Below are 57,671 nucleotides of genomic sequence, written 5' to 3'. Positions count from 1 at the left end.
AGTTCATCAACACTCATCTCTAAAAATTGACTGATATTTTTGTTAAATAGATATATAGAATTTGCTTTATAATTTAATCTTGAACCATTACATTTATCACATACTACGCTATCAAAAAACAATTTTATAGGTTCTTTAGTTATATGTTTTTGCATTCTTTTTCTAAATTCCTCTAAAATAATCATTTGCGATTCCCTCGAAATTTCAAAATAATTTTTACTTGAATCAATGTTGTATTTTTTATATATTTGAGTTAATTTTTGAAAATCTAATAATATATATTTATAATAACCATTATGAAAAGGTAAATTGATAAAATCAGGCTCTGATATTGCAGATTCATTAAATAGCTCTTTTTCTAAAATTCCATATACTATCCCTTTTCCATCGCATTTTTCACACCTGCCACTATCAACGCTTGTAGAATTAAAACTTAATAAAGAAGCTGATTTTTTTTGATAGATTTTGCCATCATCTATATCAAAAAAATCTCTGTCAAAATATAATTTTTCACCATCGCAATCAAGCATAAAACCACATAATGCTAATTTTGTGTATTTTTTTGCTTCATTTGCTTGTGGGATTTTAACTAAAATATTATGACAATCGTTGCCTAGTTTTTCTAGATATGATAATTTCCGCTCATTTATTCGTTTATCTTTAGTCCAATACAAAACAGATTCTATATGATATTTTTTTAAAAGCTCTATTTCTAATTCTAGCAACCCATATTTTTCAAAACATACTACTGCATACAAACAATAGTTTTTATCAACATAAAATTTTTGTATAAACTTTAAAATATCATCTAATGTTGGTTTGTTTATAATTTTTCCCTTAGGAGAAAGTATTTTCCCTTGTTTGACAAACTCTTCTCTTAGTATGTCATATAAACCCGTGATTGTAGCAACATTAGAGCTAATAGATTCTCTAATATTTCTCTGCTTTAAAATTTCACAATATGGCAAATTTGATATTTTATCAACTTTAGGTTTAACGGCAAAATCATACAAACCAGCATTGCCACTGTCTATGTTTTCAATCCTTATAGATTCTTTTGCAATAACATTATAAATAAGACTTGATTTACCGCTACCACTTACACCTGTTATACAAGTCAATTTATTTACAGGGATATGCAAAGTAATATTTTTAAGATTATTTTCGTAGGCATTTATAATCTTTATCACGCTATATCCTTATAAAAGCAAAATAACATTTTATAATCGCTACAATGATTTACTAAATCAAACATTGAGCCAAAATCTTTAGAAGTCTTTTTGCTATATACGGCAAAATATTCCATCGGTAATTTTTTGATACATACTTCAAATCCAACATTATGAAATATATCCGCAACTTCATTGAGCGAATAATCATATATAGAATATGTTGAATCTTTTTTGATAATCTCTCGTCTTTTTTGGTAATAAGGATTTTCAATATAGCAACCCATAGTCGCAAAATAAAAACCTTTGTTTTTTAATATATCAAATGCCATTTGGGCGTGATATTTTAATTTTTGCATCGTGTATAAAACTTCTTGAGAATATATAATATCAAACGATTTTTGAAGTTTTTGTAGCTTTTTATTTTGTTCATTATCATAAATGTAATGTATGTTTGTATTTTGGTTTTTTGATTTTATCTGACAAATCAAATCTTTATCTATATCCACGCCTAAAGCATAATCAAAATCCAAAAATAAATCTATAATCTGTAAAAAATATCCATCTCCACAACCAAAATCCAAAATATCAAAAACTTTGTTTCTAGGCAATATTTTTTTGCTTTGAGATAACATAGAAATCCAAAAAGGCAGATTAGAATGAAATCCTATTTTTTGGTGCGCTAACTCTATATGAAAATCGCTCATAAATACTCCCATTTAAAGTGCAAAAGCTATATAAAATTTGCGAGATTTTATATACCCATCCAAATTCAACTCTAAACCACATTCTCCTCTATCGTGTAATGTTCTTTTGTTGTTATATATCAATAAATCATTTTTCTTTAAATACATTGTTGTTTTCAAACAATTTGCCACCTCTAAAAATCTATAAATCATACTTGCTTCTGCAAAATCCTGCTTAATTCCTTTGGCATAGTAAAAATACCTAATTCTGCCTAAATTAAACCTAGATATATACATACCATTTTCTTTTTGTAAAATTGTAGTGCGATTGCATATCTCTCCAACTTTATGCAGCTCAGTCTTATTATGTTTGATTATTTTTTGGACTTTGCTTGAAAGCATAGGCACTTCCGCATTTAAAAGCCTGTTTAATAAATCAACATCATTATATTCCAAAAAATTTACTATATCATCTACTTTGACAATACCATTCAATGGTTTTTTTAAAGGACACTCTTCTGCCACTTGCAGTATCGCAAATGTTGGTTGTTTATCAAGCAAAATCGCATCATCATTATGAAGTTCCAAATATTCCATAGCGCAACCATCGTGGTCGCAATCAATTCTAATGTCCGTATTTTCGACAGGTTGTCTAAAATTTCCAAAACAAGCAATAATTGCCGATAAAACCTCTCTACTTGGGCTAAAAGGCACATTGCTAATATGGACAAAGCAATGCTTATCTAAAAGCTGTTGTATCGTAGAGACAAAAGCTAGTCTTTTATCTAAAAAAACATTTTTTATCTCTTTTGTAGCACTTTTTGATAGCCTTTCTCTTAAAACCCGTCCTAACTCATCGCCTAAGCGTAATGAAGCCATTTTATCTGCAATCTGTAGATTTACACGGGTTAAGCGTGTTGTTTAGCCTATGATTAAAATGATGCTGGTATAGTTTATTTGTTAGTTCAAAAGATTGTTCTTTTTGCTCCTCATCGCCTTCTAGCCCATAATATGGATAATGGTGTAAATATTTACCAAATAACATTAAGCAATCTTGCGTATAAGCAATAGTGTCTAAAATATGTGCATGCCAATACTCATCTAATCTCGCATTTGGGACAAGCGAAACATTTGGATAACAAATATGCAACACAAGCCATTCTTTATAAAAACGACCAATATTTTCTACCTCATATTTATCCCATCCATAATGACTGCACAATTTAGCATTTAATTTTGCAAAATCTATATGGGAAACAAGCGCAAAAGCCTCTTCAATATTGCTTTGTGGCACAAACGACAATGATTCAGTTTGGGATATTGGACACGCAACTTCTTGTTGATTTTGTGTTGAATTACTAGCTATTGATAGCATAATCATCTCCTTTGTTAGTATGGTTTTTTAACATTGCAAACAATACAAAAAAAAAAAAAAACGATTAGTAAATGAACGATAAAAGCAGATAAAACACCTTGATGCTAATAATAAAAAAAATGACAAACACTAAAATTTGATACTAAGATTTTAAAATATGATTTTTGCTAGATTCTATTAGTTCAAAATCTTGTAGCACAAAATCCACTCTACCATTGCCAAGCGTTTGATTTTGCGCGATATTTGTGCAAACAATCTTGCGCTTTGGGATAATGCGAGCAATCTCTCTAAAACATTCATTTGGCAAGTAAAATCCACTCACTTTAGCAAAAATGCCATCTTTTATATCGCGCAAATGTGTTGATTCTAGCAGAGTTGCTAAGCCCAAATGCGAAGCAAAATCCACTAGCCCTTTTAGCTTTCCTTGCAAAGAAAAATGGCTAAAACATATCGCATCTGCGCCAAAAACCACCGCTTGCAAAATCTGATAATTATCCAAAAAACAATCCTTTAATACGATAAGAGAATCCGTATAATGTCGCAAATAGCTTATGCACTCTAAGCCCTCCGCACGAGGCTTTGCCCTGCTATCTCTAGCAATATCTAAAAAAATGATTTTCACATTTTGGGCGTTTATATGCGATTGTAAATGTGCAAAATCAGCAAAATCAAACGCCCTAATTTGCAATGCGTTTATCTTGCCTATCAAAGTAGAATCTACAAGTGGCGAAGTAGAATCTAAAAGTGTAGGAAAAACCTCAAAAAATCGCGGTGGATATGGATTATAAGAAAGACTTCGCCCTAGCAAATCAAAAGGCAAAATCTCTTTTTGAGATTCTATCAAATCACGCAAATACGGGATAGATTCTGCATTAAAAAGTTGTTTAGATTGCATTTTAAACCTTAGTATTTTTAATAAATTTGTAGATTTTATAGCATTAAACGCGTAGTCTTAAAATCACAAAAAGCACAAAATATGTTTATTTAAAATAACTCAAAATTTCTACTAAATTTTTCTTTTCCACAATGATATTTGCCTCTTTTTTTAGCACTTCTTTTGCGCAAAAAGCCACGCGCACAGCGGAGTTTGCAAACATACTTATGTCATTTGCTCCATCGCCCACTGCCATTGTTTGTGCTTGTGATACGCCTAGCAGATTTTGGATTTTGCATAGCATTGCCCCTTTTGAGTCGCCAAACATCATTTCCCCGCCTACTTGCCCGCTTAGCACGCCATTTTTTGCGTGCAAAATATTGCTAAAATCCGCATCTAAACCCAAAATCTTAGCAAAATGCCTAGTCGCCAAACTAAACCCACCACTAAAACATACCACGATGATTCCGCGCTTTTTTAGATTTTCTACGCATTCTTTTGCGCCCTCCATCAATGGCAGATTCTCACAAATCTCTTTAGCGCGTTCCTCACTCATACCGCTCAAAAGCTCTACCCTCGCTTGCAAACTCTCAAAAAAATCTAGCCCCCCCTCCATTGCCTTTTTGGTAATCCCACTCACTCTCTCCCATACCCCAAAATCTTTTGCTAATATATCAATCGTCTCCCCATCCATAAGCGTAGAATCAAAATCAAAAACAGCAAGTTTTATGTTTCTAAAATCCATTGTATCCCTTTTGCTTTTTTAGATTTGGTTTTTTTAGATTTTGCATTCGCGCCACAAATCTAGCACAAAATCTAAAAATTTATATCATTTCTAACACAGCTTGGGCGTGTCCTTTTGCTTTGACATTGTATAGCGCGTTTAAGATTTTGCCATTTTGGATAACAAAAGTAGAGCGGATAATCCCCTGCACCTCCTTGCCATACATCATCTTTTTGCCATAGGCAAAATAAGCACTCGCCACTGCCCTATCGCTATCGCTTAGCAAAATATGGGCTAGCTTGTATTTGTCGATAAATTTTTGATGAGAAGCTGTGCTATCGGGGCTTATGCCGATTACTACGGCATTTTTGGCAAGAAAATCGCTTAGCCTCTCGCTAAAATCCTGCGCTTCTATGGTGCAGCCTGAAGTGTTGTCTTTGGGGTAAAAATACAGCACTACGATTTTTGAACCAAAATCTTTTAGGCTTACTTGTGCTCCTTGCGCATTTGGCAGGCTAAAATCTGGGGCATTATCGCCCTTTTTTAGTTGCTTTGGCAGTGGTTTTGATTGTTTTGGTTGTTTTGTAGGATTTTGCAGTTTTTGTGATTTTTGTGTGTTTTGTGGATTTGTAGTAGATTTTGTTGGCATTTTTTCTCCTTTAAAAATGTGATTTTGTTTTTTACACACGCATAAAAACCGCGCATTATAGCAAAACTTTGGTAACCCTTATAAATACTTGCAAATCCAATCCAAACCCAAAATATATGCCTAAAAATTCTAGTATTTAGATAAAATACCCAAGTTTTATTCAAAATTTCTTTTATCAACTTTTCTTTTTTAATCGTAAGATTTAGCATTTACCCACCCAAATAAACCACCAAATAAAATCCATAACAAAATCATAAAACCCAAAATCCACTACAAAACTTCGTTTTTAAAACTCATTTTAAGGAACGCAATAATGCTTTATCTGCTCCCCCCCCCCCTAAAGAAAAACGACAAAAACTACACGAGCAACAAAAACTACAAAATCCACAAAATCTACCCCAAAATCCCAAAAATCAAATATGGCTTTGCAGATAAAATGCGAAAAATAAGCCATATTTGGATTTTATTGTTTTTGCTAACTCTAGGCTTTGAGTGCGCAAATGCTGCTGCTTGCAGGCATATCTATGACACTACAAAGCCATCGTTACAAACAATCGCTTGCGATGGATACATCTTTGCAAGCGATTTAAGCAAAGCTGCGTTTAACACCACTTTCACCCAGACAGAATCATACACCACCACAGAATACCACATAGGCAGTGCCACTACGAGTGCTACCATAGCTCCCGCTAGGATAGTCGCTTATTTTCGCAAGATAAATGAATCTAGCACGAGGTGGCATAATGTAAGATTTCGCAATGCGCTTGCGCCAAATACGATTTTTGATTTTAGAAACCAAAAAAGCGGGGCTGATTTGCCCGTGAGTCTCACTATGGAAGTAGCAGATTCTACGATAGGAGGGCTTATCATCACGGGGACTATGGATACTCTTAGCATATTTGGGGCAGGATTTATAAGAAATTTAAGCGGTGGAATAGCTGATAGCAGTCATAATAATGGAGAATCCAACATAAAAACCCTAATCATAGGCGAGCGCACGACAATCAATGGCATAGAACAAGGCGTAGGCATAATCCCTTTTGGTAGCAACACCATAGACATAAAAGTCGATAGACTTGAAATAAAAGGCATATCTTTGACTATCAATAGTGGCAACGAATGGAATGGAAACCCTGCTGATACTACCAAAAATACAATAAATATTGATAGCACCAAAGAACAACATTTAATCCTTGCCAAATCAGATTCCGCTTCTATGACGCACAATGTCCGCCCTAGAAGCATAATCATAAACATAGGTGATAATGCAAAAAAAGGCGTGGAATACAAATATGAAAATCTAATCCTAACAGGCTCTAGCACCAATGCTAGCAAACTAGGTGGCAACTATCCATACAACATAAATAGCACACATATCATCGGCGGACAAGGCGTAAAACTCGTAAAAAACGCGCAAGGTTTTAGCCTAGAAGCAGATATAAGCACTTCTCAAGGTGCTAGCCTATATCGCGCACTTACCCTAAGCTATATGCGTAGAGACGTGATGACTCAAAATATCCTAGATACGATGACTACAAAAACTTTTCATAGCGATGATTACTATGCTAAAGAGGAAGAGCTAAAAGCATTGCAACAAGATATGACTAGGCTTACAGCTCGCTCTTCGCGCTTCTCTAAACTCACTCGTGCAAAAAACCAAGACACTATCGACAAAGTGCGACAAAAAGTCGCGCAAGTAACGCTAGAGCAAAGCAAGGGACAAAATCTAAAACCATACAACAACCTTGAGCTTATCGACCAGCTAGATGCGATATTTATCCCTTATCAAAGCAGGCGAGATTATCGCTTTTTTGCCCTGCCTTATAGCGCGCTTAGCCTTGTAGATATGGGGACTTCAAACGCCACAGAACTAGCAGGAGGCGCACTTTTTGGGATACAAAAAAATCTATCAAGACGCGGAATCTATGGGGCTTATCTAGGATATGAATTTGTAAATACCACAACAAAACTGCTAGGACAAAATATGCGCGTGCAGACAAACGCCCTGCAAACAGGAATGAATTATTTTAAAACCTTTGCTTTTTATACCAAAGCACAGGAGGGTTTTATCAAAGCAAATGTGCGAGCGGGAGTGGATTTTCCTAACATTTATATGAATGTAGCGGGACAAAGCATAAATCTTGCTTCAAACTCATCTGCGGTATCTATCCCGCTTATGTGGAGTGTGGGCGCAGAGATACGCACAGGAATCACTTTTTATCAATTTAGATTTAATAGCCACATATCCCCAGAAATCGCCCTAAGCTATGATATGCTCTCCAGCATAGATTTGGTGCTACAAAAGCCCACACAAATCGGGGCTAATGAAAGGCATAACGCGATTTTGTGGCATCTGCCTCAAGCATCTTTTGCATTGCGCTACTACAAAATGTGGGGAAATATCTTTCGCACAAATTTCAAAGCAGGCGTGCGATACAATGTATTTCACACCCAAAAAGCAAAATTTAAGATTGGCAATTTTGAAAATGAGGGAAATATCAACTTGCCTTTGGCTTATGGCAACTTGGCGTTAGATTTTATATGGATATTGAAGCAAAATCACGAGCTAAGTCTTGGCTATGATGGACTTTTTTATGCAAATTCGTTTGATAAAGATGTAGATAGGTTTAATGGCGTAACTACGACTCTAAACCTAAAATACGCATATTGGTTTGGCGCAAAAAAACTTGATAAGCCTGCCCATAAAAATGCAAATACAAACGCCCAAAAGCAAGAAAAAGCAAGGCAATCTCGCCTAGAAAAAGAGAGGGAAAAACAAGAAAAAGCTAGACAAAAAAAGGCACAGCAAGCACAAGCAAAGCTAGAAAAAATCAAACAAAATCAAGCTAAAAAAGAACAAAAATCTATCAACGCTAACAAAACCAAAAACACAAAAGAATCTAGCAAATCTAAGCAAGACAAAAAATCAAAATCCACAAAAACACAATCTGCAAAAATACAGCCTTCAAAAACGCAATCTGCAAAATCAAAAAACACAAAATCGCAGGATAAAAAATAACCAAAAACCAAAAAGACTAAAGATTCCAAATAAGCCAACCTCTACTGCAAAATCATATTTGATTTTGGTTCAATTTAACTTAAGCGGATTTTTCCCTTATCATTTTTAGTAAGATTTTATACAAATCTTGTCCATTGATTTTGGTGATGGCTATCTAAATTCTGTTTCTTTCAAATGAATCAAGAAAATTCTCTTTTTTGATTCCCCTAAATTTAGCAAGTCTATGATTTGCTAACCCATTTTGCTTGTAGTTGCAAGCAAAGCGAAACAAAAAATCTACCAATCCATCATAAGCAGCAAAACAATCGCTATAAAATTCTGTTTTATTCATATCGCTTAAATTCTGTATTATAGGCAAAAGCTTATCTGCCAAGCAATGCTTTACAATTTGAGTATAAACACAATTATTTCGCTTTAGTATTCCTCCTGTTTTCGGTGCAACCATAACTTAAGACTTATTTATTTGAGATTAAGTTGTCTTGAGTCAAAATTTTTAATGACTAAAGCCCTAAGTATGTTAAAAATTATGTTTAGACATTTTGCTACGCGGTGAGTTCCGCTAGATTTCACTCTTGTAGATTTTGTGCTTGCCACATTTTAGCGTATTCGCCCTCTAGTGCTAATAATTGCTCGTGCGTGCCAGATTCCACTATCTCGCCATCGCGCAAAAATACGATTGTATCGCAGTTCATCACGCTTTTTAGTTTATGGGCGATGATGATGATGGTTTTGTCTTTGGCAAGGGCGTTTAGGGCTTTTTGCATTGCAAATTCATTTGCCACATCAAGACTTGAGCTCATCTCATCTAGCAGGATAATTGGCGAGTTTTTTAGTATGCAGCGTGCGATTGAGATTCTCTGCTTTTCCCCACCGCTTAAGGAAGTGCCACCCTCACTCACAGCCGTCTCAAGCCCCTGTGGCAATCCGCGCACAAAATCTAGCGCATTTGCAGAATCTAGTGCTTGCTCTATCTCACGCTCACTTGCGTCCTCCTTGCCAAATGCGACATTAGATTTCACGCTCCCCTTAAACAAATACACCTTTTGAAACACCATAGAAAATTTGCTCATCAATCTTTCAGGCTCTATGCTTGCGATATTTTTTAGACTGCTAGGCTCATTTGCATTGCCGATTTTTATCGCTCCATTGCTTGGCTCATAAAATCGCGCGATTAGCTTTACTAGCGTGCTTTTGCCACTGCCAGATTTACCGACAATCGCTAGGCTACTTTTATGCGGAATGACAAGGTTAATATTGCGCAGGGCAAAGTCGCTTTTTTGATGTTTGTTCTCATCGTTTGCCCCGTAGGCAAAATCGAGATTCTCGATGACTATGTCATTTCCGTGTGGCAATTCTTTATCATCGCCCGCGACTTTGCTTTCGCACAGAAGTGTCAAAATATTTTGCCCAGATTTTGCAAAATAGCGCAACTCAATAAAATTTATCGCAAAAGTCATCAGCGGGACAAACGCCTTAGAGCCAATCAAAATAAAGCCCAAATACTCAATCACGCTTAATTCCCCACTAAGCAAAAATTCCCTCCCAAAGCCTATCATAAGCCCAATTCCAGCCCCCATACACGATATTACAGAGAGCGCAAAAGGCATTAGCCCCACTTCGATGCGGATACTCTCTTTTCGCAAGTTTTCAAAACTCCGCTCCAATCGCTTAAATTTTTCCCCGCTTAGATTATGTGCCTTTATCGTGGCGATTCCATCGATATATTCGTTGATATGATTTGAAGCGTCCAAAACTGCGGCTATGTGCTTTTGGCTTAGATAGTCGCTAAGTCGCCTTGTAAGCGCAAGTAAAATCACCGCAAAAGGCACGCAGGCAAAAAACGCCAACGCCATTTGCCAATGATAGACTGCAAGCCCGATAAACACAAGCACGCTTAGCGCGAAGCTAGCAAAGACTTGCGGGAGGAGGTGGCTACTTGCTTGCTCTAAATTTGCAAAATCTTTCATCAAACAATGACTAAGCCTCGCAGGATTTGCGCTCTCTAAAAATCCTAATGGCAGTTTGCGGATATGCTCAGCCAAAGCGATTCGCCCTTGTGCGCTTGCTTTGTAAGTCTCTTCAAAGTTTGCCTTATACGCAGGGAGTGAGAGATAAAAGCTTACAATCATTAGCCCAAACCCCACCGCACAAATTATAAGCAATTCGCTAAAATCCGCTTCCTTTGCTCCCAAAAGTGAGCCCTCAAAAAATGGCGATAATACTCGTGCTACAAAATAAATAACCACAAAAATGGTGCTAAATTTTGCCACTTCGGCAATGGTAGTCAGCGCGAACGATTTGTAAAATCGTCTCGTGTCATTTAGGGTGATGTCTTTTATCATTTGTATCATTGTATCTCCTTTTGTTTTGGTGTTTTTGTGTTTTTAAAATTTAAATTCTCAAATCTAGACGAATTTTGTGCGTGTGGATTTTGACTTCAAGTCCAAACGCCAAAATCCACACACGCCAAAACCTGCTAATTTTTAATACTCCATTGTTGTGTATCATTGTAGAGATTCCATAGCTCCTTATACTGCGGGCAAGACTTTAATAAGTCTTTGTGCGTCCCAAGCGCGAGAATCTCGCCTTTTTCCATTAGCGCGACTTTGTCGCATTTAAGCGCGGAGTTGAGCTTGTGTGCGACCATTATGAGCGTTTTTCCACGCGCTAGATTTTTTAGTGCCTCATTGAGCTTTGCTTCATTTTCGCTATCAAGCGCGGAATTTACCTCATCAAGCAACAAAATAGGCGCGTTTTTCAAAATCGCCCGCGCTAAGTTTATGCGCTGTGCTTCGCCACCGCTTAGATTCATTCCTCCCTGCCCGATGACACAATCTAGCCCATATTTGGTGATGATTTCATCACATTGCGCTAAATGCGCAGCGTGCAAAATTTCATCATCGCTCGCTTCCTTGCCAGCTTTTATATTCTCACGCAACGAATCGAAAAACATAAAATTCTCTTGAAACACAAAGCTCATTGCTTCCATCAAATCGCATTCTGCAATGTCTTTTATATCCACGCCACCTATGAAAATCCCCCCACTCTCGCGCTCATAAAATCGTGCGAGCAAATGCACGATACTAGATTTCCCCGCACCGCTTTTGCCGACAATGGCAAGCGATTCCCCTTGTCGCAGTGCAAAACTTACATTTTTAAGCGCGTGTTTTGCGCTCAATTCTCCATTTGGATTTTGATATGCAAAATCTACGCTTTTAAATTCTATGTCAAAGCGCGTTGGTTTGAGCGGATTTTTACTTTGGGCTAAGGGCTTTTGGCGAAAGATTGTATCCACTCGCTCCACCGCTTCGTTTATTTGCATTAGCTCGCTACTTAGGTTAAAAAGGCGCAAAAATGGCGCGATTAAGCCATTGCTAAGCAATATGAAAAACACGCATACCAAAATATCGTAGAGATTGAAAGTATCACGCGTGATGAAATACGCACAAAAGGGCAACGCAAAGAGGATAAAGCCATTTACAAGCGTGGTAAAAACCCCAAAAGGACGCATACATTTGTAAGTAAAACTCAAAGTGAAATGATGATAGTCCTCCACAGATTTAGCAAAATCTTGGAATGCAAAAATGCTTTTGCCAAACATTTTTACCACGCTAATGCCTTTGATAAACTCCATACTTGAGGAGTTTATGGATTCTAGTTTGCTAAAAAACTGCTCTAAGCAGGCTTTCATCTCTACTTTTGTCTTGCCATAGACGCTAAATTGCACAAATAGCCCGACTAAATACACCGCCACGCACACTATGGCAAGTCGCCAATCGCTCCAAACAAAAATCACAAAAATCGCGCACGCCCCCACGACTGATTGGATAAATTCTGGAATCTTATGGGCGACAAAGTTTTCGATTTTTTCGACATTTTCTTGCAAAGTTTTGTGAATCGCACCTTTTGTCGTGTGTGTGAAATAGCCTAGTGGAAGCGTGGCTAGGTGGCGAGCAAGGCGCAAGCGTAGATTGTAGAGAATGCGATATGCAGCAAAATGACTAAGCGTAAAAGTCGCCCCTTGCAAGAGCATAGAGACAATCACGCTAGAAATGGCGATAAGCGCGCAATAAAACACCAAATTTTTATCCACATTTGCCAAATCGTGCGCGTTTAGGACAAATTCTTGCACAATCCAATACCCCGCAAAATAAGGCACAAACTGCAAAATCGCAGAAAGCGCGCTAAGCAGGCTAGAAAATGCTAAAAGCGTCTTTTTCTCCCCACTGATTTCTAGCAATCTAGGCACACCTTTTTTTGGCTTTTTGTTTTGGTTTGTTGTTTTCATTGTTTTACTCCTTTATGTGATTTTTTTATTACACGCGGTGATAGCTAGCGCGATGAGTCCAAACACAAGCGAGGCGCAAAATAGCGCGAAATAGCCATTTGCTACGCTTGATTCGATTCCGTTGCGAGCCAATACTTCGCTAAAATCTGCCAACGCTTCGCTAACGCCACTTAGGCTAGATTCTGCGCTTGCCACGCTAGAATCTCCACTGTCAAGCCCTGCGCTACCAAAATCTGCGCTACCAAAATCCGCGCCATCAAAATATGTCTCGCGTGAATGGTGAGAATGTCCCTCGCCACTGCTTAGGGCTTCAATGGTATCTTGTGCGATAAAAATCCCTAAAATCTGTGAAGCGATAACCCCGCCGATGACAAAACAGGCATTTTCCGCCGAGCGCAAGAAGCTAAAATCTACCCCGCTTTGTGCGCTAGATTCACACACTCGCATTCCTAGCGAATACATAAACACGCATAGCGCGCACATATACACGCCAATGCACGCTAGCCCAAGCAAGATTAACGCGTGATTTTGCCATAGCCACATATTTGCTAACAATAGCAAAAACACGCACGCACAAAACGCCAAAAGCGTGATAAACGCAGGGCGAAATCCAAAAATGCGGATAAGCAAATACGCTAAAGGTGCGCCTACAAACATCGCTACGCAATTTATCACCCCACCGACAATCCCAACGACATCAAGCGAAAATCCAATATAGACTAAAAGCATTGTGCTTGTGGTGTTTGCAAGTGCGATAGGGAGCATACAGAGGCAAAAAAATCCTAGCCACCCCCACAAACTTAGGCTTTTTAGCGTTTGCAAAATCGAGTCTTTGGAATGGCAGGAATCTTTAAAATGCAGGGAGTCTTTGGAGGGCGAGGAATCGATGGCGTAATTTGTCGCGTTTGTAGCGATTTTTGCGCTATTTGCGGGCGATATTTCAGAATTTACACCGCGAAGATTCCCATATTGCCCATTTGAGCTCATACGCACAAACGGCACGCAAAGCAACGCCACAAAAAACGCCATCACAAAGCACGCCACGCTAAAGCCATATTTTTCATAGATGATGAGGGCGACTATGATGCCCATAATCCCACCAACGCCAGAGGCAAGGAGCATTATGGTATTTAGGCTTACTTTTTTATCCGCGCTTGTTTGCTCTATGGCAATGGCATTTAGGCTAATGATAGCACACGCCCCAAGCAAACACATAACCATAAACGCCACGCATAATAGCCCTATATCTTGTGGCGAGGCAAAAGCCCCAAGCGCGATAAAACTAACCGCAGAGACTAGCCCAAGTGCTAGGCAGAGAATCTTAAAATTATGTGCGTGCTTTTTGCGCCAGATTTCCACCAAGCCAGAGTAAAAAAAACTTAGCATAAAGGGAATCATCGTAAGGTAAAGTAGCCCGATTTCTTGCGGGGCGATGCCATCTTTTGCCATTATCGCGGGCAACGCGCCATAAATCATCAGTGTAAAAATGCTAATAATGCTATACACGCTAAAAGAAATGCTATACAATTTCATAATTTTGCTCCTTTGTGTTGGTTTATTTATTGTCGTTTTATTGTCATATTGAGCGTTAGCGAAATATCTCACTTTTTAGAATCTAGAGATATTTCGGCTTTTTCAAAGCCTCAATATGACAAAATCATAGATTGCCACGAAGTCGTGCCGACTTCTCGCAATGACAAAAAAACTTGTCATACTGAGCTTTTTGCAAAAAAGCGAAGTATCTCAAAACATTGAAAAACAGAGATATTTGGGCTTTTTCAAAGCCTCAATATGACAAGAAAAACCTCCTTTTAATGTTGATTTAATATTTATACGCCACTTGCGCGCCGAGATTCCACGGGTTGCCTACAAGGTAGTAGGGTTCTAGTGGATTAAGTTGCCGTGCATAGAGCGCGTAGCGCGTGTTGGTTACATTTTGGGCGAAGATTTTAAAGCTGAAGTTTTTGTATTCATAGCGCGTGTTGAAGTCCAAAACCACATAGGGCTTTTGCATCAAATCATCACTGCGGATTAAATCATCAAAATATTGTTTCGTGTAAAATCGCGCATTGCCACCTACATACAATCTATGCGCATTTATGCGTAAGAAATTCCAATCCGCACTTGCAGTCAAACTCACAAGTGGTGCGTATTTTAGCTCCTTGCCACGCACATCATAGGGAGCGGGTTGCCCGCCGATACTTAAGCTACCGACATTTTTGCCACCATTTGTATAGCGCGCGATACCGATATTTGTGCCGAGACTTACATACAATCGCTCGCCATTGTAGCTTATATCTGCTTCAAATCCCGTGCTATATGCGTCTCCTATGTTTTTGATACTTTGAGAGATACTATTTCCCACATAGGCTTGCCTATCTTGTATATACGAATAATAAACAGCGAGATTTGCCATAAGCGCAGAATCTAAAAAGCGCAAATGGCTTCCTAACTCCGCGCTATAAATCTGCTCGGGGTTATAAGGCTCTTTGTCATCATCTGCATAGGGGAATTTCGCAAATCCGCCCATTTTGGTGCTATGCGTGCCTGCAATGTAGAGTTTAATATGCTCGTTTGGATTGAAGCCAAATGAGATTCTGGGATTAAAAGTATGCCAGCCCTTGTCGTTTTTATAAGCCGAATTGATAAGAGCACCCGGTGCGAGAGGGCTATCTATGGAAGCGTGATAATACTGATAGCGTCCGCCAAAGCCGATGTCAAAATATTGCCCTAAGGGGAAATACCCATCGCCAAAAAGTGCTATGGTATTTACCCGCTCTGTTGCACTCCAATTTGCCCGAAATCCAAATGGCGTCATATCACCAGCCCCACCGATAAATCCGCGCATACCATTATCGGTAATCAAATGCTTATAATACGCGCCAAAAGTCGTGCGGATTCCATTGCTATACTCGCTATCTAAGCGCAACTCCTCTAGCACTTGCGTAATATCATAAAAATACCCGTCTTTTTTGCCTCCATAAGTTTGCACCAAAGGATAAGTATTGGTGAGAGAATCTGTTTTATTAAAAGCGGTAATGGAGCTTAGCAAATGCCCGCCAAAGTCATAATCTAGCTTTAGGCTTGCTTGCTGGGCGAGGAGCTTTTCCCAAGGGCTTTTGGCATACACGGCGTTTGGTTGCCCAAGTGTAGTGCCATTTGGTTGCCACGCTTGATTAGCCCCGTAGCCATAATTATCCGCCACAGGAGAATCTGCGGGAATCTCCCAGCCACTATCGGTTGTGCCGTTTTGGTATTGGGATTTGGTAAGCCAAAATCCTTTGGTGTTTTTAGGCACATAGTGAAAGTTATAGCTTAGTGTGGCGAGAAACGCGCTTGTGGGGGCATAATACAGCGAAGCCCCGCCTAAAATGCTGTCGCTATCTTTCATATTTTTGTTCCCATATTTGATAAAGCCATTATCGTGTATGTAGCGCACGCTTGCCTTGCCCCAGAGTTTGTTTTTGACTAGTTCGCCACCTATGTAGGCGTTTAAGTCCTCATAGAGCTTTGAGCCTGTGAGAGAGACATTGGCATAGTCGCCTTTCATCGGGTTTTTGGTGCGGATTGAGATTAGCCCTGCTTGGGAGTTTTCGCCATAGAGTGTGCCTTGCGCACCGCGAAGCAACTCTACTGCCTCCACATCGCCTAAGGCTTGGATAAGGAAATTTGCACTTTGTGGGACGCCATCGACATAGAGATTGAGCGTGGTGGTGTAATAATCAGGGCTAGAAATCCCGCGCAAAGAAGCCATAGGAAACACCGATGTGCCGTGAGAATCTTGAATCTGCAAGCCCGCAAAAATGCTACTTAGCTCGGTAGTGGATTTTATGTTGGCATTTGAGAGTTGCTTTTGCTTTACCACTTGCACGCTAGAATTTACACTTTGGATTTCCGCTTCGTATTTGTTTGCGGTGGTGGTTATTTTTTCTAGCTCATAAGCCTTTAGATTTTGATTAGAATCTTTTTGCGTGGGCAAATCTTGCAAATGCGAGTTTTGATTTTGGCTTTCTTGTGAGTTTTGATTTTGTGGATTTTGGTTGGCATAGACATTGCAAGACATTGCTAATATGAGCGCGATAGAGATTTTTCTAGGGTTTGATAGGTTGCACATTTTTATTGAGATATGAGAAGTTTTCATTTTTAGACTCCTTAGATTTTGATTTGTTGTTTTGTTGTTGTTTGTTTTTGCGAGGCTTTGATGTCCATAGACTTCTAAACGCGCAAACAATATAAACGCAACAAAAAAACGACAAATAATAATGAAACCTAAAAATTTTTTCTACCTCAAAATGCCAAAATTTTTACAAAATAGCTCGTTCTGCCATTTTTTTAGATTTTGCTTGGATTTTGAGAATATTTATGTTTGTGTTTGTCTTGGGGTTTGATAGTGTTTATTTTTTTTGTATTCGAGGTTTTGCTTGTGTTTTTGGATTTTGTCATTGCGAGATTTTGCGTTTTGCAAAATCGTGGCAATCTATTTGTCTAAATTTTCCTTTTGTCATACTTAAGCGTTAGCGAAATATCTCTATTTGTGTTTTGAAGTTTAGAGATACTTCGGGCTACGCCCTAAGTATGACAATTTTCAGTGTGGATTGCCACGCGTTGCATAAAAATGCAATGCTAGCAATGACAAAATATTTCGCATTTGCTAAATATGGCAAGATTTTGGATACTTTGATTTTTTGGTGAAAAGTGAATATGGCAAAAACAAATTTAATAAAAAAAGCTACCACGCAAAAATCCGCATTAAAGTGGATTTTATGTCGCGTAAATATCATATAAATGGTAGTTTTTGCTAGTCTAGTTCGCGTTTTTTGGGGATTAGCACCACGCAGATAGTAGCCACTGCCATTAGCACAGCAAAGTAGATAAAAAATCCATATTCTATGCCATTTGCCTTAAATTGCAATGCGACATAGTTTGCGCTTCCTCCAAAAGCTGCTGCGCCAATGGTGTAGCTTATCCCCGTGCCAAGAGCCCTTACTTGCGGAGGAAACAAAGTCGTTTTAAAAATCCCAGCCACCGCGCTATAAAACCCAAGCATAAAGCACATAAAGCCCACGATTGCAAAAAGTAATAAAGGTTCTGTTGTCTCTCTCATCAGCAAAAATGACGGATAAATCCCAAAAAATGCAAACACACAAAAAATAAGAAGCGAGTTTTTAAGCCCGATTTTATCGCTTAGCGCACCCATAAAAGGCACGACAATAAAAAGCAAAAAAAGCGCACCTAGCATAATATTAGTTGCGATATGCGCATCTATGCCGTTATTTATCATATAGACTTTAGAATACACCGTGATTATGTAGTAAGCAGGTGAGCACCCAGCAGTGATACCTAGCACCAAAGCCACACTTTTCCACGATTTTAGCAATGCTTTTAGGCTACCCCTGTCTTCGTATTTTTTTAGGATTTCGCTAGAATCATCACTCATAAATGTCCTAACAAGCAGGCTTAATAACGCTAGCACGCCACCTACAAAAAATAAAATCCGCCAGCCAAAATCCCTCATCTGATCTTCATCAAAAAACAAAAACAAAAAACTAATGCTAGCCACCGCTAGTAGCTGTCCGCCGATAAGAGTAAGGTATTGAAATGATGAGTAAAATCCCCTCTTGCCTTTTGGTGCGATTTCGCTAAGGTATGCGGCTGCTATGCCATATTCGCCACCTACTGCTACGCCTTGAAGCAGTCGTGCTAGCAAAAGCAAGATAATGGCTATATCGCCAATGCTATGTTTATCAGGCAAAAAAGCAATGCTAAAAGAACCCAATGCCATAAACACGATTGAGACTACCATAGAGCTTTTTCGCCCGATTTTATCAGCGATAGAGCCAAAAATAGCACTGCCCACAGGGAGCATCAAAAACCCCGCAGCAAACACGCCAAATACCGAAATCTGCTGAATTAGCGGGGAAGTAGCGTTTGAAAAATTATGCGCAAAATACACTGCTGCAAAGCCATAAATATAAAAATCAAACCATTCTACTAGATTTCCACTGCTTGCGGCGATTACGCTTTGGATTCTCTTAGATTCGCTAATGTTTTTGTTAAACTCGTTTTTATCGTGTTTATAGTGCTTGCTGGCATCTTTTTTTAGATTCCATTTTGGTTTAAATTTCATCATCGCACCTTTTTGATTTTAGATTTTTATTTGTGATAGCAAAAATCTAGCACAAATAATATTAGTCTAGCTCGCGTTTTTTGGGGATAAGATAAACGCATATAAGCGAGATAAACGCAAAGCAAGCAAAATATACAAAAAATCCCCATTCAACGCCGTTTTTGACAAAACTTAGCGCGACAAAATTCACACTCCCTCCAAAAATCCCCACGCTTATCATTGCTCCAAGCCCCGCACCTAGTGCGCGGATATGTGGGGGGAAAAGCGAGGTTTTAGAAATGGCTGCCACAGCGGTATAAAAGCTAAGCATAAAGCACATAAAACTAGCGATGATAAATAGCACAAACACGCTTTGTGCCTCACGCATAAGCAAAAATAGCGGGTAGATTCCCACTATGCAAAATCCTAAATACACACTAAGCGATGCTTTAAACCCGATTTTATCACTGACATAGCCTATGAGTGGTATCGCCACGCACAGCACGCATAACGCCCCTAACATAATATTATTTGCGATATGCGAGGCTAAGCCATTATTTATCATATAGATTTTAGGATATGTGGTTATGGTGTAAAATCCTATGGTGCAGCCAGCCGTTACGCCAATGACTAACGCTAGGGATTTCCACGATTTTGCCAATGCCCTAAAACTGCCTCTATCGCTAAACAAAAGTAGATTTTGCGCACTATCATCTCTCATAAATCCACGAAAAATAAGGCTAGCTAATGCCAAAACCCCCCCTGCACCAAATAAAATCCGCCAGCCAAAATCCTTCATATCCCCTTCATCAAAAAACAAAAACAAAAAACTAATGCTAGCCACCGCTAGTAGCTGTCCACCAATGATGGTGGCGTATTGAAATGAAGAATAAAAACTTCGCTTCCCGCTAGGAGCGATTTCGCTTAAATACGCCGCAACAATGCCAAACTCCCCTCCCACCGCTACACCCTGCAAAAGTCTAGCACACAAAAGCAGGATAATCGCGCTATCGCCAATGCTAGATTTATCAGGCAAAAATGCAATCACAAAAGAGCCAAATGCCATACACAAAATCGAGATTATCATCGCTTTTTTGCGAGAATCTTTGTCTGCTATGCGCCCAAAAATGATACTTCCCACAGGTAGCATCAAAAACCCTGCGGCAAAGACGCCAAAGATTTCGATTTGGGCTAGCAGGGGCGAAGTGGCGTTTGAAAAATTATGCGCAAAATATACCGCAGAGAATCCATAAATGTAAAAATCAAACCATTCTATGAGGTTTCCACTGCTTGCAGCAATGAGGCTTGGGATATGGGGTTTTGTTTGCATTGGTAGTCCTTTTTGTCTTGCTATTGCTATACAAAACTTTGATTAGAATTTTGCATAAGCCATTTTGTCGCTTTTTTGTCGCAAACGATATTCAAACCCCAAAATCTAAAACCCCACTTCACTAAAAATCACTTTAGTTTTGACGCTACAAACTAAAGCAAAGGAAACACTTTTTTAGCTATCATTTCTAGCTCTTGACGGACATTTGCGCATTGCACGATTAGCAGGTTTAGCCCTGCTTTGTGGTATGCGCGGATTTTTTCTGCGACTTGCTCGGGCGTGCCGATTAGGTTTGAGCGAAGTCCGCGATTTGAGACGCTGTATTCTTGTTTAGTGATTTCTAAATCAAGTTGAGAGTTGCCCGTAAAATCGCTATATGAGCTTGCATAATCGCTATAATTTTTTATCGTAGTGATTCTTTTTAGCTCATCTTGGGCTTCTTTTTCGGTATCGCGCACGATGATATAAGTCGCCATTCCAAACGCGCTAAAAGGCTCTTTACCCGCTTTTGCTCTGCGTTCTTTCATATCGTTAATCTTTTCCCACACTTCTTCGACCGTGCCTCCGTGCATTAGATACCTATCGGCAAATTGCGCGATTGTAGTGCGCCCCACATCGCTCTCCCCTCCCGCATATACAAGTGGCATTTTGGTAGGTTTTGGCTCGTTATAAGAATCCACGAAATTATAATACTTGCCTTTGTGATTTAGCGGAGTGTCTTTCCAAAATCCCCTTAGCACATCGGTGTATTCTTTGACTAGAGCATATCTATCATCGTGGGCATCAAAGTTGATTCCATATTGTCTTGCTTCCTCTTCCCACCACGCGCTAACCATATTTACACTAAATCGATTCCCGCTGATTTGGGCAATGGTGGCGATTTGTTTAGCTGTGAGGGCGACTTGGTGGTATTGCGGGCGAAGTGCTGCTAAAATCTCGATTTTTTTAGTAATCGCTGCTAGTCCATTTGCGATAGCCCACGCATCAAGCACGGGGGCTTTTTCGCCCTTTATGTCATTTAGGTAGAGTTCAGGCACAAGTGTTAGCACATAGCCTAGCTCCTCCGCGTTTAATGCCAAGTCTTTTATGTATTCCCAACTGCATTGTGTCGTGTCATCATCGACATTTCGTAGCCAGCTACCCCATACAGGTGTCCAATATCCAAACTTCATTTTCATTGTTTGCTCCTTTTTTGTAGTTTGATTTACGCTGTTTGTTTGGCGTTTGTTTTGTCTAATTGCTCGCGCAAAAACTCCACGATTCTATCGCTTGCAGCTTGCTTGCCCTGTGCGCGCAGAGAATCCTCTACGACTTTGTTGTAATTTGTATTTGTGTTTATATCATACACTACGATTTCGCCATTTTGCGTTTCGATAAACTCCACGCCAGCAACTTGGATTTTGTGCAATTTTAAAAATTCCTCTAGTTGCTGCACTAATGGCGTGTTTTCGTTTATATCCTCACGCAGGCTAAATTTGCTAACCCCGCCATTATTGCTGTTTATATCGCACGCTGCCCCTGCGATTTGTGGCAAAATCTCTTTGTTAGATTCTGCATTTTGTCCGTCTTCTAGCGCGCAGGCATCGGCTGGACATAGTTTAAACGCACCTCCGCTTGTATCCACGCGCACCGCATAGTGAAATCTACCACCGATAAATTCTACTCTAGTGATAAAAAGCTCTTTAGAGCGGACATATTCTTGCAGTAGCGTAACGCCATCAATGGGCATTTCAAACTCGCTAGATTCTACATACTCCCTAAACTCTTCAACACTATCAAATCGCCGAACGCCTAGCCCTTTGCCACCTTGATTGTGCTTAGTGATAAATGGCGTTTTAAGTCCCTTTGCCCGCTCTAATAAATCCTCTTTGCCAAAAACAGCGATGGTTTTTGGCGTGCGAAATCCCGCTTGAGATAGGGCTAGATATTGTCGCACTTTGCTTACTTCTAGCTCTAGCACGGAGCTACCATTTATCACCGTTCGGTTATTGGATTCTAGCCACGAGAGGATACTTCGCCCATATTCTTTAGAGAACGCATTATCACGCGTGTGGCTTGAAGCAGAAATCCTGCTCCAAAAAACCCCTTGAGGTGGCTCTTTGTCAATATCTATACTGCCATTTGTGAGTATAATCTCGCCAAACTCCACCCCCGCTCGCTCAAACGCTAGCGCAAAAGGTGGAATCCACTCGGGATTTTCGTGCAAGATATAAATGCCTTTTTGCAAATTGTTATATAACATAATCTGCCTCCTTTTTAGATTTTACTCTGCCTGTGCCTGTGTAGTCATCTATGCTAGATTTTGCCCCGCCTACGCGGTATTGCGAAGCAATATGAGAATAATCAAGCCTATCGCCTTTGCCAAATAGCTTGTGTCGCAAACTCCCCTCGACATATTGTTGCTTATACGCGCCTCTTTTTTGTAGCTCTGGCACGACAAAATCTACCACATCTTGTATCGTCCCCGGCGTTGTAGCATAGGCTAGGTTAAACCCATCTGCATCGCTATAAGCGATAAACTCTTGGATAATATCTGCGACTTTTTGTGGGCTACCTATGATTTTTGGTCCTTGAGAACCTATGCCTGATAGCTTTATCAAATCGCGCAAAGTCCAAGTCTTGCCCTCATCGGTGGTGGAGTTTGTGAGGGCTTCGACTTGCGCGACTATGGCGTTTGATTTGATATTGCTTAGCGGGTCATCTAGCTCATATCGGCTTAAATCAACTCCAAGCCAACCAGAATTTATCACCAAAGCCCCCTCTGTGCTTGCGTATTTTAGCAAGTCTTTGTATTTTGCCTGTGCTAATTCTTCGTTTTTATCGGTAATGATTGTAGCTAAAAGGTAGATTTTTGCGCTATATGGGTCTCTCCCTGCTTGCACTAGCGCGTCTCGCACTTGTTTTACGGCGATTTTTGCGTATTCTTTTGTGGGTGGTGAGATAAATATCGCCTCTGCGTGAGTGGCTGCAAATTTTCGCCCACGCACAGAATTTCCCGCTTGAAAAAGCACAGGTGTGCGCTGAATGCTAGGCTCACAAATATGGATCCCGGGGACATTAAAATACTTGCCCTTATGCCCTATGTGGTGGATTTTGTTAGGATTTGCAAAAGCACCACTATCCCTATCTAAAATCACCGCTTCATCTTCCCAACTCCCCTCTAATAGCTTATAAATCACCTCCATATATTCATCAGCTAGCTCATATCGCTCATCGTGTGGAAGTTCGCTCTCTCCCATATTTTTATTGGCACTTGGCAAATACCCCGTTACGATATTCCAGCCTACGCGTCCTTTTGTGAGGTGATCTAGCGTGCTAAGCCTCCTAGCAAAAGGAAATGGATGCTCAAAAGGCACGCCAGCAGTAATACCAAATCCTATATGTTTAGTCGCTGCTGCTCCTACTGCGGCTAACTGCACAGGGTCATTTACAGGCACTTGCAAAGCCGTCTTTAGCGCACCTAAATCATTGCCACCATACAAATCATACACGCCAATCACATCAGCGATAAAAATCGCATCAAATAGCCCTTTTTCGGCGATTTGTGCGATATTTTGCCAATATTCTATATCTTTGTAGCGCAGGGCTTGGTCATTTGGATACCGCCAAAGCCCCGGGCTTAGATGGCTTATGCAGTTCATCTCAAAAGCATTAAAACTAATCTGCTTTACGGGCTTGCTCATTGTTACTCCTTAAGATTTATCTACCAAAATGTAGATTTTGGTTTGTTTAAGATTTTAGGGTTTTTGTCTTGCTTTTGGATTTTGGGGTTAGATTTTCTCGCTATTTTTGATTCGCTATTTTGTTTGCAATTTATCGCTAACTTGTCGCTAAAGCCATTAAAATCTAAGCATAAAAACACAAAATTTTGCAAAAACCTTGAAGTGCATTCTATCTTAAAAATGTAAAAACACAATATGTGTTTGCAAAAAATTGCAAAATTTTTCTCAAATGTTTCATAAAAACACAATATGTGTTTGGTAGATTTTGTGTTTTAGCTACTTTTGACATTTGTTTTTGTTATAATTCGCGTTTGTAAATTGTATTTACACACCAAGTTGCACGCTAAATGCGTGCAATATCTACAAAATGGAGAAGCTACAATGAGTACACAAAATCTAAAAGAGCGACTAAACAACGATTTAAAAGAGGCGATGAAATCTGGCAATACATTTTTGCGAGATACTTTGCGACTGCTAAATGCAGACATAAAGCGCGTGGAAGTCGATACACGCGAAGTGCTAGATGATGCCAAAATCATATCAATCCTACAAAAAGCCTCAAAACAGCGCAAAGACGCCATAGAGGCATACAAAAAAGGCGGACGAAATGATTTGCTAGACAAAGAGCAAAAAGAGCTAGACATCATCACTAGCTACCTGCCTGCCGAGCTTAGCGATGATGAGCTAAGGCAAAAGCTAGAATCTATCATCAAAGAAATAGGTGCTACAAGCCCAAAAGATATGGGCAAAGTAATGGGCGCAACAAAAGGGCTAAATGCCAATGGGAGCAGAATCTCACAAATGGTAAAAACACTTTTGGGACAAGCATAAATCTACAAACATAAAATCTATGCGCAAACATCGAGCTTTTGGAGATTATTATACGCAATAAAGTCGCTCGTATTTTGCAAATACTAGATAATGATTTTGTAGCAAAGCAAACGATAAGATTTTGGTGCGATACAATAAACGAGCATAAAATCCACGAACGCACTTCTTAAATCTTAACTCGCTTTGATTTGAAAAATACTAGCGTTTTAATCGCAAAAGTAAAATGCGTAATCATCAAAAAGCTATCGTTATCTACGCGCCTTTTTGCACGATAAAAAATCGCGCTTTTTTTTGCAAATCTTTACAAAGCTAATGCAAACTGCACTTCTAGGCTTTCTACTTGCCAAATTTTAGCCAAGTCAAAATCGGTGATTAGATAGCGACAAAATAGAAGCATTTTTAGAATATATGATAAAAGCCTTTGATAGCGAGTTAGTGGGATATTTTCGTTGAAGTTTGCGTGATTTTATGAGTTTTAGGGGTGGCAGTAAAGCACCGCTTTTAATGAATGGGGATTATATCATTTTTGACTTATGCTCTAAATAGCCAAATTTTCATAGTTTTAGTGATTTTTGATAATCGCTTTGGTATTATTTATACGCTTTGGTGGCGTTTATGCGTTTTTGCTTCCACAACACTACGGATTTTATCACTTCTTTTTGCACCGCGCTAATGAAAATTTCCATAAAATCAAAGGCGATTTGGTTATTTTGATTCACGGGTAATTTTATTGTCATTTGCTTTGCGATTTGTCTGTTAAATTTATTTGCATAATCAAACAGCCCAAAACTTGCCTTTCTAAATAGCACGACAAAATAAAGCAATGCGTATTTATTCCATTTGTCCGAATCTTGAAGCGGATAAAGCCCTTGTATGTGAGAATATCCTATAAAATCTCGTGGCTGATAAAAAATCCCCTCCGAAGTTGTGGTGTCGCTGTAAGTTATCATATTTCCCTTTTCTGTCGGCTCTAAATCCACATAGCCACTTACGCCATTATTTAAGCTAGAATTTGTAACCACAGGGACATTGCCTTTTGTCGCAAATAAAGTCGTGTTTGTCATTTTGTAGGCTTTTGTAGGTTTGATTTCAAACAAATCACCGATTGTAAATTCACGCCATTGGAGATTCAAAGCGTCATTGCGAGGATTTACCCACCCCCTAGCCCCACTCGTGCTACGGGAGGGGGAATTTACATTGTCATATTGAGGCTGTGAAAAAGCCGAAATATCTCTATCGCTGTTTTTGTGAGATACTTCGCTACGCTCAGTATGACAAAAAGTCGTGTGGATTGCCACGCTCGCTTCGCTTGCTCGCAATGACGAGGCAAAAATCGCTAATGCCTCTCTCTCTTGTGCGTTTAACTCATAGTCGTTTAGTCCCGTAACCTCTAAATATGCTTCTAGCTCTTGTATTCTCTCTGCTTCTAGCTCTTTTATATACGATTCCATAAAATCAAAGGCGATTTTGCCATCTATCGTGGGGAGTAAAACTTTATGATTTTCCAAACTGCCCATTCTGTATTGTTTGCCATAGCCATATTTTGATTTGTCTTTATTGATTATCGTGCTTATGAATCTCAAATGATATTTATTCATAGGCTTTTTTGCATTCAAAACCAAAATATTGTCATCGCAACAAAAATTTTCAATATGCACAAAAGAATTACAAAACATATCAATCGTAATGGCATTGTTAAAAATTTGCTGATTTTGATTGCTAATAAATTCTTTTACGCCTTGATTAAATTCTCCCGCTGTAAGCAATGGCAAGTCGCCTTTGATTCTCGCACTTTTTACAAGTCGCGTTCCTCGCACATAATTAAATAAATTGATTAACTTAAATTCCTCCCATTTGCCACCTTGCGCGATAAAGTCTGCTTCAAGATTTGTAAGATTCGCACTTATTTGAGTTACGCTAAAGACAATCCTTTTTTAAGACTTGTGAGACTTCCCACGCGAGATAGTCGCTCACACATTTTTTGAAGTCTTGCAATGTGGGCTTAGAATCTATCTTTTTATGTTGCGCATAAGTCCAATCCTTGCCCTCTAAATTTATACTATCCTCTATCACACATTCATCAAAATAATGCGTGTCTTTCTTGCGATTTAGCACAATATCGACAATCTCTTTATATCTCGCTTTGGCGTCTATGTCTTTGAGATTGACATTTAGCCCCGATTTTTTGCGATTTTGCCGCTCATAGCCGTCATTGCTAAAATCGATAAATTTCACTATCTTATCTTTGTCGTGTGCCTTGCCGACTTCAAAGAGATAGATTGCGGTTTGCACGCCTGATTTACCCATAAAAATATCTGCCATTTTGATACTAGCTATAAGTGTGCTATGAGTTAGAATCTCTTTTGTATAGGGCAGTCCATTGCCACTTCCTGCGTTTTCTTGGATTAGCACGGCGGCTTTGCCATTGCTCATCTTTTTTAGGGCTTTGGCTACGAAAATAAAGCCCTTGCCTTTGGCAGAATACGGTGGATTTAACAAAAATATATTTGCGGGGAAGGCTTCGGGTTTGTTATTTGTATTATCGGGGTAGTTGCCATTAAATTCCTCTAAACTATCTTGGTTTAGGACATTTGCGCTACCATCGCCCATCAAAATCATATTTAGAATGGCTAAAAGCGTAATATCTTGCCGTTTTTCTATGCCTAAAAGCTGACGGGTTTTAATGTGAATGATTTTTTCGCGTAAAATATCTTGGCTTTTGATTGAATCTTGGGCATCTTTTATCATTAGCTTCATACTAGAAATCAAAAATCCGCCCGTGCCTAGCGCATAATCCCACACAAAGCTATCTTTATTGACTTCACAAAGCCTAGCCATAATCTCGCACACATAACGCGGCGTTAGCACGACATCGTTTTTCTCGCCATCGGGAATATCCACATAGCGATTTAGCACATTAAAAAGCTGTCCTGTAAAATCTAAATGGTATTTGTTGTTTGCCAAATAGGGCATTATATTATCTAGCACCATTTTGTAGATTTTTTTAATGTGGCTCTCTGCATTGCGTGGTTTCCATAAGTGATAATCCACAAAAATCCCGCGCAAGACATTCATAACCATATCTTGCTTCGTTTTGGATAGATTTTTTTCTTCTAAAAATCCTTTGATTTTGCGGAGCATTGTCTCGCTGTCATTATCGTTTGGATTATCCTCGCTTTTTAAATCCTCTAGCTTTAACGCGCTTAATCTACTCTCAACGCCAAGTGCGGACATAATCATACCTACGATTAGCTTCACTCTCGCGCCTACGCCGACATTTTGAATATCACTATAAATGGTTTCATTGATATTTTTCAGGCGAATCTCCATTTGGGATTCTATCTCTTTGGTTTTTGCTTCGATTTCTTGCTCGCTTAGAGCCAAATTTGCAATGCGCTCATCTAAATCATCGCTTGTTAGGAAGCTCAAATCACTAAAATCGCCTAGCTTTTGGTAAATATTTGGATTTGATACAAGATATACGGCATATTCTAGCTTTAGCTCGCCTGCTTCCTCATAGCCGTTTATGCCGATAGCTAGGCATTCTTTAAAATTTGAATAAAAAGTGAGTGCATCAGCATAGTGAATCGCTCCATTTAGCGCGTATTTTTGTATATTTGCAAAATGTTTGTCGCCATTTTCTTTAAAGTTTTCTATGGATTGTATTTGGGATTGAAGCGAAGATTCTCTAAATTTGGCTAAATCGCCCCTTTTGCCCTTGCACTCAATCATCACAGGGAGGTTTTTTAGCCCTTTTGTGGTAATCATACATTGAATATCAGGGTAGTTTTTGCCCTTGCCACCGCTTTTGCTTGGGTATTTTTCTAGGGCTTGGGCTATATCATCGTTTAGCTTTTGTGTCTTTGTGTAGTATTTAATGCCTTTAGAATCTAAAAATCGCTTGATAAAATCTTCGACTCTTTCCTCGTAGCTAGATTCTCTTTTAGAATGTTTAGTAAGAGTATTGAGGGGGGGGGGGGGTGAAATGATCGCTTGTGTAGTTGTTTTGATTGCTTGGATTATTTGGCATTTGCGTTCCTTTGTTTTGTGTATTTATGTTTTGTAGTAATGTATTTTTGCGTTTGCTAAATGTGTTTTATCAAAACAAAAAACACGAAATTATAACACTTTAATTTTGCATAGGCATTTTTTAGGTTATTTTTTGGTAATTTTTTTATTTTTATACGATTTTGCGTTTTTTATTACGAGTTTTGCAAAGAGATGGCAGAATCTAAGGACAAACTTAACAAAATTTTTGTAAAATGCTTGTCTTAGTGCTTTTGTAAGATTTTGTAAATGATTTTATCAAAAGTGGCAAACCAAAAAAGACAAAAGCGCAAAAAAGCAAAACCCAAAAAGGAGTCCAAATGTTCCACGAATACCGCGAAGAAATCAGCAAGCTAAAAACCAGCGATGCACATTTTGAAAAGATTTTTGATGAGCATAATGACTTAGACCAAAAAATCCAAAATGCCGAAAATGGCTTAGAGCCGCTATCAAATACCGAAATAGATGTGCTAAAAAAGCAAAAACTTCGACTAAAAGATGAAGTATATGCGATGATTTTAGAATATCGCAAGACACAAAAATAGCGACAATTTCACAAAGCGGGGTTTAGCCACGCTAAAATAGCGAAAAACCCCAAACGATAAAACAAAATCTAAATAACAAAATATGAAAGCCACCAACGCAAGAAGTGCAGATGAAAGAAAATCTAGCTACGCATAGTCCATCTCCACATAGCCTTACTCCACAATCGCAAAAAAAATCTACCAAAAAAAACTCCAAAAATAAACCACCTACCAATCCTGCTAAAGACATTGCTACCAATCTAGTCAAACCAAAAAACGCAAAATCTACCACAAACATAAAATCAAACCGCCCAAATCACACAGCCCCAAACGACACAAACAGCAAAAAAATAGATTCTACCACACCAAAAAAACTGCAGAATCTGCAAAACGCTATCCCAAGCGAGATTATAAGCGCGTTTGAAGCTACGGATTACAATCGCACGATTGCGCTTTGCACGGCGTTTTTGAGCGAAAATCCTAGCGCACCGCAAGTGTGGTTTGTATGCGGTATGAGTCTTTATTATCTAGCAAATATCCCACGCGCCATAGAATCCCTCCAAATCGCCCTAACCCTAGCTCCAAATGATGAAAAAATCGCGTTTAATCTAGCGGAGATTTTGCGACAAAATGGCAACGCGCTAGCTGCGATTGAAATTTTAAGCTCATTTGTGCCTTGCCAAAATGGCGATGTGTATTATAACCTTGCGCGTGCGCTAACCACGCAAGCAGAGAGCCTAAACGCACAAAAACTAATGCAAGCAAGCAACTCCCCAACAATGAAAAATTTACAAAATCTAACCACTTCCCAAAACAGAAAAAGCGCGCAAAATCTAACAATGTCAAGCAATAAAAAAGAAAACAAACAAAAAAATAACCCTGCAAATGATATGAGTGATTCTATCTCGCTAGAGACGCTTACAAATCCGCAATATTTCATAAACCCCTACGAGCCACAAGTAAAGCCAGACCCAAAATCTAATCTCTTGCTAGCCCAAGCAAAGCAAGCATACAAAGTCGCCATAGAGCTAAATCCAAATGATAAAGACGCCATATACAATCTAGCGAATTTGCACGCCAAAGATAGTGAATACAGCGAAGCTATCGCGCTATATCAAGTATGTGGCACGCTAAATGCCAAACTAAATCTAGCATTTTTATACAACCAAATCGATGAGGGCAAAAAGGCGTGTGAAATCTATGCAGAGCTAGAATCTGGCTTTGCTAAAGAGTGTGGATTTTTGCCTTTAAGTATGGAGGGAAAAGAGTTTGACAAAGACGCGCTAGATTCGTATTTTCGTAGCAATATTTTGCCAAATATGCCAAAAAAACGCACGCAAAAACATATTAGCTCCATTCAGCAGTTTGATGAAGCCACGCTAGAAAAAATCGCCACCTACAAAAGCCATATACAAGAATCTAGCACGCCACAAAAGCATATTTCACAATTTTATTTCAACTACGCAAACACCGCACGATACGCAGGGTTTAATATGCTTTCATTTTATCTGTATGGCTGTGCGTATTGCCTAGATGCAAATCCGCTTTGCGCGATAAATTATGCGCATTTAGCACTTAGTTTGCAAAATTTTTCGCTTGGATTTAAGCTATATGAGGAGCGATTAGCATTAGAAAAAGCTGATGTGTTTAATGCAGATTTTTTTGCTTCAAGCAAATATTTGCATAGCTTAAGTGGCGACCCAAACCAACTCCAAACAATGCTAAAAGGCAAAAAAGTGCTGATTTTTAGCGAGCAGGGGTTTGGCGATATGATAATGTTTGGGCGATTTATTGATGCTTTGAAATGCGTGTGCGAATGCAGGGTGTATCTATGCGTGCGCGATGAGCTAAAAGGACTTTTTAGACTGCGCTACAATGTCGTAGAGAGGGATTTTTGTGAGTTTGATTATTGCGTGAGTGCGATGAGTTTGGCATATATTTTGGAGGTAAAATCTCTGCAAGATTTTAGTCAAAATGAAAGCTATCTAGCAGGCTATCTAGGCAACAAAGCTAGGGGGTTTGCAAACAATGATTTTGTAAGTAGTGATTTTACATGCGGAGATTTTGTGAGTGAATATTTGCCAAAAAGCACAGATAATAAGGATTTTAACTCCGCGCATTTTACAAATGGTGTAAATAGTGCAAATGACACAAATCAAGCAAATGAAGCAAATGAAGCTTTTAAAATCGGTTTTTTCTTTGCCTCCACTTCAGGCTCTTCAAATGCTAAAGACAAATCTATCCCACTAGATTTTATATTGCCCTCTCTTTTGCGCGTGCAACATTTGCTAAGCAACGATACACAGCATAATTTGCAACAACATTTCACAAAAAACACAACAATAGAGCTACATTGCTTACAGCCAGAATCCCTGCTACAAAACCACGCAAAAACAAATATGGCACAAATCAAAAACAATGCCTTAAACACAAATCTACATAAAAATAACAACAATCACAACATAAAATTTTATGATTTGCATAGTTTTTTAGACACGGCAAAAGTGATGAGCGGGCTTGATATAATCGTAAGCATTGATTCTGCGCCTGCGCATCTAGCTATCGCGCTAGGAGTGCCTTGCTTAGTCATAGCGCACAAAAGATATGATTGGCGGTGGGAAGAGATAGGCAAAAATATCACCTTGCAAAAAGAAGCACAAGATAGCAAAGCAAACTTTAGCGGGCTATGTGGCGGGGAAGTGCTAGCTCAAGGGAGGAATGGCGATTGGTCGCAAGTATGCGGAGCATTAGAATCGTATTTGGTAGATTTTGCTAAAAGAAGCAAAATCTAAAACCTTGCAAAGCCCATAAAAACTCCATAAAAACCTGCAAAAATGACAAACCATATTTTTTTAGATTTTTTATTGCAAAAACACTGCAAAAACACGGCAAATACACGAGGCAAAACACTACAAATATACTGCAAAAACACTGCAACATAAAGTTTTGCAAATAAAGTTGCGCGACAACAATCAAATCGTGCGATTTTGGGCTAAAAATGTGCTACAAAATGATTTTGCGATTTTTGATTACGCGCTTTTTTGGGCAGGGCTTTTAGAATCTAAATTTTGCATATTTTGCAAACTTGTCAAACTCTCCAACTCTTCCAAACTATGCAAACTATCCATATTTTTTATGCGATTTGTTACGCTATTAGGATTTTGCAAACTGCTTAATGAATGCAGGCTTTTTTTGAATTGCATATCTTTTATTTGTTTTCGCACAGCGTAGCGATTTTTCTCCACTTCTTTATGCAGCATATAGCCGATTACCACGATTGGCAAGGCATACAAAGCAACAATCACAGACATAAAAACTCCTTTTTGTTTATTTGCGTTTTTTATTTGTCGTTAAAACCCGCTTTCAAAGCAACTTTTAAAACTTTGTGCAAACAATGCTTTTTGCAAAAAGTTATTTGCGCTTTTATGTCGCTAAAAAGCAAGAGACATTCCACATAAATAAAACTCACAAAAGCTAAAATCCTTTTTGGCTTTTTTTGTGTTTTTTTTTAAACCAAAATCCTCCCTTACAAATTGAAGTTTTAAAAAATCGATTTTGGCAAATGAATTATGATAAGTCGAAGTTTTGCAAAATCAAAATTTAGCAAATGGATTTTCATAAACTGATTTTATAAGTGATTTTACGCCAAATCAAGCCACGCTAATCCATCTAGCTCCTCCACAGCTAAAACCTCATCTTTGATACTATCGCTTACCAAAAAATGACTTTTAAACACATATTGCCTCCCCTCCTCTTTGATGATGATATGTAGCTCTCGCGCTCCTGCGTTTGATTTTGCTAAGCTAGAGATTTTTTCTAGTTGCTTTGGCTGTATGCTCGTATTTAGCACAAGTCCTAGCGGACAGCCATGCCCAAATCCCACTTCTTTTATGCCCGCTGGAATCACATCTTGATTGTCATAATTTTCTATATTTTTAGCTTTGTATTCTATGCGCACGCGTTGTTTTTTTGCCTCCTCAAATGGCAATATGTCAAACACGCGCACTTCGTTTTCTTCCTCGCGCTCATCGATTCTGCCCTTTAGCACCACAGGTTTATTTAAATCCATCATATCTAGCTTTAGAAGCGTTTGCTCAAAGATAGTGATTTCTAGCTCGCCGTGCAAATCAATCACTTTCAAACTTCCATAAACCTTACCACTTTTTTTGCCTACTTTTTTTGCTATGCTCATCACTTTTACGATAAGCAAGACATTTGAGCCGACTTTTAGCTCTTCGATTTTATCGATTCCCACCACGCTTTTGATGGATTTGATTTCTTTTGCGTATTCATCTAGGGGGTGTCCTGTGATATAGATTCCTAAGCTCTCATACTCGTATTCAAGCATTGTTTTTGTATCAAACTCTTTTATGTCCCTAAAATCAAATATGACTTCAGATAGCTCCTCTTTTGAATCGCTAAAAAGAGAATCTCCAATGGTTTCTTCTAATTTTTGTTTGTTGCGACCGATTTCACAAATCGTGTCAATATGCTTCATCATACACGCTCGGCTAAACCCTAGATTATCCAAGCTACCTGATTTTATCAGTGGCTCTAAGGAGCGTTTATTTAGCCTTGTGAAATCCACTCGTTGCACAAAATCCTGCAAGTTTTTAAACTTGCCTCCGATTTTGCGCGTCTCAATAATATCACTTATGACATCTTTGCCCACGCCCTTTATCGCCCCAAGTCCAAATACGATTTTTTTGGTGCTAGATTGTGTCGCGCTAGAATCTGTTTGGTTAGACTTATCCTCATTAGATTCTATTGTGCTAGAATCTAGCTCATTAGATTGCGCTACATCTGCCACACCAAAAAACTCTACGGAAAGATTGACATGTGGAGGCAAGACTTCTAAGTTCATATTGCGCGTTTCTTGGATATATTTTGCTACTTTTGTGATTTTGTCAGATTCTACTGTAAGCTGGGCAGCCATAAACTCGTGCTTATAATAAGTTTTTAGATACGCGGTTTGAAATGTCAGCATCGCATAGGCTGCAGAGTGAGATTTATTAAACCCATAGCCTGCAAATTTAACAATTAGCTCCCATAATTCACTTGCCTTTGTGCCATCGTGTCCATTTTTTATCGCACCTTTGACAAATTTATCCTTGTTATCTGCCATAATTTGTTCATCTTTTTTCCCCATAGCACGGCGGATTAAGTCTGCTTCGCCAAGAGAAAATCCACCGATAACTTGCACGATTTGCATTACTTGCTCTTGATAGACTATCGTCCCATAAGTCGCCTCCAAAATCGGCTTTAGCACCTCAAACATATAAGTTACTTTTTTTAGTCCGTGCTTGCGGTCGATAAAATCATCTACCATACCTGATTCCATAGGTCCGGGTCGCCCTAGCGCGATAATGGCGATAATATCCTCAAAATTGCTAGGCTTTAGCCTGCGAGAGAGTCCTTGAAACATTCCAGATTCTATTTGAAAAACTCCTAGCGTATCGCCACTTTGGATAAGCTCATATACTTTTTTGTCATTGACATCTACTTGGGTAAAATCTATGGTTGTGCCATATCGCTCTTTGATTAGTTTTAGCGTATCATCAATCTGCGTTAAGTTTTTTAGCCCCAAAAAGTCAAATTTCACCAAATCCACAGGCTCTAAATACTTCATCGAATACTGCGTAACAATCACTCGTTCATTATCTTGTGGCTTTGATTCTTGCGAGTCTTGCGAAGTTTGCTCTTGAGTAGAATCCATATTTGTCGCATTAGAATCTATGTTTGCCACATTTTGCGCGCTAGATTCTGCGTTGTCGTTTTCATTTGCGCTTTGTGCTTTTGATTTTTTCTTTTTTTTCTTATTGCGAGAATCTAGCAGGGTAAAAAGCGGAATCTTATTCCACAATTCTTGCTCGCTATCTACCACGATAGCCGCTGCGTGCCTGCCTGCGTTGCGATTAAAGCCTTCAACTTTTAATGAGTTTTCCCATACTTTTTTGGCAAGGGGATTTGATTCTACCAATGCTTTTATTTTTGGCTCTAGCTCCCACGCACCTTTTTTAAACTCGCCATTTTTTTCATAGCCTTGTAGCGTGATTCCTAGCTCATCGGGGATTAGTTTTGCAAACTCATCTGCTTCTTTATAGGGCATATCTAGCACGCGGGCGACATCGCGTATCACGCCTTTTGCTAGCATTTTATTAAAAGTGATGACTTGGGCAACATTGTATTTGCCGTATTTATCCACCATATACTTGATGACTTCTTGGCGTCTGCGCTGACAAAAATCCGTATCAATATCAGGCATACTCACCCGCTCAGGATTTAAAAACCGCTCAAAAAGCAGATTGTATTTTATCGGATCAATATCAGTGATATGCAGGCAAAACGCCACTAAGCTACCCGCTGCGCTTCCCCTGCCCGGTCCCACAGGGATACCTTGCTCTTTGGCATATTTGATAAAATCCCATACGATAAGCATATATCCGGGGAATTTCATCGAAGAAATGATGCCTATTTCATATTCTAGTCTATCTTTATAGATTTGGTGTTTTTCTTGTGGGATATTTGCTAGTCGCTCTTCTAAGCCCTTGCGAGCTTTGTATTTAAAATACTCTTCGTCATTATCAATATCTAGCCCCTCTTTTTTGGCATATTCTTTGGTAAATTTAAAACTCGGTGGAGTGGGTGGGTTGTTTTTGTCATCTTTTAAGTCGATTTTGAAATCCTTGCATTTTTCTGCGATTTCTTGGGTGTTTGCTATGGCTTGTGGTATATCTGCAAAAAGTCGCTCCATTTCTTTAGCGGATTTTACATAAAATTCTTTGACAGAATGGCGCAGTCGCTTTTGGCTCATAGTCGTGCCCATTCCTAGACACATTATGATTTCTTGGAAATCCGCGTCATCTTTTGTGGCATAGTGCGCGTCATTTGTGGCGATGACTTTTATGTCGCATTCTTTTGCGATTTGCAAAATCTGCGTGTCGATATTTTCTTGCTCTAAGATTCCGTGTCGCATTATTTCTAGATAAAAATCCTCCCCAAAAATATCTTTATATTCTAGCGCAGCAGCTTTTGCAGCTTCATAGCCTCCCGCGCCTCGAATTATATTTTTTTCGGTTAGGTTTAGATTCCAATCCACTTCGCCAGCTAAACACGCACTTGAGCATATAAGCCCTTCACTTCGCTCACGCAAAATCTTTTTGTTGATTCTAGGATAGAAGTAAAATCCATTGATAAAAGCTTGAGAGCTAAGATACATTAGGTTTTTATAGCCTACTTCGTTTTTGGCATAAAGACATAGATGAAATCTCTGTTGCGTGGCTTTATCGCCTATATTTTCGTTATTATGCAAGTAGGCTTCCATACCGATTATGGGGTTTATGCCGTATTTTTTCATTTTCGTATAAAAATCAATCGCGCCAAACATATTTCCGTGATCAGTCATCGCCACAGAAGTCATACCTAGCTCTTTTAGTCGTTTTGCTAGGACTTCTAGTTTATTTGCGCCATCTAGGAGTGAATATTCGGTATGTAAATGTAAGTGAGTGTAGCTCATCGATAATCCTTTTGTCTTAGTAGATTTTATGCGTTTTAGGGGGGCTTTTTGTAAAAAATGTGGCATAAATTTACGCCAATAATTTAAGGCGATTTGGTGGGGTTATTTATGAGATATTTTGACAAATTTATGCTACAAAATCACAAATAAAATATCATAATTTTTGCGTATTTTTTGCTAAATTTTTTGGATTTTTAATACTAGATAAATATGAATTAAATCTTTTTTATCATAATTTAGCTAAAATTGATAATTGATAGATTTTGGCTTTTTTATCGCTTGCAAATCCACTTCAAATCCAACTCAAAAGGAGATAAAATGCGATTTTACCCTCTTTTTCTAACCTTTTTTTATGCTTGTTTTTTTTACGCAAATACTTTTGTAAAAACATTTGTAAAGCCGTTTTCAAAGCTATTTGCACGACTTTTTGGAAAATCTTTTGTGGTGATTTTGTGTGTAGGATTTGTAGGTTTTGCGCTTCAAGCACAAACTCCTAGAGAACTTATCGAAGAGGCAAAAGATGCAGGGCTAATCCCTATGCCTCAAGGCAAAGATTTAGAAGACTATCAGCGACTAAATATCGAAAAGCAAGGCATTATCAAAAACTATTCTCCCAAAATGACGCCCACTCAAATAGAGCTAGGCAAAAAGCTTTTTTTTGAGCCAAGATTATCCCGCTCGGGCAATATTTCCTGTGCTAGTTGCCACAATCTAGGGCTAGGCGGGGCAGAGGTTTTGCCCGCTGCTATCGGGCATAAATGGCAGTCAAACCCCCAACACCTAAACTCCCCCTCTGTTTTTAATACCCTTTTTAATCGCGTGCATTTTTGGGATGGAAGAGTGAAAGATTTAGCCCATCAAGCCCAACAACCACTAAAAAATCCCGTAGAAATGGCAAATACGGAGCGAGACATCATCGCCACGATAAAATCTATCCCAGCTTATGTCAAAGAGTTTCAAGCCGCCTATGGCAATAATGTCGTCATAGATTTTAAGCTAATCGCAGATACGATTGCGCTATTTGAAATGACGCTAAATACGCCTAGCAGGTATGATGATTTTTTGCGCGGGAATGTCAAAGCACTAAGTTTGCAAGAGCAAGAGGGTTTAAGCCTTTTTATCGAAAAAGGTTGCACCACTTGCCACAAAGGCATAAATCTAGGTGGCTCTATGCAGCCTTTTCAAGTCAAAAAGCCTTATGAGTTTGCCCACATAGGTGGATTTAAAGGCAACAAAGATGGCGAAGTCAAAGTCCCAACTTTGAGAAATATCCTGCATACTGCGCCGTATTATCATAATGGGCAGTATTGGGAAATAAAAGATGCTATAAAGACAATGGGCGAAATCCAGCTAGGCAAAGTCATCGATGATGATGAAGCAATGAAAATAGAGAAGTTTTTTGAATCTTTGAATGGAAAATATCCTAATATCATTCAGCCTATCTTACCACCTAGCACGCTAAAAACTCCAAAGCCAGATTATTAGGATTTAAAATATAAAGCACAAAATCTTTGATATAAAGAGGATTTATAAAATCTGCGTGCAAAAAGTATGGATTACAAAAAGCAAAATCTTAAAGATTTTAGCTTTTTTGTAGTTCTTTTGAAAAAAATACCAAAAGCCCAGCTAAGATTATGCCTAGCCCTAGTATCTTTTGCCACGAGATGGGTTTTGCTACTAGCCCAAATACACCCAAATAATCAAGCACCAAACTTGTGATAAGCTGTCCCACAAGGGCTAGCAAAAACATATTTAATAGCCCGATTTTAGGAGCTAGCAAAATCGTGCCAAAAACAAAAAACGCGCCTAGCACACCACCTAAAAATTTCCACCACTGATGAGAGAACATCTGCTGTGGGATAGATTTTATGATTTCTGCATTTAGCGCACCGCTAAAATACGCCACTAAGCCTAGACAAATCGTCCCAATCCCAAAAGAAATAAGCGCAGATACAATAGAACCAAGCTGAAGCGAGATAAAAGAAGTGCTTTGCAAATAGCGAGCAAGGGCAGCATTTATCGGGGCTTGAGTAGCGATAGCCACGCCCATACATAAAGCGATGATATAATACATAGCATTACTCCGTTTTTTAGATATTAGCAAAATCTATGTTACAAAATCTTGCATAAAAATCTTAGTCTTTGCGATAAACAAGGATAAGTCCGCCTAATATAATGCCTAAAATCCCTATAAACACCATAGCACTAGGAAAACTATCTCCCAAAAAAAGCCCTAAAATAAACGAAAACACGACATCAAGGTAGCTAACGCCAGCTACGATTCCAGCTTTTTTTGCCACACCATAGGATTTTGTCGTGTGGATTTGATAGATTGTCCCCACAGCTCCCATAATGATGATAAAAATCCACGCTTTTAGGCTTGGCATCACAAATGGCGCAAGCATAAAATCTAGCTCCTTTGGAGCGTAAAATTCTGCGACTATCATTGAGATAAGTGGCAATAAAGCTCCCAAAAAAATAAATGAAAATGCCACATATTCCGTAGGATAAAATTTGCGCAATTTGCGCACACTCACTAATGCTAACGCCGCAAAAAATCCGCTTATAACGCCTATAATAGAGTTTTTTAAATCAAAGCCTGTGTGCATATCAGGGTGTGTAAAAGGCTGTGAGACAAGCAAAACTCCACCAAAAGCGATAAAAATGCCTATCCACCCCTTTAGCCCCACTCTCTCGCCAAATACAAAAAGTGCGATAAGTGTGATAAAAATAGGCGAGGTTTTTTGAAAAGCAAATGCCCCGCTAAGCGATATGCTAGAGACATTGTAAAAAAACAAATATAGCGAAATCGCCCCTGTAAGTCCGCGAAAAAATAATAGCCAAAAATGCCCGCCTTCTTTGTGGATTTTGACTTTGCTAAGCAAGTATAACATAAAGGCTACGCCTATGATATTGCGAAAAAACATCACTTCAATGCTAGGCAATCCCTCGCTACTTAAAATCTTTGCACATGCCCCCACAAGCGCAAAATCTAAACAAGCAAGCACCATAAAATATACGCCAAGATTGTGTTTGATGACTTTTAACATAGCTAACCTTATGTGTTTTTACATAAATTTGTTTGGTTTCACATTTTACTTTATAAAAGAAAATCATTAGATTTTGCTAAGCACCAATATAATCCCGCTACTAATGATGCCTAAAATCCCCATAAACACCATAGCACTAGGAAAACTATCCCCCAAAAAAAGCCCTAAAATGAGTGAAAATACCACATCAAGATAGCTAACGCCTGCTACGATTCCAGCTTTTTTTGCTATGCCATAGGATTTTGTCAAATGGATTTGATACAATGCACCTAAAATGCCCATAACAACGATAAAAATCATAGATTTTAGATTTGGCAGGTTAAACTCACAGATGATAAAATCTAGCTCTTTTGGAGCGTAAAATTTGCCAATCATCATTGAAGCTAGTGGCACAAGTGTGCCAACTGCCATAAATGATAGCGCGATTTTCTCCGTAGTATAAAAATGTCTAAGTTTGCGCGCACTCACCACAGACATAGCGGAAAAAAATCCACACAGCACGCCTAAAAGACAATTTTTTGTGTCAAATCCTGTGTGAAACTCTTCGCTTGCAAAAGGCTGTGCCACAAGCAACACACCACAAAAACCAACCAACACCGCAAGCCAGCCTCTAAATCCTATACTCTCTCTAAATACAAAAAAAGCAATAAGTGTGGTAAAAATAGGCGCGGTTTTTTGGAAAGAATACGCCCCGCCAAGCGTGATATGCTCAATATTGTAAAACAATAAATAAAGCGATAGCACACCTGATACCCCGCGAAATACCAAAAGCCCAAAATGCCCGCCCTCTTTTGATTTAAGCGTGGATTTTTTGAAAAGATAATAAAGATACATAGCTGCGATTAGGTTTCTAAAAAATACCACTTCAATGCTAGGTAGCCCCTCACTACTTAAAATCTTTGCACAAGCCCCCACAAGCGCAAAATCTAAACTTGCAAGCACCATAAAATATACACTTAGATTATGTTTTATAATCTTTAACATAAATGTCCTATTTTGTAATGTTGGCTTTTGTGGCAAAAAATATAAATGAGGTTTGCTTCGTTTGTGTTTTGTTTGTAACAATGATTTAGTTTAAGGTTTTAGCTAGATTTTGCAATGTTGCTACACATTATTAAGAAAGCAAAATCTAGCATCGATTTTGCAAAAGCATTTGTTAAGACACTTTGAAAAATCCAATATTTTCTTTGAGTTTTGTAGAGATATTTTCCAAATCCGTTACTGCTCTAGAAGTTTTATTCATAAGTTCTGTGGTATTGCGTGAAATTTGCACCATTTCGTCCATTTCTTCGCGGATATGTTTCACGCTTTCATCTTGATGTCTTGAAGAATCGCTGACATCTTTTGCCTTTGCTAGAGAATCTGTCGCTTGCTCTTTTATCTCATCTAGCACAGAAGCGGTTTGCGTGGCTAGCTCGATACTTTTTTGTGCCTGTGGGACAGCTTGATTCATCGCTTGGGCTACGGTTTGGATTTCTTGACTGATATGTGAAATCATCGCTGAAATCTGCGAAGTAGCACCGCTTGTGCGCTCTGCTAGCTTTCGCACTTCATCTGCGACTACGGCAAAGCCTCTGCCGTGCTCACCTGCTCTAGCTGCTTCAATAGCTGCATTTAGAGCTAGCAGGTTTGTTTGGTCGGCGATTTCTGCGATGAGAGAGGCTGATGAGCCTACTTCGCTAGATTGTTTTTCTAGCTCTAGGATTTGATTTGCAGAAGAGATTACCATTTGTGTAACGGCTTCTACGGTCTCTTGGGTATCTGTCATCGCCTCTTGTCCTTTGCGAGATAGGGCTAGGGTTTTTTCGGAGTTTTCCTCTGTTTGTTTGGCGATTTGAGCGATTTGGGCTATGCCTTCAGAGATTTCTACGATTTGTTTTGCAGAGTTTCTAGCCGTTTCGCTTTGCGTGATAGAGGCTTTTTGAGAATCCGAGCTAGCACTTGCGACAAGTTGGGTATTTTTAAAAATATCATTTGCAGAGAACAAAATCTCGCCTACGATTTTTTTTAGTCTCTCTTGCATAGCGGCGATTTCGCCTAGCATACCTATGTTGTTAGATAGATTTTCGCTCAAATCCCCGCCTGCGATAAGTTTCACACTGCGTGAAGCCACGCTTGGCTCTCCGCCTAGCAACCTCACAAGATAGCCTATGATAAACCACACGATAAGCACGCTAGCGACTATGGCTAAAATCGCACTGATGATAAACACCCCTCGAAATACTGCTACGGCATTTTGCACCACAGGGGTAACAGCTTGATTTTTGCTCTCTTCTAAATCAATAAATTCATTGATGGTAGCAAGCCATTCTACAAACAGCGGGCGAGCTTTGTTTAGCGCATTTATAGAGGCTATATCATCGCCAGATTTTTTTGCTTCAAGGATTTGTGCGATGATGGGGCGTGCGCGTGAATCTATATCATCTATGCGTCCTAAAATCTCTTTTTCTACCTTGCCAAGCCCATCTTTTTTGTTTTCAAAAGTGTTTTTCATTCTATCTCGTGCATTTTCGTATTTGTCTTGTAGCTGTGAGATGGAGCGGTTTAGTTTGTTTAGCGTGGCGGTGTCATTTATATCTGTTAGCACCACATCTCGCACTTCGATAGATTCATCATGCACACTCCCACGAAAATCAATCGCAATGCGTTGTTTTACAGAATTTACTTCGTTGATTTCTGTGAGTTTGTCTCTAATAGAGCCGATTTGTATTATCGCATAGATACACACAAGCAACATTATCGCTACTAATGCTGCATATCCAAGCCCTAAAATCACAAATACACTCATAGGTTTTTTTGCCATATTTTATCCTTTTTGCTCTTTTTTGTTTTTATTACAAACTCTTTATCACAAACTCCACTACTACCCCAAAATCATATACCAAAAGCAATCTGGGGATTATAGCATAAAATCCATTTAGTGTTTTTAACTTGCCAATATTCTTTATGATATAGATTCTTTTTGCGTTGGCTTATTTTAGCTCTGCCCAAGTCTTGCCTAGCGCGTAGCTTGATTTTAGTGGGACATTTAGCGTGTAGATATTATCCATTATGCTAGTTAGCTCTTTTGCTTTTTGCTCTGCTCCCTCCCTATCTAGCTCAAAGATTAGCTCATCATGCACTTGCAAAAGCATTTTTATACCGCTATGTTTTTCTTGCAAAAGAGTGTGGATTTTTAGCATTGCTAGTTTGATTATATCTGCTGCACTGCCTTGAAAAATCGAGTTGATTCCCTCGCGCAAAAAATTTGCCCTCATAAATTCTGTGGCATTTGAAAAATTAAAATACCTCCTATGTCCTAGCAAAGTCTCTGCATAGCCTTTTTGCAAAATCTCTTCTTCTTTTGCGCTTAAAAAATCTTTGACCGTGGGGAAAGAGAGAAAATATCCTTGAATGTAGCTTTTTGCTTCTTTAAATGAAATTTTTAGTGTTTGGGATAGTTTGTTTGCGCCCATTCCATAGATAAGCCCAAAGTTGATACTTTTTGCGACATTGCGCTTTTGCTCTGCGCCACTCTCGCCAAATATGATTTTTGCGGTTTGTAAGTGAATGTCTAAATCATTTGCAAACGCTTCTAAAAGCACAGGGTCTTTGGAAAAATGTGCTAAAAGTCTAAGCTCGATTTGTGAATAATCAATTGATAGCAGTATCTTAGAATCATCGCTAGCGCAAAATCCTGCGCGGATAAGCCTGCCCTGCTCACTTCGCACGGGGATATTTTGTAGATTGGGCGATTTTGAGCTAAGTCTGCCTGTGGCTGTGCCTGTTTGCAAAAATGAAGTGTAGATTTTGTGGTTTTTTTGGAGTTTTAGCATAGGCTCGACATAAGTGCCTTTTAGTTTGGCTAGCTCTCTATATTCTAGGATTTTAGCGACTACGGGGTGAGAATCTAGCAAAGTTTGCAAGGTTTTCTCATCAGTGCTATATCCGCCTTTGATTTGTCTTTGTGCTTTTAGTTTTAGCGTGTCAAATAGCATAGAAGCAAGCTGTTTTGGGGAGTTTAGATTAAACACACTGCCACAAAGAGAGAAAATCTCTTGCTCGATGTGAGAGATTTCTTTTGCAAATTTCTCTTGCAAATCCCTAAAATGCACACAATCAATGGCTATGCCTTCTTCTTCCATCGCAAGTAGCACTTTGATAAAAGGAAACTCTAAGCGTTGCGCTAAATCAAACATATATGATAATCCCCTAGAATCTAGCTCATATTTTAGCCGAAAAAATAGTCTAAAACTAGCGGCAGCATCTTCAGCGGCGTATTTGGTGGCATTTGGGATTAGGACTTGGGAGAAATCATCTAGCTTGCCTACAACCTCGCCAAAACTTATCATAAGGTAATTAAACCATTTTTTCATCTGCTCATCTAGCCCTACTTTGCTAACGCTATCAAAAAGCCACGCAAGCAGCATAGAATCATAGATTCGCCCCTTTTCATAGTCGTAGTGGATTCCTAGATTTTGAGCGATTTTTAAATCGTATTTGAGGTTATGTCCAATTAGTGAGTGTGTAAAAATCTTTTGGATTGCTTTTTTTGCCTCATCTATGCTTAGCTGGGATTCTACGCCTAGATAGCTATGGGCTATGGGGACATAATAGGCATTTACCCCATCAGCACAAAAGCTAAACCCTACGATATTTGCTTCTTTGGTATCAAGCGCGGTAGTCTCGCAATCATACGCAATTAAACAATCTTGCGGGATAGAATCTAGTATATTTTCTAGCTCTGCAAAGGATTCTATTTTTTTTGCTTTGAAGTGAAATGGCGAAGTCGCTAGATGTTCATCTATCTTAGATTTTAGGCTAGATTCTTTGATATAACCAAAACTTCCAAAATCTAAACTAACATTTTTAGTTTGCTTTGTTTGCCCATCTTGTATGGCGTGGATTGTTGTTGTAGATTCTACTTCAAGTCCGCCTAGCCCTTTTTTTGCCTCATTTTTTGCTAGATTATCCTGTGCGATGATTTGGCTAAAAGGCACATTTATTTTTTCATTGCTTAGTCGCTGGACGATTTTGGCAAACTCATATTTTTTCATCTCATCTAAGATTTTGCTAAGCGGATTTTTAGGTGGCATTAGCGATTTTGAGAAGTCAAACTCACTAAATAATCCCCTCTCTAAGCTAACAAGTTTTTTGCTTAAAAATGCAGAATCTTTGCTATCTTTTATCACGCCTGCTAGCCTTGCTCCCACCACTTCAGCGATAGATTCTATGTTTTCATAGATATGCTCTAGCTTTTCAAATCGCTCTATTAGCTTTGAGGCAGTTTTTGCGCCGATGCCTTTTATGCCCGGGACATTATCGCTACTATCGCCTACCAAACTTTGATAATCAATAAAATTTTTGGGATACACGCCAAATTTTTCAAAGCATTCTTCATCGTGGATTTCTTTATTTTTTACAGGGTCTAGCAAGTAAATATGCTCATTTATTAGTTGATATAAATCTTTGTCGTGGCTTATGATTTGCGTGTGTATGCCTTTGCGCTCGGCAAGTGTGGCAAGAGAGGCGATAATATCATCGGCTTCATAGCCTTTGATAGATAGATTTACAAAGCCCATTTTTTCTATCCATTCTATGGCGATTGGGAGTTGCAAGATTAAATCTTCAGGGGCTTTTGCGCGGTTTGCTTTGTAGTTGGCATACATTTCTTTGCGCTTATTTACCCCCTCGCCCTCCAATGCAAAAACGATAAAATCCCCCTCATTATTTTTGTGTAGTTTCATTATGAGATTTGCAAACCCCATAAGAAGCCCTGTGGGGAATCCATCTTTATTTCGCAATGGCGGGAGCGCGTAAAAATTGCGAAAAAAGAATCCAAAAGTATCAATGATGATTAGTTTTTGCACTTTTTAGCTCCGTTTTGTTTTTTGGTGTTTGTAGATTTTGCGTGAAGTTTTTTGTCAATGGTGATAAAACAGCGACTTAGTAGATTTGGCTAGATTTTAGAAAGGATTTATCTTGCCTAGCATTCCTAATGCTAGTGATTTGCGATTTTCCTCAACATTTTTATACGCATCATTTAGCGCGGAGATAAGCAAAATCTGCAATGATTCTTTATCTTCAAGTAGGCTATCATCTATGAGTATATCCACCACTTCGCCCGCACCATTGATACTCACGCTAAGCAATCCTCCACCACTTTTTGCAGTCATAATAGTTTCTTTGCTTTTTTGCTCCATTTCTTGCATTTGCTCTTGCATTCCGCCTAACATTTGGCTTAGATTTTTCATATCAAACATTGTTGTCCTTTATTTAATCAAATTTTGTGCATTTTGCACGAAACGCTAACTATGCTTTATAAGTGGATAAAAAGATATGTCAAAACTAAAAATAACGCCGATATAAGTAGCACCATTAGGGCAATAGACATTTATATTTGCTTTCACGCCGTCTTTTTTACTCATAAATACCTCAAGTGTGTATTGTATCTAAAAAATCAAATTCTATTACTTGCTTTTGCTAGCTTTGTATGTGCATTTTTGTATGTTATCAATCACTCATTTGGATAAGAATCAATATGAGATTCTACCTTTGTTATGTGGTTTTTACTATCGACAAATACGACTTTTGGCTTATGGCTTTTTGCTCGCTCATAGTCCATACTCACATAAGAAATGATGATGATTATATCGCCTATGCTTGCCTTTCGTGCGGCTGCGCCATTTAGGCATATTGTGCCACTATGTGCCTCTCCTTTTATCACATAAGTGCTTAATCGCTCGCCATTATTGACATTTACCACATCAACTTTCATACCCTCTAGCAGTCCCGCCTCCTCGCACAGCGCAGAATCAATCGTAATCGAACCTACATAGTTGATATTTGCCTCGCTTAGTGTTGCGCGGTGGATTTTAGAAAAAAGCATTTCACATTGCATAATTTATCCTTTTTGTTGTGTTTTGTTTTGGCATTTTGTGGCTTTATATCGTATCGACAAAGCCATCTTCTGGCAAGATAATCTCTAAATCTTTTGGAATGTAATGCAAGATTTTATCCAAAAATATTGATTCTGTTAGCATATCGCCACATAAAAAGATTTTGCTAATGGCGTAGTTTTGAGACATATCTCTAGCTAGCCCCCCTACAAATTCGCACAAAGAATCCACCACCCCATAGCACAAAGTCGCGCTATCCACGCCCGCTAGCGCGAAACTCATCGCACTTCGCAAGATTTTTGGCATATCTAGCTCTAATCTACATTGTTGATTTTTTATCGTTTTATAGTCGATACGAGGACCTTTATCCCGCAAAAACAATTTGGCATTATTTAGCACCGATTCTATGCCCTCTTTCGTGCTAGATTGTTTATGACAATACCCCAATACCTTGCCGATAGTGGCAAAAAATGCGATTAGATTTTGGCTAGAATCTTGTTTAGCATTGTCGTTGATATTGTTTGCAATAATGTTTGTGGCATCGTTTATGGGGTTGCTAAAATCCAATGATTTTGCACCAAAATGTGCTTTAAAATTTGCGATTAGTTTATCGCCGTTTTTGTATGTGGCGAGACGCGCTAAAATCTCATTTGGATTTGTAGGAAAATCGATATGCAAAATCTCGCTAAATGTATCGTTTTGTGGCTTGCTTTGTGCGCGTGCTTCTTTGTTTTGCGGTTTGTTTTTATGTTGGGTAGAATCTACTAGATTTTGTTGATACACCCATATCGCGCTATTTTTGGATTTTGAGAGATAGATGACAAGCATTTGAGAGGCGTGGAGTGCTTTGGCAGTGCTATTTGGGGGATTATTTGTGCTAGATTGTATGTCTTGTGGATAATGCTTGCGAATGATTGAAAAAAGGTTTAATGAAGTGTATTTATCCTCGATATATGTGCCGTTTTTGTCGCATACTACGCGCTTATGAGGAGGGATAGCGTATGTGAGCGTAGAATCTAGCATTATTGATTCTGCGTTTTTAGATTTTGAGGTGGTAGAATCTTTTTGTGTGGATTTTTTTTGGGAATCGCATTTAGATTTTGTCGCTTTGCTACTCACATTTGTATTTAGAGGGTTTATAAACACAAATTCTACGCCATTTAATCTAGCCCCCACGCCTAGCAATGCTAAAAGTGGCTCAAATGCTAGTATGCACTCAATGTCTTTGTTTGTGGCATTTTTACTAGGGAAAAATTCGTTTGCAAACACTTCTTTTGGACATAGCTTCATACTTGGCTTTTCAAAACTCCCAAGCAGGCTAATTTGTGCTTGATGCACGCGCATATAGCTTTGCACCGCGCCTAGCTCAAAAAACATTACAAAAGGGGTTTTTTCTTTTGTGCTTAAAAGCATATCCCCCCTTGTAGTTCGTATATACAGAGTTTTCCCCTGTGCTAAATCCTCGCTCAAACGCAAAATCTCTAAAAGTATTTCGCTAGATTTTTTATCATTTTTTGCAAAATCTATTGTTTGATTATTTATGTTTATCTTTGCAAAAAATGGATTTAATGCTAAATTTAGCGAGGAGTTATTTGCGCTAGATTTAGCGTTACAAGCTGTTTCAAATGCATTCAAAAGTTCGTTTGTTTGTAGCACAGTTGGGATAGGTTTTATGTTTTTTAGGGAGGCTGGCAAGGTGCTAGAAAATCTTTTTGGCAATATGTTTGGCATATCTTGTTTTAGCTCGCTAGCTTTTTTTATCTCGCTAAATACAAAATCCATACTCAAAGGTAGATTCTCACTTATGGCATTTGCAAAATCTATGATTAGATTCTGGTTAGATTTTGTGGATTCTATGGAGGTGGATTTTGTGGGATTTATGGGATTTGTAGCAGAGGTGGATTTTATAGATGGGCGGACAAAAAAATACATTTCATTTGATTTGATTGTATGCAGATTATGGCAAAACACGCTAGCAAAATCCAAATCGTGTTGCTTAGCAAGAGCGCACAAAATCGCTTCAAATGGAGCGATTTCTTTGCGCGTCTTAGTGCTTAGAAAAATAAATGCGTAAGTAAAATCAACTAAATCTTTTGACACTTTTTATGCCTTTTTCACATTGACATTATGTTTATTTGTGCGGACTTTGTGAGGATATTTTAAGATAATCTTGCAATCCATAATAAATCACATAACAAATACAAAACCGCATAAAATGCTAGCACATTTATAGCAAATACTTCAAAAAAACCATTTCAAGCTAAAAATTTTTTAACTAGATTTTGGTAAGTTTATCGCTACAAGTTTTTGTATGAAGCATTGCCAAAATCCGTATAAAAGCATTTAAAATAGCATAGGTTAAATCACTCGCAAATAGTGTAAAAATCCATAAAATGTAGCAAAATATGCAAATATTTGCACAAAAGCGCGTAAAAATACGCAAAAAATATCCATCTTTTGCCGATTTTGTTATATAATCGTGCCTCGTAAGGCGAGATTATCGCGTGAGTGTGGGCATCGCTTGTGTGTTGATAGCGTTTGCTTGCCCTTGTGTGCGTATCTTGCGTTATATTATAGCGGGGCATTTCTTTACTTCACTTTATTTCTTACTTAAAGGGTTACAAAATGGATGTGAAAACTTGGATTTTCCCAACGCTATGCTTTTTTTTGTTTTGCTATGTTATGGTGTTTGTTGGGTTTTTTACTTATCGGGTAAATCCCAATGTCTCGCTTTTTCAAGATAGCGGGTCAAAAGGTGCGACAAGCGTGGAAAGTTTTGCCAAAGAGATGAATAAAGCCATCAAAAAATAAAAATAGCTGGCTTAAATCTTTTGGATTTTCTACCGATATAGCCCACATACACATAAATATTAAGCAAACAATGCTAAATACAAAGGAGTGCAAATGAATACCATAAGCTCAAACATCGCTTCGCTAAATGCGCGAAATGCGAACGCATACAAGGAAGAAGATACCAAAGTATCAGCCCACCGCAGTAACAAAAGCGATGAAGCCCAAGTCGCAGCCCAAAATAGAATCGCTGAAATTAGGGATTCTATCGCGGCAAAAGAATACAAACTTGACTTGCAAAAAACTTCTGAAAAAATGGCACTAGATTTGCTTAATATATAACCAAAACCTCCTTGTTTGCGTGAGTTTGCCCCTATCTTGTGTCAAAGACACAAGGATCCAAAATGGGCTTAAACCACGAGAGGGGGCAAATAAGGATACACAATGGTTATGCAATACATTCAAGGTGCTATTACCGACCTTCGCACACTTATCGACTACACAAAACAAGACATAGAATCCATAAAAGCCGCTAGGCACGAAGAAATCTTTGAGCGCAATCCAAAAAAAGACGCGCTTGTAAAAGAGTTTGAAACCAAAAAGGCTCTAATTAGCCAAGAAATGCTATCTCTAAAAAGCAAAAATCCACAAAAAGACATAAAAGAGCTAATCGATTCTAGGACACAGGAGCTTTTTGATGAGATGGGCGCAGCACTAAAAGAGCTAAAAAAGCTAAATTCTAACTACGCGCAAATTGTCTTTGCTGTGAGCGAGTTTTTTACCTCGCTTATGGACAAACTTATCCCCAAAGAAACCCAAAGTTATAGCGATAAAAAATCCACTCCAAACGCTAGTATCAATCTTTTGCAAATCGAGGCTTAGGCTATGGGTGGGATTTTATCTTCGCTAAATACCTCTTACACAGGGCTTGTGGGACACCAAGTAATGGTAGATACCACAAGCAACAACATTTCAAATGCTAGTGATGAATTTTATAGTCGCAAACGCGTGATAGCCCAGCCAGAGCGACCGCTTGTAATGCACCAAGGGCTTATTATCGGGCGAGGCGTGGATATTCCAGCGATTCGCAGAATCCACGATGATTTTGTGTTTGATAGATATACCAAGTCTGGCTCTGAAATGGCATTTTTTCAAAATAGCTTTGATTTTTTGCGCGAGATTTCGGCATATTTCCCTGATGTCGATGGCGTGGGAATCTATAACGACTTAGAAGCGTATTTTAATGCGTGGAAAGATGTATCCAAAAACTCCCAAGACCCAGCCCAAAAGCAAGTCCTAGCCGAAGCAGCCCAAGTGCTTACGCGAAATATCCGCGACACTCGCATAAAGCTAGTAAATCTCCAACGCCAAGCAAGCGAAAATCTAGAAACTCTTGTAAATGAAGCAAATCGTCTAGGCTCTGAAATCGCCCACCTAAATGGCAAAATCAAAGAAATGGAAGACGCAAAGCAATACCGCCAAGCAAATGAACTGCGCGATAGACGCGACCAATATGAATTTCACCTAATCGAAATCATAGGCGGGCGCGTGTATAAAAACCACCTCCGCACAGATTCTTTGCTCCAAGCTAGAAATGCGGATTTTGATGAAAACTATGTGATGAATATCGCTAAAGGTTTTAATATGGTAGATGGCTACACTTTCCACCCCATAAAGCTAGACAAAGAAAACAATGCAGAGCACCTAAACCGCGTGTATTGGCACACTTATGATTTTAAAGATGTGGATATTACAGATAAGCTAGATGAGGGCAAGGCAGGCTCGCTAATCGCGCTATACAACACAGGATATAAAGGCACAAAAATCGGGCATATACAGCATTATATTGACTTGCTTGACACTTTTGCGCAAGGTTTTATGGAAGCCACAAACGCGATTTACGCCCAATCAGCCGCCACTAGCCTTGTAGGCGAAAAGGTAGAATTTGGACGATATGAAGCACTAAAAGATACCAACTACAATTTCAAAAATGGCTCATTTGACTTAATGGCATACAACACAAGAGGCGATGTAATCGCCACAAAGAGAATCTATATCGATAATACAACCACTATGCACGATATTATCCGTGCTATCAATCACAACGATGATGACAACAACGACAACAACGACATAAACGATTTTGATGACTATTTTAGGGCGATTTTTGATCCAGAAGTGCGTCAATTTGTCATCGAATCCACAAACCCACGCGAAGGGCTATATGTCGCTATCAAGGACAATGGCACAAATTTCACAGGTGCTATGGGAATCAACAAATTTTTGCAAGGCAATAGTGCTAGAGATATGAGGCTACATAGAGACTATGAAAAAGACGCCACACAAATCCGTCCGTGGCTAACGCCCACAGCGGGAAATTTTGAAATAGCAAATATGATGCAACAGCTTCAATATGACAAAATCGATTTTTACAACAAGCACACAAAGCAATCATTTAAAATGGGCGTAAATGAGTTTTATCAGTTTGCCGCAGGCCGTATCGCCACCGACACAGAGGAAACCCAGCGCACACTAGATACCAAAAAATCTGTCTTTGAAGCCACTAAAAAAGAGCATTTATCTATCACGCAAGTAAGCATTGATGAGGAAATGGTAGATTTGATAAAGTTTCAAGGCGGATATGCGGCAAATGCCAAAGTCATAACCACCATAGACAAAATGATAGACACACTGCTAAGCATAAAACAACCATAAAGCCATTAAAATCTGCATTTATAAACATTTTGTCATTTTTGTCATAATGTCGCGGGAAGTCTAGTCATTGTGAGAGAGCAACACAACGCGTGCTAATCCACATTTGTATCATTCTAAGCAGTGTATAAGACGGCAAAAAAATAAAAATGATTTTATAAAAATCCAAAACAAAGCAAAATCATAAAATCTTGCAACAACTTCTAAAATCCAAAAGCGCGTTGATTCACAAGGCACATTACCTACGCATTCATCTTTACGCCGTTAAAAAATTCTCTTACATCAATGTCTAGCACAGAAGCGATTTTTAGCAAATGCTCGATATTAAAATGCCCTCCTTTATGGTGTATCTCTGCGCAAGATATGATACTTACGCTTGTGTGTCCTATGGCATTAGATAGCTGACTTTGGGTTAGCCCTGCTTGCTCTCTAGCTTTTTTGACATTTAGCCCGATAGTTTTGTGGGCGTTTTCTAGGAGTATGTCTTGGAGGGTGTCTTTTGCGGTGCGTGTTTTTGTGTGTTTTTTTGCTTTCAATGATAACTCCTTATCAAAAAATTGTCTTGCAAAATCTTAAAACCAAAAAAGCAAAATCTACCTGCTGATTGGCACTAAAAGCTGTGGATGCCTATCCAAAAATACTGATAATTGCTCTATCTTGCTAGAAAATCCTGCAAAAAATCTACTTTTTGTTATGCACTCTTCAAATGGCAAAAAATGCAACCTAGATTGTTTTAATTCGTTTAGATAAAAAATAGGGTTTTTGTTTTCTGTTTTTATAAAATCTATTTTTGCCCCGAAACTCTTAGCAAGGGCTGCGTAGTCTTTGATAATGTCTTCTTGGTGCAAAGCATCTGGATCAAAGTCATAAACTTCGATTTGTAGTTTCATCTGCACAGCTATATCAAAGATGACGGAGGATATGTTTTCGCCCTTATTCATTTGCTCATTTAGCACAACAAAGCAAGTTGTGGCTTCTTTTAGATTTTCTCTAGCAGATTTTAGCACGGGAGAGTTTGTGCGAAAAAGTGCCGCTCTATTGCCCCTTTTGCTAAAGATTTGCTCCCCTACTATGATAAGCCCGATTTTTTTCTCACTATCGATACTTAGCTTTTGCCTAAAATTTAGATTTTGGTAATCAAAAATAAGGCTTATACTAGAATCCACGCTACACATTTGCTTTATCCTAGCGATAGTGGCAAAATCTCGCGGTCGCAAGACATTTACAAACAGCTTAGTAGAGCGGATTTTAGAATGCAGATATATCGCCTCATCAATTTCTTTTAAAATCGCTTCACTACTTTGGGCAAACATATCCACATACACATATATATCGCGTCCAAAAGGAGAGGGAAACTGCCCAATATCAGATTTTACTTGCTTGTAAAGATTGTTTAATGCCTTTGGCTCGCCTGCGACAAGCATAATATCTTGAGGTTGCACCACAAGCGAAAATGTCGCTAAAATCAACTCATTTTGGCGATATACGCCGATGATTTTGAAGTTTTTTTGCTGGATAGAGCCGATATGTCGATACGCAAGCAAAGAACCAAATGGCACGCCAATCTCCATAATCTCGCCCTTGCCTAGCCCAAATCCACGCGGGATAACAGGCACATTTGGAAGCCTTGAGACACATTGTGCGACTATTAAATTTGTCTCATCGATAAAGACTGCTTTGTCATCTTTTTTTTGCAATACTTTCTCGCTAAATCCTTTGCTAAGGCTTACTATTCTAGAATCCTTGCATAATTTTTTGCAGATTTTAAAAACGGCTTGTTTTTCCTCTACTTTTTCGATGATGATAAAAATATTGCTAATTTCAGCGCGAGTATGCTCAACTAGCACTTGCTCTAAATGAAATGATGAAGTATAGTCAAACTCATAGCAACTAAACGCACTTGGGATTTTTTCTGGAAACATACTAGAATCTTTAGCGATGACTATATATAAATTGTTGCTAAAATACTTTTGGGCGGTGGTTTCTAGGAAATTTTTTGCTACAATGCCATCTAAAATCAACACGACTTTTTTCAAAATCTTTATCCTTAATTTTATTAAGATTTATTCACAAAATAACACAAAATCAACGCCGCTAAACAAACGCTGATAAAAATGCAAAAACGGACATTATACCAAAACCAAGTAACGCATATAAATCATTTTAGTTTTATGCGGATACCCGCAATTCTATCTAAGTAAAAAACACAACCAAAATAGCGATAAATGCGACAAATATACGACAAAAAGGAGAAAAATATGTCTATTTTTACGCTAGAGGCTAGCAGTGGCAATGCTAGGGCTGGGAGTATCGACTTGGCGCATTCTATCGTGCAAACGCCTGTATTTATGCCTGTGGGGACGCAAGCTAGCGTAAAAGCCCTTAGCGCAGATGATTTATCGCATCTCTTAGGTGCAAAAATCATTTTGGCAAACACTTATCATACATATTTGCGACCGGGCGCAGAGGTTTTTGATAGATTTGGAGGCGTGCATAAATTTAGCGGTTTTAGCGGGAGTTTTTTAAGCGATTCGGGCGGATTTCAAGCTTTTAGTCTAGGTGGCAATGCTAAAAAGATTCCACAAGGGGTAGAGTTTGCCTCGCATATCGATGGAAGCAGGCATTTATTTACGCCACAAACCGTGCTAGATATGCAGTTATCATTAAATAGCGATATTATGATGGTGCTAGATGATTTAATCGCATTGCCCGCAGATAACGCTAGGCTAAAACAAAGTGTGGATACGACTACCAAATGGGCTAAGCAGAGTAAAATCTACTATGAGCAAAAAAAAGATGAGGGCAAGGCAGAGGGAAATCATCTCTTTGGAATCGTGCAAGGTGGCATAAGCAAGGAGTTTCGGCTACAAAGTGCTAGCGAGCTAGTGGAGCTAGATTTTGATGGATACGCGCTAGGGGGGCTAGCAGTAGGCGAAGAAGCGCAAGAAATGTATGACACGATAGAATTTAGCACGCCACTTTTGCCACGCGATAAACCGCGCTACCTTATGGGCGTAGGCACGCCAGAAAATCTAATCGAAGCCATTTCAAGAGGGGTGGATATGTTTGATTGTGTGATGCCGACAAGAAATGCACGAAATGGCACGCTATTTAGCACATTTGGGAGAATCAACATAAAAAATCAGCAATATAGGTTTGATACATCGCCAATCGATAGCGCGTGTAAATGCTACGCGTGCAAAAGCGTATCGCGTGCATATCTACACCACCTTTTTCGCGCAAATGAGCTAAGCTATCATCGTCTTGCTAGCATTCACAACTTGCATTATTATTTGGAGCTAATGCGTGAGGCTAGAGAGGCGATTTTGCACGATAAATGGGAGGATTTTAGAGTGGCATTTTATGCCAAAAGAGAATCAAATATAGCACAATAAGATTTTGCGCCATATTTAGAATCTTGTGATAAAACCTAGCAGTTTTTTACAGGTAGATTTTGCAAGGCATTTTTATAAATATGGGGCAAATTTTAAAAAAAGGATACAAAATGCAGTTTTCCACCACACCACAAAAACACGCACAAATAGACAAAGAAGGTATCGCCAAACTTATGGATATATTCTATGCAAAAGTGCGAAAAGATGAGAATCTAGGCAAAATATTTAATGCCAAAATCGGCACTGATGAAGCAAGCTGGAGCGCGCACAAACAAAAAATCGCTTCTTTTTGGGGAGGCATTTTTCTAGGAGAGCAAGACTATCACGGCGCACCTCTTAAAGCGCATTTGGATTTAGAACCATTTCCTAGAGAGTTTTTTGAGATTTGGCTAGGGCTGTTTAAGAGTTCGTGTGAAGCGGTATTTGAGGACGCACCCGCTAGTCAAATCCTATCTAAAGCGCAAGACATAGCCCAACGATTTCAAAAAATGCTTTATGAGTTTCCGCATTAGTGGGGGTTTATTTAGATTTGGATTCGCTTTTTTTGTCATTGCGCGACTTCCATAGGAGGTTGTGGCAACCCATTGTTTTTGCTATTGCTAGAATCACGCTAGCCATTTGTGGCAATCGATATTTTCCCTCCATCTATGTAGCGCAAACCAAAAAATCCATTTTTGCAACGGTAGTGGAAAACAAAAAAACGCCACGCGCAAGGGGTGGGGGGGGGGAATCCAACTCGTTGCGAACGATTACAATCTGCTTTTATATAGATTTTAACGCGTGTCAATCTATGCTTTTAAGACGCAAACCCACCTTAAGTAATTTGAAATGCGGTTTAGAGTATGAAGCACACGATGAAAAACAAGTATATCATTCGTTCAAGAATTTTAGAAGCAAAAACAAGAGAGTTTTTAAAGAAAGATTCTTAAATTATTTTCTACTTCGCTTATGTTACTAGATTTGTAAAAAGTTTAGATATTGAAGCCGTTAAAATTGCAAAATTAAGCAAAATTTCTCGTCAAAGTGTCAATAAAATTTGCAAAAACATTAGAATCTTAATCGCAAAAGAATGTGAAAAAAACTCTAAATTAAATGGCAAAATTGAGGTTGATAAAAGCAACCTTTTGATATAGATTTTGGTCGCTAAAAGAGTGAGGGGCAAAAGAGACTTAAGTAGCAGGCAAAAAACTTCTGTGTTTTTTGCTTCTTTTGACTTATAACTGCAAGCAGAAATGGCTATGCAAAACATAGATTAAGCAAATTTAGAGGAATCAAAAAAGAGAATTTCTTATTTCATTTACAAGAAACAGAATTTAGGTAGCCATAACAAAATTACAGAATCAAAATTTATACAAATACTTTTATTTTTGATTTAACATAATTCGCTTAAGGCGGGTTGATCCTTTTTAATTATGGATTGTTACGCTTGCTTCGCTCGCAATGATGATTTTACCACCCCCTAGCCCCATTCGTAGAGGGATAGGGGAATTTACTTCATCATTGAAAGCAGATTTTACTAAAATCCGCGTGGCAATACATTATTTACGCATTGCAGTGTGGATTGCCACGAATTTGCTAGCGCAAATTCTAGCAATGACGAAAACGGTGGAATTATAGATTACCACGCTTAGCTAGCGTTCGCTTACAGTTACGAAAATTTCTTTATCATATTGATTGAGTGCGTAAGCGCGAAATATCTCTGTTTATTTGCGTATTTTGGATACTTCGCTTACGCTTAAACTTGACAAGAAATACTTGAGATACTTCGGTTGCTTCACTTCCTCAGTATGACAAAAACCAAAATCCCTATCCACAAATGAGCCAAAAATAAAATAAAAAGTCCCCCTCGTGCTAATGGAGGGGGGGGGAATCCGTCATTGCGAGCGATTAGTTTTTACGCTTTTTTTGCAGAACCTTTTGCAAAATCTAACTCGTGGAAATCGCCTTTTTTGCCACTTACCGCAAAAAAAATCTACAAAAATATTT

44 protein-coding genes and 4 pseudogenes (1 of these 48 running past the window's edge) are annotated in these 57,671 nt (G+C 38.8%); 15 read left to right on the top strand and 33 right to left on the bottom strand.

Going from position 1 to position 57,671, the window contains the following annotated elements; genetic code table 11:
* The 7 genes from ACWIX0_RS06305 to ACWIX0_RS06275 all read right to left on the bottom strand — a co-directional run.
* Window positions 1–1,190: the 5' end (the start) of an ATP-binding cassette domain-containing protein gene (locus ACWIX0_RS06305; RefSeq protein WP_454172895.1), read on the bottom strand. The gene continues 2,368 nt to the left of window position 1, outside the view; the window shows 1,190 of its 3,558 coding nt (coding positions 1–1,190); its start codon is at window positions 1,188–1,190; the stop codon falls past the left edge of the window.
* Window positions 1,187–1,876, bottom strand: coding sequence for a class I SAM-dependent methyltransferase (locus ACWIX0_RS06300; RefSeq protein WP_454172893.1), 690 nt, complete (start codon window positions 1,874–1,876; stop codon window positions 1,187–1,189). Before ACWIX0_RS06300 ends, ACWIX0_RS06305 begins: the two co-directional genes overlap by 4 nt.
* Before the next feature lie 12 nt (window positions 1,877–1,888).
* Entirely contained in the window at window positions 1,889–2,734 is an 846-nt protein-coding gene (locus ACWIX0_RS06295) for a hypothetical protein (RefSeq protein ID WP_454172892.1), read from the bottom strand.
* Between the two features lies 1 nt (window position 2,735).
* Window positions 2,736–3,230, bottom strand: coding sequence for a glycine-rich domain-containing protein (locus ACWIX0_RS06290; RefSeq protein ID WP_454172891.1), 495 nt, complete (start codon window positions 3,228–3,230; stop codon window positions 2,736–2,738).
* A gap of 142 nt (window positions 3,231–3,372) precedes the next feature.
* Window positions 3,373–4,125, bottom strand: coding sequence for a hypothetical protein (locus tag ACWIX0_RS06285; protein WP_454172889.1), 753 nt, complete (start codon window positions 4,123–4,125; stop codon window positions 3,373–3,375).
* An 85-nt stretch (window positions 4,126–4,210) separates the two neighbouring features.
* On the bottom strand, window positions 4,211–4,849 hold the full coding sequence (gene serB / locus ACWIX0_RS06280) for a phosphoserine phosphatase SerB (protein ID WP_454172888.1): 639 nt from the start codon (window positions 4,847–4,849) through the stop codon (window positions 4,211–4,213).
* A 79-nt stretch (window positions 4,850–4,928) separates the two neighbouring features.
* Window positions 4,929–5,477, bottom strand: a complete 549-nt coding sequence (locus tag ACWIX0_RS06275; RefSeq protein WP_454172886.1) for a peroxiredoxin — start codon at window positions 5,475–5,477, stop codon at window positions 4,929–4,931.
* A 313-nt stretch (window positions 5,478–5,790) separates the two neighbouring features.
* Between ACWIX0_RS06275 and ACWIX0_RS06270 the strand changes: the two genes are divergently transcribed.
* Window positions 5,791–8,496 carry a hypothetical protein gene (locus tag ACWIX0_RS06270; RefSeq protein ID WP_454172884.1) on the top strand — a complete coding sequence of 902 codons (2,706 nt, stop codon included), beginning with the start codon at window positions 5,791–5,793 and terminating at the stop codon, window positions 8,494–8,496.
* 154 nt (window positions 8,497–8,650) lie between these two features.
* Here the strand turns inward: ACWIX0_RS06270 and ACWIX0_RS06265 are convergent, their stop codons facing one another.
* The 4 genes from ACWIX0_RS06265 to ACWIX0_RS06250 all read right to left on the bottom strand — a co-directional run bounded on the left by ACWIX0_RS06265 (window position 8,651) and on the right by ACWIX0_RS06250 (window position 14,317).
* A complete protein-coding gene (locus tag ACWIX0_RS06265; protein WP_454172882.1) occupies window positions 8,651–8,941 on the bottom strand; it encodes a hypothetical protein in 291 nt (96 codons plus the stop codon).
* A 121-nt stretch (window positions 8,942–9,062) separates the two neighbouring features.
* Entirely contained in the window at window positions 9,063–10,847 is a 1,785-nt protein-coding gene (locus ACWIX0_RS06260; protein ID WP_454172880.1) for an ABC transporter ATP-binding protein, read from the bottom strand.
* A 125-nt stretch (window positions 10,848–10,972) separates the two neighbouring features.
* Window positions 10,973–12,784 (bottom strand): ABC transporter ATP-binding protein, encoded by a 1,812-nt coding sequence (locus ACWIX0_RS06255; protein WP_454172878.1) that lies wholly within the window; start codon window positions 12,782–12,784, stop codon window positions 10,973–10,975.
* A gap of 12 nt (window positions 12,785–12,796) precedes the next feature.
* A complete protein-coding gene (locus tag ACWIX0_RS06250) occupies window positions 12,797–14,317 on the bottom strand; it encodes an MFS transporter (protein WP_454172876.1) in 1,521 nt (506 codons plus the stop codon).
* Window positions 14,318–14,365: 48 nt separating this feature from the next.
* On the opposite strand from ACWIX0_RS06250, the gene ACWIX0_RS06245 reads away from it, so the two are divergent.
* Entirely contained in the window at window positions 14,366–14,539 is a 174-nt protein-coding gene (locus tag ACWIX0_RS06245) for a hypothetical protein (protein WP_454169195.1), read from the top strand.
* 67 nt (window positions 14,540–14,606) lie between these two features.
* Here ACWIX0_RS06245 and ACWIX0_RS06240 read toward each other — a convergent pair whose 3' ends face one another.
* From ACWIX0_RS06240 to ACWIX0_RS06215, 6 genes are all read right to left on the bottom strand, one after another.
* The gene (locus ACWIX0_RS06240) at window positions 14,607–16,925 is read right to left on the bottom strand and encodes a TonB-dependent receptor (protein ID WP_454172875.1); all 2,319 of its coding nucleotides are present in this window, start codon (window positions 16,923–16,925) and stop codon (window positions 14,607–14,609) included.
* A 657-nt stretch (window positions 16,926–17,582) separates the two neighbouring features.
* Window positions 17,583–18,911 carry an MFS transporter gene (locus tag ACWIX0_RS06235; RefSeq protein ID WP_454172874.1) on the bottom strand — a complete coding sequence of 443 codons (1,329 nt, stop codon included), beginning with the start codon at window positions 18,909–18,911 and terminating at the stop codon, window positions 17,583–17,585.
* 61 nt (window positions 18,912–18,972) lie between these two features.
* Window positions 18,973–20,220, bottom strand: a complete 1,248-nt coding sequence (locus ACWIX0_RS06230; protein ID WP_454172873.1) for an MFS transporter — start codon at window positions 20,218–20,220, stop codon at window positions 18,973–18,975.
* A 152-nt stretch (window positions 20,221–20,372) separates the two neighbouring features.
* The gene (locus ACWIX0_RS06225) at window positions 20,373–21,398 is read right to left on the bottom strand and encodes an LLM class flavin-dependent oxidoreductase (RefSeq protein WP_454172872.1); all 1,026 of its coding nucleotides are present in this window, start codon (window positions 21,396–21,398) and stop codon (window positions 20,373–20,375) included.
* Window positions 21,399–21,424: 26 nt separating this feature from the next.
* Window positions 21,425–22,462 (bottom strand): ATP-grasp domain-containing protein, encoded by a 1,038-nt coding sequence (locus ACWIX0_RS06220; RefSeq protein WP_454172870.1) that lies wholly within the window; start codon window positions 22,460–22,462, stop codon window positions 21,425–21,427.
* Window positions 22,452–23,903, bottom strand: coding sequence for an LLM class flavin-dependent oxidoreductase (locus ACWIX0_RS06215; protein WP_454172868.1), 1,452 nt, complete (start codon window positions 23,901–23,903; stop codon window positions 22,452–22,454). Before ACWIX0_RS06215 ends, ACWIX0_RS06220 begins: the two co-directional genes overlap by 11 nt.
* A gap of 420 nt (window positions 23,904–24,323) precedes the next feature.
* Between ACWIX0_RS06215 and ACWIX0_RS06210 the strand changes: the two genes are divergently transcribed.
* Complete coding sequence (locus ACWIX0_RS06210) at window positions 24,324–24,773, top strand: GatB/YqeY domain-containing protein (RefSeq protein WP_454172866.1); 450 nt, start codon at window positions 24,324–24,326, stop codon at window positions 24,771–24,773.
* 590 nt (window positions 24,774–25,363) lie between these two features.
* Here the strand turns inward: ACWIX0_RS06210 and ACWIX0_RS06205 are convergent.
* Window positions 25,364–26,644 carry a restriction endonuclease subunit S gene (locus tag ACWIX0_RS06205; RefSeq protein WP_454172897.1) on the bottom strand — a complete coding sequence of 427 codons (1,281 nt, stop codon included), beginning with the start codon at window positions 26,642–26,644 and terminating at the stop codon, window positions 25,364–25,366.
* 46 nt (window positions 26,645–26,690) lie between these two features.
* Complete coding sequence (locus tag ACWIX0_RS06200; protein WP_454172864.1) at window positions 26,691–28,541, bottom strand: HsdM family class I SAM-dependent methyltransferase; 1,851 nt, start codon at window positions 28,539–28,541, stop codon at window positions 26,691–26,693.
* A gap of 599 nt (window positions 28,542–29,140) precedes the next feature.
* Between ACWIX0_RS06200 and ACWIX0_RS06195 the strand changes: the two genes are divergently transcribed.
* Window positions 29,141–29,365, top strand: a complete 225-nt coding sequence (locus tag ACWIX0_RS06195; protein ID WP_454172862.1) for a YdcH family protein — start codon at window positions 29,141–29,143, stop codon at window positions 29,363–29,365.
* 110 nt (window positions 29,366–29,475) lie between these two features.
* Window positions 29,476–32,136, top strand: coding sequence for a tetratricopeptide repeat protein (locus ACWIX0_RS06190; RefSeq protein ID WP_454172861.1), 2,661 nt, complete (start codon window positions 29,476–29,478; stop codon window positions 32,134–32,136).
* Between the two features lie 237 nt (window positions 32,137–32,373).
* Here ACWIX0_RS06190 and ACWIX0_RS06185 read toward each other — a convergent pair whose 3' ends face one another.
* The 3 genes and pseudogenes from ACWIX0_RS06185 to dnaE (ACWIX0_RS06175) all read right to left on the bottom strand — a co-directional run.
* Window positions 32,374–32,655, bottom strand: coding sequence for a hypothetical protein (locus ACWIX0_RS06185; protein ID WP_454172859.1), 282 nt, complete (start codon window positions 32,653–32,655; stop codon window positions 32,374–32,376).
* A gap of 629 nt (window positions 32,656–33,284) precedes the next feature.
* A pseudogene (gene dnaE, locus ACWIX0_RS06180) lies at window positions 33,285–35,051 on the bottom strand (DNA polymerase III subunit alpha); the annotation flags it as partial.
* 126 nt (window positions 35,052–35,177) lie between these two features.
* Window positions 35,178–36,860: pseudogene (dnaE, locus tag ACWIX0_RS06175) on the bottom strand (DNA polymerase III subunit alpha); the annotation flags it as partial.
* A gap of 318 nt (window positions 36,861–37,178) precedes the next feature.
* Between dnaE (ACWIX0_RS06175) and ACWIX0_RS06170 the strand changes: the two are divergent.
* Complete coding sequence (locus tag ACWIX0_RS06170) at window positions 37,179–38,345, top strand: cytochrome-c peroxidase (RefSeq protein WP_454172857.1); 1,167 nt, start codon at window positions 37,179–37,181, stop codon at window positions 38,343–38,345.
* 97 nt (window positions 38,346–38,442) lie between these two features.
* Here the strand turns inward: ACWIX0_RS06170 and ACWIX0_RS06165 are convergent, their stop codons facing one another.
* From ACWIX0_RS06165 to ACWIX0_RS06125, 9 genes are all read right to left on the bottom strand, one after another.
* Window positions 38,443–38,934 (bottom strand): DMT family transporter, encoded by a 492-nt coding sequence (locus ACWIX0_RS06165; protein ID WP_454172855.1) that lies wholly within the window; start codon window positions 38,932–38,934, stop codon window positions 38,443–38,445.
* Window positions 38,935–38,995: 61 nt separating this feature from the next.
* A complete protein-coding gene (locus ACWIX0_RS06160) occupies window positions 38,996–39,910 on the bottom strand; it encodes a DMT family transporter (RefSeq protein ID WP_454172853.1) in 915 nt (304 codons plus the stop codon).
* A gap of 66 nt (window positions 39,911–39,976) precedes the next feature.
* The gene (locus ACWIX0_RS06155) at window positions 39,977–40,894 is read right to left on the bottom strand and encodes a DMT family transporter (RefSeq protein WP_454172851.1); all 918 of its coding nucleotides are present in this window, start codon (window positions 40,892–40,894) and stop codon (window positions 39,977–39,979) included.
* Between the two features lie 172 nt (window positions 40,895–41,066).
* The gene (locus ACWIX0_RS06150) at window positions 41,067–42,713 is read right to left on the bottom strand and encodes a methyl-accepting chemotaxis protein (RefSeq protein ID WP_454172849.1); all 1,647 of its coding nucleotides are present in this window, start codon (window positions 42,711–42,713) and stop codon (window positions 41,067–41,069) included.
* Window positions 42,714–42,882: 169 nt separating this feature from the next.
* A complete protein-coding gene (gene polA / locus ACWIX0_RS06145) occupies window positions 42,883–45,759 on the bottom strand; it encodes a DNA polymerase I (RefSeq protein ID WP_454172847.1) in 2,877 nt (958 codons plus the stop codon).
* A gap of 96 nt (window positions 45,760–45,855) precedes the next feature.
* Window positions 45,856–46,152: a YbaB/EbfC family nucleoid-associated protein gene (locus tag ACWIX0_RS06140; protein WP_454172845.1), complete on the bottom strand. Its 297-nt coding sequence runs from the start codon at window positions 46,150–46,152 to the stop codon at window positions 45,856–45,858.
* 254 nt (window positions 46,153–46,406) lie between these two features.
* Window positions 46,407–46,790, bottom strand: a complete 384-nt coding sequence (gene panD, locus ACWIX0_RS06135) for an aspartate 1-decarboxylase (protein WP_454172843.1) — start codon at window positions 46,788–46,790, stop codon at window positions 46,407–46,409.
* 43 nt (window positions 46,791–46,833) lie between these two features.
* Window positions 46,834–48,888, bottom strand: coding sequence for a hypothetical protein (locus tag ACWIX0_RS06130; RefSeq protein ID WP_454172841.1), 2,055 nt, complete (start codon window positions 48,886–48,888; stop codon window positions 46,834–46,836).
* Window positions 48,889–49,151: 263 nt separating this feature from the next.
* The gene (locus ACWIX0_RS06125; RefSeq protein WP_454172840.1) at window positions 49,152–49,373 is read right to left on the bottom strand and encodes a hypothetical protein; all 222 of its coding nucleotides are present in this window, start codon (window positions 49,371–49,373) and stop codon (window positions 49,152–49,154) included.
* Window positions 49,374–49,413: 40 nt separating this feature from the next.
* On the opposite strand from ACWIX0_RS06125, the gene ACWIX0_RS06120 reads away from it, so the two are divergent.
* From ACWIX0_RS06120 to flgK, 4 genes are all read left to right on the top strand, one after another.
* A complete protein-coding gene (locus tag ACWIX0_RS06120; protein ID WP_454172838.1) occupies window positions 49,414–49,599 on the top strand; it encodes a hypothetical protein in 186 nt (61 codons plus the stop codon).
* 93 nt (window positions 49,600–49,692) lie between these two features.
* Entirely contained in the window at window positions 49,693–49,920 is a 228-nt protein-coding gene (locus ACWIX0_RS06115) for a hypothetical protein (protein ID WP_454172836.1), read from the top strand.
* Window positions 49,921–50,022: 102 nt separating this feature from the next.
* The gene (locus tag ACWIX0_RS06110; RefSeq protein WP_454172834.1) at window positions 50,023–50,460 is read left to right on the top strand and encodes a hypothetical protein; all 438 of its coding nucleotides are present in this window, start codon (window positions 50,023–50,025) and stop codon (window positions 50,458–50,460) included.
* Window positions 50,461–50,463: 3 nt separating this feature from the next.
* Window positions 50,464–52,293 carry a flagellar hook-associated protein FlgK gene (gene flgK / locus ACWIX0_RS06105; protein ID WP_454172832.1) on the top strand — a complete coding sequence of 610 codons (1,830 nt, stop codon included), beginning with the start codon at window positions 50,464–50,466 and terminating at the stop codon, window positions 52,291–52,293.
* 239 nt (window positions 52,294–52,532) lie between these two features.
* On the opposite strand, the gene ACWIX0_RS06100 is transcribed toward flgK, so the two are convergent.
* Both ACWIX0_RS06100 and ACWIX0_RS06095 read right to left on the bottom strand, forming a co-directional pair.
* Window positions 52,533–52,826 carry a helix-turn-helix domain-containing protein gene (locus ACWIX0_RS06100; RefSeq protein ID WP_454172830.1) on the bottom strand — a complete coding sequence of 98 codons (294 nt, stop codon included), beginning with the start codon at window positions 52,824–52,826 and terminating at the stop codon, window positions 52,533–52,535.
* Window positions 52,827–52,883: 57 nt separating this feature from the next.
* The gene (locus ACWIX0_RS06095) at window positions 52,884–54,326 is read right to left on the bottom strand and encodes a COG3400 family protein (RefSeq protein ID WP_454172829.1); all 1,443 of its coding nucleotides are present in this window, start codon (window positions 54,324–54,326) and stop codon (window positions 52,884–52,886) included.
* A 222-nt stretch (window positions 54,327–54,548) separates the two neighbouring features.
* On the opposite strand from ACWIX0_RS06095, the gene tgt reads away from it, so the two are divergent.
* From tgt to ACWIX0_RS06070, 5 genes and pseudogenes are all read left to right on the top strand, one after another.
* Window positions 54,549–55,685 carry a tRNA guanosine(34) transglycosylase Tgt gene (tgt, locus tag ACWIX0_RS06090; protein ID WP_454172827.1) on the top strand — a complete coding sequence of 379 codons (1,137 nt, stop codon included), beginning with the start codon at window positions 54,549–54,551 and terminating at the stop codon, window positions 55,683–55,685.
* A 110-nt stretch (window positions 55,686–55,795) separates the two neighbouring features.
* Entirely contained in the window at window positions 55,796–56,197 is a 402-nt protein-coding gene (locus ACWIX0_RS06085) for a group III truncated hemoglobin (RefSeq protein ID WP_454172825.1), read from the top strand.
* Between the two features lie 477 nt (window positions 56,198–56,674).
* Window positions 56,675–56,804 (top strand): annotated as a pseudogene (locus ACWIX0_RS06080) (IS1595 family transposase); the annotation flags it as partial.
* Between the two features lie 115 nt (window positions 56,805–56,919).
* Window positions 56,920–57,061: pseudogene (locus ACWIX0_RS06075) on the top strand (IS1595 family transposase); the annotation flags it as partial.
* 64 nt (window positions 57,062–57,125) lie between these two features.
* A complete protein-coding gene (locus ACWIX0_RS06070; protein WP_454172823.1) occupies window positions 57,126–57,302 on the top strand; it encodes a hypothetical protein in 177 nt (58 codons plus the stop codon).
* Window positions 57,303–57,671: the final 369 nt, after the last annotated feature.

Source organism: Helicobacter sp. T3_23-1059 (assembly GCF_053654515.1).
This window is presented reverse-complemented; position numbering and strand designations above follow the sequence as displayed.

Bases quoted from the DNA above. Each gene is read 5' to 3' on its own strand.
- ACWIX0_RS06110 (WP_454172834.1), top strand. From the start codon at position 50,023: ATGGTTATGCAATACATTCAAGGTGCTATTACCGACCTTCGCACACTT.
- ACWIX0_RS06290 (WP_454172891.1), bottom strand. From the start codon at position 3,230: ATGCTATCAATAGCTAGTAATTCAACACAAAATCAACAAGAAGTTGCG.
- ACWIX0_RS06195 (WP_454172862.1), top strand. From the start codon at position 29,141: ATGTTCCACGAATACCGCGAAGAAATCAGCAAGCTAAAAACCAGCGAT.
- ACWIX0_RS06295 (WP_454172892.1), bottom strand. From the start codon at position 2,734: ATGGCTTCATTACGCTTAGGCGATGAGTTAGGACGGGTTTTAAGAGAA.
- ACWIX0_RS06140 (WP_454172845.1), bottom strand. From the start codon at position 46,152: ATGTTTGATATGAAAAATCTAAGCCAAATGTTAGGCGGAATGCAAGAG.
- ACWIX0_RS06200 (WP_454172864.1), bottom strand. From the start codon at position 28,541: ATGATTACCACAAAAGGGCTAAAAAACCTCCCTGTGATGATTGAGTGC.
- ACWIX0_RS06210 (WP_454172866.1), top strand. From the start codon at position 24,324: ATGAGTACACAAAATCTAAAAGAGCGACTAAACAACGATTTAAAAGAG.
- ACWIX0_RS06260 (WP_454172880.1), bottom strand. From the start codon at position 10,847: ATGATACAAATGATAAAAGACATCACCCTAAATGACACGAGACGATTT.
- ACWIX0_RS06085 (WP_454172825.1), top strand. From the start codon at position 55,796: ATGCAGTTTTCCACCACACCACAAAAACACGCACAAATAGACAAAGAA.
- ACWIX0_RS06160 (WP_454172853.1), bottom strand. From the start codon at position 39,910: ATGTTAAAAGTCATCAAACACAATCTTGGCGTATATTTTATGGTGCTT.
- ACWIX0_RS06285 (WP_454172889.1), bottom strand. From the start codon at position 4,125: ATGCAATCTAAACAACTTTTTAATGCAGAATCTATCCCGTATTTGCGT.
- ACWIX0_RS06115 (WP_454172836.1), top strand. From the start codon at position 49,693: ATGAATACCATAAGCTCAAACATCGCTTCGCTAAATGCGCGAAATGCG.
- ACWIX0_RS06165 (WP_454172855.1), bottom strand. From the start codon at position 38,934: ATGTATTATATCATCGCTTTATGTATGGGCGTGGCTATCGCTACTCAA.
- ACWIX0_RS06265 (WP_454172882.1), bottom strand. From the start codon at position 8,941: ATGGTTGCACCGAAAACAGGAGGAATACTAAAGCGAAATAATTGTGTT.
- ACWIX0_RS06125 (WP_454172840.1), bottom strand. From the start codon at position 49,373: ATGCCCCGCTATAATATAACGCAAGATACGCACACAAGGGCAAGCAAA.
- ACWIX0_RS06275 (WP_454172886.1), bottom strand. From the start codon at position 5,477: ATGCCAACAAAATCTACTACAAATCCACAAAACACACAAAAATCACAA.
- ACWIX0_RS06190 (WP_454172861.1), top strand. From the start codon at position 29,476: ATGAAAGAAAATCTAGCTACGCATAGTCCATCTCCACATAGCCTTACT.
- ACWIX0_RS06235 (WP_454172874.1), bottom strand. From the start codon at position 18,911: ATGAAATTTAAACCAAAATGGAATCTAAAAAAAGATGCCAGCAAGCAC.
- ACWIX0_RS06170 (WP_454172857.1), top strand. From the start codon at position 37,179: ATGCGATTTTACCCTCTTTTTCTAACCTTTTTTTATGCTTGTTTTTTT.
- ACWIX0_RS06255 (WP_454172878.1), bottom strand. From the start codon at position 12,784: ATGAAAACAACAAACCAAAACAAAAAGCCAAAAAAAGGTGTGCCTAGA.
- ACWIX0_RS06225 (WP_454172872.1), bottom strand. From the start codon at position 21,398: ATGAAAATGAAGTTTGGATATTGGACACCTGTATGGGGTAGCTGGCTA.
- serB (WP_454172888.1), bottom strand. From the start codon at position 4,849: ATGGATTTTAGAAACATAAAACTTGCTGTTTTTGATTTTGATTCTACG.
- ACWIX0_RS06120 (WP_454172838.1), top strand. From the start codon at position 49,414: ATGGATGTGAAAACTTGGATTTTCCCAACGCTATGCTTTTTTTTGTTT.
- tgt (WP_454172827.1), top strand. From the start codon at position 54,549: ATGTCTATTTTTACGCTAGAGGCTAGCAGTGGCAATGCTAGGGCTGGG.
- ACWIX0_RS06150 (WP_454172849.1), bottom strand. From the start codon at position 42,713: ATGGCAAAAAAACCTATGAGTGTATTTGTGATTTTAGGGCTTGGATAT.
- ACWIX0_RS06220 (WP_454172870.1), bottom strand. From the start codon at position 22,462: ATGTTATATAACAATTTGCAAAAAGGCATTTATATCTTGCACGAAAAT.
- ACWIX0_RS06250 (WP_454172876.1), bottom strand. From the start codon at position 14,317: ATGAAATTGTATAGCATTTCTTTTAGCGTGTATAGCATTATTAGCATT.
- ACWIX0_RS06185 (WP_454172859.1), bottom strand. From the start codon at position 32,655: ATGTCTGTGATTGTTGCTTTGTATGCCTTGCCAATCGTGGTAATCGGC.
- ACWIX0_RS06270 (WP_454172884.1), top strand. From the start codon at position 5,791: ATGCTTTATCTGCTCCCCCCCCCCCTAAAGAAAAACGACAAAAACTAC.
- ACWIX0_RS06155 (WP_454172851.1), bottom strand. From the start codon at position 40,894: ATGTTAAAGATTATAAAACATAATCTAAGTGTATATTTTATGGTGCTT.
- ACWIX0_RS06230 (WP_454172873.1), bottom strand. From the start codon at position 20,220: ATGCAAACAAAACCCCATATCCCAAGCCTCATTGCTGCAAGCAGTGGA.
- ACWIX0_RS06215 (WP_454172868.1), bottom strand. From the start codon at position 23,903: ATGAGCAAGCCCGTAAAGCAGATTAGTTTTAATGCTTTTGAGATGAAC.
- ACWIX0_RS06240 (WP_454172875.1), bottom strand. From the start codon at position 16,925: ATGAAAACTTCTCATATCTCAATAAAAATGTGCAACCTATCAAACCCT.
- ACWIX0_RS06300 (WP_454172893.1), bottom strand. From the start codon at position 1,876: ATGAGCGATTTTCATATAGAGTTAGCGCACCAAAAAATAGGATTTCAT.
- panD (WP_454172843.1), bottom strand. From the start codon at position 46,790: ATGCAATGTGAAATGCTTTTTTCTAAAATCCACCGCGCAACACTAAGC.
- flgK (WP_454172832.1), top strand. From the start codon at position 50,464: ATGGGTGGGATTTTATCTTCGCTAAATACCTCTTACACAGGGCTTGTG.
- ACWIX0_RS06070 (WP_454172823.1), top strand. From the start codon at position 57,126: ATGATGATTTTACCACCCCCTAGCCCCATTCGTAGAGGGATAGGGGAA.